General features: G+C 63.7%; 47 protein-coding genes, 2 tRNA genes and 1 pseudogene (1 of these 50 cut by a window edge). 26 read left to right on the top strand and 24 right to left on the bottom strand.

What is annotated here, in order from left to right; genetic code table 11:
- From proB to glgC, 10 genes and pseudogenes are all read left to right on the top strand, one after another.
- A protein-coding gene (proB, locus tag ACFVTG_RS02955) for a glutamate 5-kinase (RefSeq protein WP_390277813.1) crosses the window boundary here: on the top strand, positions 1 to 1087 show its 3' portion. The gene continues 104 nt to the left of window position 1, outside the view; the window shows 1087 of its 1191 coding nt (coding positions 105–1191); the start codon falls outside the window, past its left edge; its stop codon occupies positions 1085 to 1087.
- Positions 1084 to 2454: a glutamate-5-semialdehyde dehydrogenase gene (locus tag ACFVTG_RS02950; RefSeq protein ID WP_390277811.1), complete on the top strand. Its 1371-nt coding sequence runs from the start codon at positions 1084 to 1086 to the stop codon at positions 2452 to 2454. Before proB ends, ACFVTG_RS02950 begins: the two co-directional genes overlap by 4 nt.
- 79 nt (positions 2455 to 2533) lie before the next feature.
- Positions 2534 to 2767 (top strand): hypothetical protein, encoded by a 234-nt coding sequence (locus tag ACFVTG_RS02945; RefSeq protein WP_284751925.1) that lies wholly within the window; start codon positions 2534 to 2536, stop codon positions 2765 to 2767.
- 55 nt (positions 2768 to 2822) lie between these two features.
- Entirely contained in the window at positions 2823 to 3443 is a 621-nt protein-coding gene (gene nadD, locus ACFVTG_RS02940) for a nicotinate-nucleotide adenylyltransferase (protein WP_390277809.1), read from the top strand.
- A gap of 7 nt (positions 3444 to 3450) precedes the next feature.
- Entirely contained in the window at positions 3451 to 4695 is a 1245-nt protein-coding gene (locus tag ACFVTG_RS02935; RefSeq protein ID WP_390277807.1) for a hypothetical protein, read from the top strand.
- A 63-nt stretch (positions 4696 to 4758) separates the two neighbouring features.
- Complete coding sequence (gene rsfS, locus ACFVTG_RS02930; RefSeq protein ID WP_059389355.1) at positions 4759 to 5157, top strand: ribosome silencing factor; 399 nt, start codon at positions 4759 to 4761, stop codon at positions 5155 to 5157.
- Between the two features lie 143 nt (positions 5158 to 5300).
- Positions 5301 to 5376: transfer RNA gene (locus ACFVTG_RS02925), tRNA-Ala, on the top strand.
- Between the two features lie 345 nt (positions 5377 to 5721).
- A complete protein-coding gene (locus ACFVTG_RS02920; RefSeq protein ID WP_390277950.1) occupies positions 5722 to 6738 on the top strand; it encodes a LacI family DNA-binding transcriptional regulator in 1017 nt (338 codons plus the stop codon).
- Between the two features lie 609 nt (positions 6739 to 7347).
- Complete coding sequence (glgP, locus tag ACFVTG_RS02915) at positions 7348 to 9954, top strand: alpha-glucan family phosphorylase (RefSeq protein WP_390277805.1); 2607 nt, start codon at positions 7348 to 7350, stop codon at positions 9952 to 9954.
- 106 nt (positions 9955 to 10060) lie between these two features.
- Positions 10061 to 11380: pseudogene (gene glgC, locus ACFVTG_RS02910) on the top strand (glucose-1-phosphate adenylyltransferase); the annotation flags it as partial.
- Here the strand turns inward: glgC and ACFVTG_RS02905 are convergent.
- Genes ACFVTG_RS02905 through ACFVTG_RS02875 form a run of 7 tightly spaced genes read right to left on the bottom strand, consistent with a single transcriptional unit; the run spans position 11376 to position 22095 of the window.
- Positions 11376 to 14807 (bottom strand): error-prone DNA polymerase, encoded by a 3432-nt coding sequence (locus ACFVTG_RS02905; protein ID WP_390277803.1) that lies wholly within the window; start codon positions 14805 to 14807, stop codon positions 11376 to 11378. The pseudogene glgC and the gene ACFVTG_RS02905 sit on opposite strands and share 5 nt — an antisense overlap.
- Before the next feature lie 41 nt (positions 14808 to 14848).
- Positions 14849 to 16471 (bottom strand): DNA polymerase Y family protein, encoded by a 1623-nt coding sequence (locus ACFVTG_RS02900; RefSeq protein ID WP_390277800.1) that lies wholly within the window; start codon positions 16469 to 16471, stop codon positions 14849 to 14851.
- Positions 16468 to 17124, bottom strand: a complete 657-nt coding sequence (locus tag ACFVTG_RS02895; protein ID WP_284755437.1) for a hypothetical protein — start codon at positions 17122 to 17124, stop codon at positions 16468 to 16470. Before ACFVTG_RS02895 ends, ACFVTG_RS02900 begins: the two co-directional genes overlap by 4 nt.
- Positions 17125 to 17155: 31 nt before the next feature.
- Positions 17156 to 18910, bottom strand: coding sequence for an ABC transporter permease subunit (locus tag ACFVTG_RS02890; protein ID WP_390277797.1), 1755 nt, complete (start codon positions 18908 to 18910; stop codon positions 17156 to 17158).
- Positions 18910 to 20436: an ABC transporter substrate-binding protein gene (locus tag ACFVTG_RS02885; protein ID WP_390277795.1), complete on the bottom strand. Its 1527-nt coding sequence runs from the start codon at positions 20434 to 20436 to the stop codon at positions 18910 to 18912. Before ACFVTG_RS02885 ends, ACFVTG_RS02890 begins: the two co-directional genes overlap by 1 nt.
- A 52-nt stretch (positions 20437 to 20488) precedes the next feature.
- Positions 20489 to 21301, bottom strand: coding sequence for an ABC transporter ATP-binding protein (locus ACFVTG_RS02880; protein WP_390277793.1), 813 nt, complete (start codon positions 21299 to 21301; stop codon positions 20489 to 20491).
- On the bottom strand, positions 21298 to 22095 hold the full coding sequence (locus tag ACFVTG_RS02875) for an ATP-binding cassette domain-containing protein (protein WP_390277791.1): 798 nt from the start codon (positions 22093 to 22095) through the stop codon (positions 21298 to 21300). Before ACFVTG_RS02875 ends, ACFVTG_RS02880 begins: the two co-directional genes overlap by 4 nt.
- Positions 22096 to 22227: 132 nt before the next feature.
- Between ACFVTG_RS02875 and ACFVTG_RS02870 the strand changes: the two genes are divergently transcribed.
- Positions 22228 to 23016, top strand: coding sequence for an alpha/beta fold hydrolase (locus ACFVTG_RS02870; RefSeq protein WP_390277789.1), 789 nt, complete (start codon positions 22228 to 22230; stop codon positions 23014 to 23016).
- A 7-nt stretch (positions 23017 to 23023) separates the two neighbouring features.
- On the opposite strand, the gene ACFVTG_RS02865 is transcribed toward ACFVTG_RS02870, so the two are convergent.
- Positions 23024 to 23875, bottom strand: coding sequence for a phosphotransferase (locus ACFVTG_RS02865; RefSeq protein ID WP_390277787.1), 852 nt, complete (start codon positions 23873 to 23875; stop codon positions 23024 to 23026).
- An 87-nt stretch (positions 23876 to 23962) separates the two neighbouring features.
- On the opposite strand from ACFVTG_RS02865, the gene ACFVTG_RS02860 reads away from it, so the two are divergent.
- From ACFVTG_RS02860 to ACFVTG_RS02850, 3 genes are all read left to right on the top strand, one after another.
- Complete coding sequence (locus ACFVTG_RS02860; RefSeq protein WP_390277785.1) at positions 23963 to 24565, top strand: cadmium resistance transporter; 603 nt, start codon at positions 23963 to 23965, stop codon at positions 24563 to 24565.
- Positions 24566 to 24744: 179 nt separating this feature from the next.
- Positions 24745 to 25275, top strand: a complete 531-nt coding sequence (locus tag ACFVTG_RS02855; RefSeq protein WP_390277783.1) for a hypothetical protein — start codon at positions 24745 to 24747, stop codon at positions 25273 to 25275.
- A 47-nt stretch (positions 25276 to 25322) separates the two neighbouring features.
- On the top strand, positions 25323 to 25682 hold the full coding sequence (locus tag ACFVTG_RS02850; protein WP_284755420.1) for a sec-independent translocase: 360 nt from the start codon (positions 25323 to 25325) through the stop codon (positions 25680 to 25682).
- Between the two features lie 4 nt (positions 25683 to 25686).
- Here the strand turns inward: ACFVTG_RS02850 and ACFVTG_RS02845 are convergent, their stop codons facing one another.
- Both ACFVTG_RS02845 and ACFVTG_RS02840 read right to left on the bottom strand, forming a co-directional pair.
- On the bottom strand, positions 25687 to 27408 hold the full coding sequence (locus tag ACFVTG_RS02845) for an amidase (RefSeq protein WP_390277781.1): 1722 nt from the start codon (positions 27406 to 27408) through the stop codon (positions 25687 to 25689).
- Positions 27405 to 28451 (bottom strand): agmatine/peptidylarginine deiminase, encoded by a 1047-nt coding sequence (locus ACFVTG_RS02840; protein ID WP_390277779.1) that lies wholly within the window; start codon positions 28449 to 28451, stop codon positions 27405 to 27407. The genes ACFVTG_RS02845 and ACFVTG_RS02840 overlap by 4 nt, the downstream gene beginning before the upstream one ends.
- A gap of 124 nt (positions 28452 to 28575) precedes the next feature.
- Between ACFVTG_RS02840 and ACFVTG_RS02835 the strand changes: the two genes are divergently transcribed.
- The gene (locus tag ACFVTG_RS02835) at positions 28576 to 29241 is read left to right on the top strand and encodes a TetR/AcrR family transcriptional regulator (protein WP_390277777.1); all 666 of its coding nucleotides are present in this window, start codon (positions 28576 to 28578) and stop codon (positions 29239 to 29241) included.
- On the opposite strand, the gene ACFVTG_RS02830 is transcribed toward ACFVTG_RS02835, so the two are convergent.
- From ACFVTG_RS02830 to ACFVTG_RS02815, 4 genes are read right to left on the bottom strand one after another with little or no spacing between them, the layout of a single operon-like run.
- Entirely contained in the window at positions 29238 to 30077 is an 840-nt protein-coding gene (locus tag ACFVTG_RS02830; RefSeq protein ID WP_390277775.1) for a PfkB family carbohydrate kinase, read from the bottom strand. The genes ACFVTG_RS02835 and ACFVTG_RS02830 overlap by 4 nt on opposite strands.
- 48 nt (positions 30078 to 30125) lie before the next feature.
- Entirely contained in the window at positions 30126 to 30623 is a 498-nt protein-coding gene (locus tag ACFVTG_RS02825; protein WP_284755414.1) for a nucleoside deaminase, read from the bottom strand.
- Between the two features lie 11 nt (positions 30624 to 30634).
- Positions 30635 to 31612 carry a nucleoside hydrolase gene (locus ACFVTG_RS02820; protein WP_390277773.1) on the bottom strand — a complete coding sequence of 326 codons (978 nt, stop codon included), beginning with the start codon at positions 31610 to 31612 and terminating at the stop codon, positions 30635 to 30637.
- A 37-nt stretch (positions 31613 to 31649) separates the two neighbouring features.
- A complete protein-coding gene (locus ACFVTG_RS02815; protein WP_390277770.1) occupies positions 31650 to 33083 on the bottom strand; it encodes an MFS transporter in 1434 nt (477 codons plus the stop codon).
- A gap of 158 nt (positions 33084 to 33241) precedes the next feature.
- Between ACFVTG_RS02815 and ACFVTG_RS02810 the strand changes: the two genes are divergently transcribed.
- Entirely contained in the window at positions 33242 to 34027 is a 786-nt protein-coding gene (locus ACFVTG_RS02810) for a GntR family transcriptional regulator (RefSeq protein ID WP_390277767.1), read from the top strand.
- Positions 34028 to 34128: 101 nt separating this feature from the next.
- Here the strand turns inward: ACFVTG_RS02810 and ACFVTG_RS02805 are convergent, their stop codons facing one another.
- Positions 34129 to 34908, bottom strand: coding sequence for an SDR family NAD(P)-dependent oxidoreductase (locus tag ACFVTG_RS02805; protein ID WP_390277765.1), 780 nt, complete (start codon positions 34906 to 34908; stop codon positions 34129 to 34131).
- A gap of 91 nt (positions 34909 to 34999) precedes the next feature.
- Positions 35000 to 35617, bottom strand: coding sequence for a TetR family transcriptional regulator (locus ACFVTG_RS02800; RefSeq protein ID WP_390277762.1), 618 nt, complete (start codon positions 35615 to 35617; stop codon positions 35000 to 35002).
- Positions 35618 to 35781: 164 nt separating this feature from the next.
- Between ACFVTG_RS02800 and ACFVTG_RS02795 the strand changes: the two genes are divergently transcribed.
- The gene (locus tag ACFVTG_RS02795; protein WP_390277759.1) at positions 35782 to 36669 is read left to right on the top strand and encodes a ScbA/BarX family gamma-butyrolactone biosynthesis protein; all 888 of its coding nucleotides are present in this window, start codon (positions 35782 to 35784) and stop codon (positions 36667 to 36669) included.
- Position 36670: 1 nt separating this feature from the next.
- Here ACFVTG_RS02795 and ACFVTG_RS02790 read toward each other — a convergent pair whose 3' ends face one another.
- Positions 36671 to 37327, bottom strand: a complete 657-nt coding sequence (locus tag ACFVTG_RS02790) for a ScbR family autoregulator-binding transcription factor (protein ID WP_284755402.1) — start codon at positions 37325 to 37327, stop codon at positions 36671 to 36673.
- Between ACFVTG_RS02790 and ACFVTG_RS02785 the strand changes: the two genes are divergently transcribed.
- The 8 genes from ACFVTG_RS02785 to ACFVTG_RS02750 all read left to right on the top strand — a co-directional run bounded on the left by ACFVTG_RS02785 (position 37275) and on the right by ACFVTG_RS02750 (position 47192).
- Positions 37275 to 38312, top strand: coding sequence for an NAD-dependent epimerase/dehydratase family protein (locus ACFVTG_RS02785; RefSeq protein ID WP_390277757.1), 1038 nt, complete (start codon positions 37275 to 37277; stop codon positions 38310 to 38312). The two genes, ACFVTG_RS02790 and ACFVTG_RS02785, sit on opposite strands and share 53 nt — an antisense overlap.
- 251 nt (positions 38313 to 38563) lie before the next feature.
- Positions 38564 to 38639: transfer RNA gene (locus ACFVTG_RS02780), tRNA-Ala, on the top strand.
- Positions 38640 to 39245: 606 nt separating this feature from the next.
- Positions 39246 to 40793 carry a sugar transferase gene (locus tag ACFVTG_RS02775; protein WP_390277755.1) on the top strand — a complete coding sequence of 516 codons (1548 nt, stop codon included), beginning with the start codon at positions 39246 to 39248 and terminating at the stop codon, positions 40791 to 40793.
- A 244-nt stretch (positions 40794 to 41037) separates the two neighbouring features.
- Positions 41038 to 42108 carry a glycosyltransferase family 2 protein gene (locus ACFVTG_RS02770; protein ID WP_390277753.1) on the top strand — a complete coding sequence of 357 codons (1071 nt, stop codon included), beginning with the start codon at positions 41038 to 41040 and terminating at the stop codon, positions 42106 to 42108.
- Entirely contained in the window at positions 42105 to 43613 is a 1509-nt protein-coding gene (locus ACFVTG_RS02765) for a lipopolysaccharide biosynthesis protein (RefSeq protein WP_284755395.1), read from the top strand. Before ACFVTG_RS02770 ends, ACFVTG_RS02765 begins: the two co-directional genes overlap by 4 nt.
- A gap of 2 nt (positions 43614 to 43615) precedes the next feature.
- Positions 43616 to 44857: a glycosyltransferase family 1 protein gene (locus ACFVTG_RS02760; protein ID WP_390277750.1), complete on the top strand. Its 1242-nt coding sequence runs from the start codon at positions 43616 to 43618 to the stop codon at positions 44855 to 44857.
- A gap of 425 nt (positions 44858 to 45282) precedes the next feature.
- Positions 45283 to 46347, top strand: a complete 1065-nt coding sequence (locus ACFVTG_RS02755) for an O-antigen ligase family protein (RefSeq protein ID WP_390277747.1) — start codon at positions 45283 to 45285, stop codon at positions 46345 to 46347.
- Positions 46335 to 47192: a chain-length determining protein gene (locus ACFVTG_RS02750; RefSeq protein ID WP_390277745.1), complete on the top strand. Its 858-nt coding sequence runs from the start codon at positions 46335 to 46337 to the stop codon at positions 47190 to 47192. The genes ACFVTG_RS02755 and ACFVTG_RS02750 overlap by 13 nt, the downstream gene beginning before the upstream one ends.
- A 94-nt stretch (positions 47193 to 47286) precedes the next feature.
- Here ACFVTG_RS02750 and ACFVTG_RS02745 read toward each other — a convergent pair whose 3' ends face one another.
- Genes ACFVTG_RS02745 through ACFVTG_RS02725 form a run of 5 tightly spaced genes read right to left on the bottom strand, consistent with a single transcriptional unit; the run spans position 47287 to position 52302 of the window.
- The gene (locus ACFVTG_RS02745) at positions 47287 to 48405 is read right to left on the bottom strand and encodes a DegT/DnrJ/EryC1/StrS family aminotransferase (RefSeq protein WP_284755390.1); all 1119 of its coding nucleotides are present in this window, start codon (positions 48403 to 48405) and stop codon (positions 47287 to 47289) included.
- A 23-nt stretch (positions 48406 to 48428) separates the two neighbouring features.
- Positions 48429 to 49094, bottom strand: a complete 666-nt coding sequence (locus ACFVTG_RS02740) for an acetyltransferase (RefSeq protein WP_390277743.1) — start codon at positions 49092 to 49094, stop codon at positions 48429 to 48431.
- Positions 49095 to 49097: 3 nt separating this feature from the next.
- The gene (locus ACFVTG_RS02735) at positions 49098 to 50243 is read right to left on the bottom strand and encodes a DegT/DnrJ/EryC1/StrS family aminotransferase (RefSeq protein WP_390277741.1); all 1146 of its coding nucleotides are present in this window, start codon (positions 50241 to 50243) and stop codon (positions 49098 to 49100) included.
- On the bottom strand, positions 50240 to 51238 hold the full coding sequence (locus tag ACFVTG_RS02730) for an NAD-dependent epimerase/dehydratase family protein (RefSeq protein ID WP_390277739.1): 999 nt from the start codon (positions 51236 to 51238) through the stop codon (positions 50240 to 50242). The genes ACFVTG_RS02735 and ACFVTG_RS02730 overlap by 4 nt, the downstream gene beginning before the upstream one ends.
- On the bottom strand, positions 51235 to 52302 hold the full coding sequence (locus tag ACFVTG_RS02725) for a Gfo/Idh/MocA family oxidoreductase (RefSeq protein WP_284755384.1): 1068 nt from the start codon (positions 52300 to 52302) through the stop codon (positions 51235 to 51237). The genes ACFVTG_RS02730 and ACFVTG_RS02725 overlap by 4 nt, the downstream gene beginning before the upstream one ends.
- A 330-nt stretch (positions 52303 to 52632) precedes the next feature.
- Between ACFVTG_RS02725 and ACFVTG_RS02720 the strand changes: the two genes are divergently transcribed.
- A complete protein-coding gene (locus ACFVTG_RS02720) occupies positions 52633 to 53943 on the top strand; it encodes a hypothetical protein (RefSeq protein ID WP_390277737.1) in 1311 nt (436 codons plus the stop codon).
- A gap of 79 nt (positions 53944 to 54022) precedes the next feature.
- On the opposite strand, the gene ACFVTG_RS02715 is transcribed toward ACFVTG_RS02720, so the two are convergent.
- Both ACFVTG_RS02715 and ACFVTG_RS02710 read right to left on the bottom strand, forming a co-directional pair.
- Positions 54023 to 56878, bottom strand: a complete 2856-nt coding sequence (locus ACFVTG_RS02715) for a WecB/TagA/CpsF family glycosyltransferase (RefSeq protein ID WP_390277735.1) — start codon at positions 56876 to 56878, stop codon at positions 54023 to 54025.
- Between the two features lie 37 nt (positions 56879 to 56915).
- The coding region (locus ACFVTG_RS02710) for a DUF4082 domain-containing protein (protein ID WP_390277733.1) at positions 56916 to 57507 on the bottom strand (592 nt) is incomplete at its 5' end.

Genomic DNA, 57507 nt, shown 5'->3' with positions numbered 1-57507 from the left:
GTCTTCGCTGACCAGTATCAAAGGCGGCATCTCGGAGAAAGCGCTGACTGCCCTCGTTCACGCCTTGGCCGAGAAGCGGAATTCCGGGACGGAGATCATCCTGGTCTCGTCCGGTGCGATCGCGGCGGGTCTAGCACCGCTCGGGCTCGCCAAGCGTCCCAAGGACCTCGCCACGCAGCAGGCTGCAGCCAGTGTGGGCCAAGGGCTTTTGATGGCGCGCTACTCGCAGGCTTTCGCGGCGCACGGGGTCACGGTCAGCCAGGTCCTGTTGACTGCGGATGACCTGATGCGGCGAACCCAGCACAGCAACGCATACCGGGCGCTTGACCGTCTGCTGAACCTCGGCGTCGTGCCTGTCGTGAACGAAAACGACACCGTGGCAACGCACGAAATCCGCTTTGGCGACAACGATCGCCTGGCCGCTTTGGTGGCGCACCTTGTGCGGGCGGATGCGTTGGTCCTGCTTTCCGACGTAGACGCCCTGTATGACGGTCCGCCGTCGTTGGGTGCCAAGCGCATTCCGCTCGTCACCGGTCCCGCCGACCTGGTCGGCGTGACCATCGGCAAGGCCGGCAAAGCCGGCGTCGGCACCGGCGGCATGACCACGAAAGTGGAGGCGGCGTCAATCGCCGCAGGCTCCGGCATCCACGCCCTCGTGACGTCCACGGCCAATGCCGCCGCCGCACTGGCCGGCGAGGACGTGGGCACGTGGTTCGCCATCAACGGCAACCGCAAGCCCGTGCGCCTGCTGTGGCTGGCCCACCTCGCTTCCGTCCGGGGCCGTTTAGTGCTCGACGACGGCGCAGTCAAAGCCGTGCGCGACCGCCACACATCGCTGCTGCCCGCCGGAATATCGTCGGTGCAGGGAGACTTCGAGCCGGGCGATCCCGTGGAGATGGTTTCTGCCGAGGGCACCGTCATTGCCAGGGGGCTGGTCAACTACTCCGCCGAAGAGCTTCCCCGCATGCTTGGCCGTTCAACCAAGGAACTCGCCAAGGACCTTGGCCGCGGATATGACCGCGTAGTTGTTCATGTTGACGACCTCGTACTGGTTCAGCCCTCCCGCTCCACTAAACTTGGAGAATGACTGAGGCCCTTACCCCTGATTCTCCTGTGATGACCGACGCCCTGACTTCCGGCAATGCCGCCCAGGTGCCGGAAACTCCGGAGCTGGGAACCGCGCCGCTCACCCCTGAGCAGGTGGAGGCGGCCGTGCACTCGATCGCGGACCGCTCGCGGCAGGCCGCGCGTCGTATGGCCCAGGCGAACCGTGCCTGGAAGGACCGCGCCCTTCACGCTATCTGCGCCGCCCTCGGGGAACAGCAGGAGTCAATCCTCGCCGCCAACGCGAAGGATGTTGAGTCTGGCCGCAACAACGGCACCTCCGCTGCCATGCTGGACCGACTGACCTTGACTCCTGCCCGCATCGACGGCCTCGTGGCTGCCCTTGAAAACCTGGCAGGCTTGCCGGATCCTGTCGGCAACGTCGTCCGGGGCCAAACCCTCCCCAACGGACTGCGCTTGCGCCAGATCAACGTGCCCATGGGAGTAGTCGCAGCGATCTACGAGGCCCGCCCCAACGTCACGGTCGACATCGCCGGGCTCGCCTTGAAGAGCGGCAATGCCGTGATCCTGCGCGGCGGATCGGCTGCCGCGCACACGAACGCAGCCCTTGTGACCATCCTCCGCGATGCGCTGGAATCCGTTGGGTTGCCGGCCGATGCCGTCCAGAGCGTGGACCAATTCGGACGCGAGGGCGCCAACGTCCTCATGCGTGCCCGCGGCCGGGTGGACGTGCTGATTCCCCGTGGTGGACGGGACCTGATTCAGACTGTGGTGAACAACTCTTCCGTGCCCGTCATTGAGACCGGCGAAGGCAATGTGCACATCTTCATCGACGAATCCGCCGGTGAAGAGATGGCCGTCGATATCCTGCTTAACGCCAAGACCCAGCGTCCAAGCGTTTGCAACACCGTGGAGACTCTCCTGGTGCACTCGAAATCCACTGTGCTGCCCGCCGTTGCCACCGCTTTGCGCGCCGCCGGGGTCACCTTGCATGTCGATCCGCGGATTCAAGCGGCGCTGTCCGGTTCCGTGGAAACAGTCCCGGCCGACGACGTCGATTGGGCCACGGAATACATGGACCTTGACCTCGCGGTTGCGATGGTGGACAACCTCGACGAGGCAGTCGCGCACATCCGCAAGTGGTCGACCGGCCACACGGAAGCCATCCTGACGAACAACCTGGCGAACGCCGAGAAGTTCATTGCGGACATCGACTCCGCGGCGGTCATCGTGAACGCTTCCACGCGTTTCACCGACGGAGGCGAGCTCGGACTCGGTGCCGAGGTGGGAATCTCTACCCAGAAGCTGCACGCACGCGGTCCCATGGGCCTCACCGAGCTGACCACCACGAAGTGGATCGTCCAAGGTGAAGGCCAAGTCCGGGGCTAGCGACGCTGTAACATAGAACAGAAGTCCTGAACGGTGGGAGGATCCGCCGTCGAAATCCTTTGAACCGCTAGGGGAGAAAATGCAGTTTCAGCAGATCGCCATTTCCATTCTCGCTCAAGGGGGCGAAAGCGAGGCGCCGGCGCCGTTGTGGGTTCCTCCTTTCGTCTTCGGCATCTCCATGTTCTGCATCCTGCTGGTCCTGATGTTCGTGGCAGTCTCCTACACGAATCTCGGCAACCGTCACGACGCAGTCGACGAGCACTCAGACCCGCACCGGCAGCACCCGGCCAAGCACCCAGGGCTGGGTCACTAACATTTCCGCCGCAAAACCCTTCGAGGAAACGGGGCGCCGACTTCGCTTGGGCGTAATGGGTGGGACCTTCGATCCCATCCACCACGGCCACTTGGTTGCTGCCAGTGAGGTTGCTGCCAAGTTCCGCTTGGACGAGGTGGTCTTCGTGCCCACCGGACAGCCCTGGCAGAAGTCGCACAAGCAGGTCAGCGAAGCTGAGCACCGGTACTTGATGACGGTCATTGCCACGGCGTCCAACCCCAATTTCACGGTGAGCCGCGTGGACGTGGACCGCCCCGGTCCCACGTTCACCATCGACACCCTCAGGGATCTGCGGACCCAGAGGCCGGATGCGGACCTGTTCTTCATCACGGGCGCGGACGCCCTGGCGCAGATCCTGTCCTGGAAAGACGTCGACGAGCTTTGGTCCTTGGCGCACTTTGTCGGTGTCACCCGGCCTGGTCATGTCCTTGATGGCATGGGCAGGGAGGACGTCAGCCTGCTGGAAGTGCCCGCCATGGCGATCTCCTCGACGGATTGCCGCGCCCGCGTCGGTGCAGGCAATCCGGTCTGGTACCTCGTTCCTGATGGTGTGGTCCAGTACATCGCCAAATACAAGCTGTACTCGGGCAAACCCGGCATGGGGGAGCCCCTGCATGCTATGACCGGATCAGAACACCAAGCCCGTACCGAGTGAGTTTTGAATGAGCCAGGAACAGCCCCCCATCCCTAGCCGGCGCGAGCTTCGACGAGCCCGGGACGCACGCCTGGAAGAAACCGGCGCAAGTCCCGCAGTAGCCGAGGCCGTTACCACCGACGACGCCAACCACGCGTCCGGTGGAGCTTCGGCCAATCGGGTGCGCCGGGTGGCCGATGCTCCGCTGGACGCCAAACCCTCCGCGGAACGTTCTTCCCAGGCGCGTGCACGCGACCGTGCAGCCCTCCGCGCCATCAAGGAACTCGCGGACAAGGAGCAGCAGCTTTCCCGCGGCGGTCCACCCACGCGCCGTCAGTTGCGCCTGCAGCAATTGCAGGAGGAGGTTGCCCCCGGCACCTCGGCGATCCCCGTGGTGGCCGCACCAGGATCCGGGCCGAGGACATCCAGCAGCCTGGCGCAGACTCCCGGCAAGCAGCAGCCCGGCCCTGAACGCCCGGGCGTGTTGCCTGGCGGCGGTGTCCGCGTTACGGCAGGCCCTCCTCCCGGTGCACCGGAAATGACGGTGGAACAGGCCTTGATGGCCCGCGAGCTCTTGGCTGCCCAGGCGAACAATCAGTCCAACAAGCTTGAGCACATCGCGGCAATGGAATCAGCCGTGCAGAAAGTCCCGGCGGCTGAATCCGAGGTGTCCGGAACCGACCCTGAGCCGGCCGATCCGGTTGCTTTGGCTGAACAAATCGCCCAGGCTGAACGCGAGGCGATCCTCAACAAGAGGGCGATGGCCAAGCAGAAGCTCGCTGAGCAGAACAGCCGTCCTGCTGGTCCGGTCCGTGCTGAACCTTCTGTGGCCAGCAACCTGGCCATGGTGACGCCCCTGGAATTCGTGAAGGTTCCGGGACTCGAACGTCCCGTCATGAAGCCGCCCGGCACCACCTTTGTTCCCCTTGTGACGTCCCCCGCTCCGAAACTGAAGCCTGGGCAGTCGGCGTCGGGCAAGCCACGGAGCCTGCGCGGCCGGGCAGGAGTGCTGGCGCGCGCCGAGGCCGCTGCGAAAGCGGCTGGTCGACGCCCGGCGTCGGGCTCCGCATCGGACGGTGGGGCACTCGCGGAAGCGGCCGAACATCCGCCCGTTTCGGCAAGTTCGGCTTACGGACTTGAACCGCTCGACGCCGCGACGGCGGGACTTGGGCGCGCCAAGCGTACCCGGCTTCTGGTCCTTGGACTCGTTGGCATCGGAGCCATCGCCCTGATCGCGGGCATCATCATGATCACCAGCGGACTTTCCCGCTGACCATAACGGCTTTTGCCACCAAACAGGCTTCGTTCATTCTCGAAGCCGCATACAAGGAGTCCCGTGACTGCACATGAACAATCCGTCCTCTTGGCCCGCCACGCCGCCCGCGCGGCAGCGGACAAGCTGGCCGAGGACATCATCGCCTTGGACGTCAGCGAACGCCTGGCCCTGACTGACGTCTTCCTGATCGCCTCGGCCCCGACCGAACGCCAGGTCAACGCCATCGTCGACGGCATCGAGGAAGAACTGCTCAAGCAGGACCTCCGCCCGGTACGCCGCGAAGGGCGTTCCGAAGGCCGCTGGGTCCTGTTGGACTACGCCGACATCGTGGTGCACGTCCAGCACTCCGAGGACAGGGTCTTCTACGCGCTGGAACGCCTGTGGAAAGACTGCCCGGTTGTGGACCTGGAACTCGGTGACGACGCCTCGGCGAAGGCTCCTGCCGTCGAGGAATCCTAGGCGCCAAGCCGCAAACCAACTGAATATGCCCGATTTGGAATTTTCGGAAATGCTGTTCTAAGATATTTGAGTTGCTTCGGAGGAATCCGAAAGCTGGATGAGGTTTTCAAGCCAGTTCACGGTCTCTGAAGCGGCGAAAATATGGGGCTGTGGCGCAGCTGGTAGCGCACCTGCATGGCATGCAGGGGGTCAGGGGTTCGAGTCCCCTCAGCTCCACCATTTACCAAAAGGGAACCACCAGATCTGGTGGTTCCCTTTTGTGTGTCCCGCCGCTGGCTGCTCCCGGGGCTAGCGCAACGCGGGGTCACTTACGGCCCGTCCCAGCGGACTTTATGGGCCGTAAGTGACCCCGCGTTGCTTTAAGCACGCGGTACTCGAGAATGGCCGAGCGCACCCTCGCGTAGCCGCCGAGTGTATGCAACAGTGGGTTCAGCATGTCTGCGTCACTTTACCAACCGATTACGGTTTACTATTGGTGGGCATCGCCGCCTGGCGGACTGCGGCGATTCGCGGGCCCATCGCTGACCAGCCACCGACAATACAGGGGGATAGTCCTTGGTAACTATGGCCGATGTTGCGCGGGTAGCCGGCGTTTCCAGGAGCACCGTGTCCTATGCCCTCAGCGGTGTCCGGCCGATTGCGCCCGAAACGCGTGAGCGCATCCTGCGGGCCATGTCCGACCTTGGCTATACGCCGAACCTGCTCGCCCAGGGTCTGGCCGGCAAACGGACCGGAATTGTCTCCTTGATTTTCCCGGTCGGGGAGCAAGGCATGAACACCACGGAATTCGAATACGTCCAAGGTGCTGCCGAACAAGCGCGCGTTGACGGATACCATCTTCTTCTGTGGCCAATGGACCCCGACGACCTGGGCGAGATGCAGCGGATCGTGGCCCAAGGCCTGGTGGATGGAATCCTCCTTATGGAAGTCAGGTCATTCGACGAACGGATTCCAGTCCTTTTGGAAACGGGGGTTCCATTCGTCACGATCGGACGGCCCGCGGATGCCGCGGGCTTGACATTCGTGGACGCGGATTTTGAAGCCATGGGCGAGCTCGCAGTGTCGCACCTCGCCAGCCTGGGGCACACGGAAATCGGCCTCGTGACGCATTCGCGTGAGTCCTTGGAGAGCGGATACGGCCCGATGGTCCGATCCTGGGATGCCGTGGCAGCTGCCGCATCGCGGCACGGGATCACTGCTCGGCTGTTCCCGGCAACGAGCTCGCTTGCCGGCGGCCGCGAGGTGTTCGGACGGATTCTTGAGGCGTCCCCGGAAACAACCGGACTCGTGATGATCAACGAAGCGGCTACTGCAGGCCTTCTGGGTGCGGCGGCGGCCCACGGTTGGCGAGTCCCCGAGTCTCTCTCCATTGTCGCGATCAACACCAGTGCCGGCTCAGCGGAGCGCTTCATGCCAGCCCTGACGACGGCGTCCGCCGAACCCGGCGTCATGGGGCGCGAGGCAGCACAATTCCTCACCCGGCGCCTCAGGAGCGAGGGCGCAGATGCCCTGCAATGGCTCGCTGAACCGGTGCTGACGTTGCGCGGGAGCACCGCCGTGGCACGCGCCACCCAGCCATAGAATCACCGCGCCGCCGGGTGCAATCCGCGAATTCGAGGCATTCATTACGCGGTTCCATCACACGTGATTGTGACATTTGACACACCGTTGCGCCGCCAACTACTGTCGAGCCATCGACCCGCGTCGACAAGGCGCGTCGACGAACGGCGATGGGATTCCTCCTGATACAACATGGCGGATGGTCACCGATCAGTGTTCCCGGAGACTAAGGAAGTAAGTCGTGCTTGGAATCATTCGGTACCAATACCCCGAGTTGAAATTGCGGTCGATGTCAGCCCGCCCTGAACGGGAATTCCTAAGCTTTCGCAACGGGTCCACGAGCAACCGCGTCCCCTTATTACAGGGCCGACAAGGCCCGGAATAGTGCGAGGACGGAAGCCGGCGACCACCATCTGCGTCTGAGTTTCAGGACGGGGCGCCGGAGGGGCCAATGTTGCCCGCTCTAAATATGTAAGCGCTTGCCCTGCGCTGGTGGTGTCCGTAGAAACCTCCTCACCGAGCGCCCCACCCCTTAGCCAACATCCCCCAATCATCACAACAACCTCTTGGAGGTACCCGCATGGAAACGTTGACCACACCGGCTCTGTCCGCGTTCGAAGGTGGCCGGAAGTGAAAGCGATTCGACGGTTCACTGTACGAACGGTTCTGCCGGAAGCAATCGCCCCGTTGGCACGATTGGCGAAGAACCTGCGCTGGTCGTGGCATTTGCCGACACGTGAATTGTTCTCCGCGCTGAACGCCGAGGCCTGGGAACAAAGCAAATATGACCCGATGACCTTCCTGGGCTTGGTCAGCCGCGAGGAACTGCATGAGCTCGCAGCGGACGCCGCAGTCGTAGAGCGTGTGCAGCACGCGGCTGCGGATCTGGACCGGTATTTGAGCGAGCCGCGCTGGTACCAGGGCCTGGGTCCGGACGCTCCGGCGTGCATCGCGTATTTCTCGCCGGAGTTCGGCATCACCGAGGTGCTTCCGCAGTATTCCGGCGGCTTGGGGATCCTGGCCGGGGACCACCTGAAGGCGGCTTCGGACCTGGGTGTGCCGTTGATCGGCGTCGGGCTGCTGTACCAGGCGGGCTATTTCAAGCAGTCCCTTTCCCGGGACGCCTGGCAGCAGGAGACCTACCCGGTCCTTGACCCCGACGGGTTGCCGCTGACACTGCTGCGCGAGGAAGACGGTTCGCCGGCCCTGATCGCACTGCCGTTGCCCGGTGACCGGACGCTGCGGGCGCACATCTGGCGTGCCGACGTCGGGCGGGTGCCGCTGCTGCTGCTCGATTCGAACGTTCCGGCCAACGACGACGCCGCGCGCGGGATCACGGACCGCCTCTACGGCGGCGGCGGTGACCACCGCCTGCAGCAGGAGCTGCTGCTGGGCATGGGCGGGGTGAAGGCGCTGCGGGTCTACCAGCGGCTCACGGGCACCCCGGCCCCGGAGGTGTTCCACACCAACGAAGGCCACGCCGGGTTCCTGGGCATCGAACGGATCCAGGAGCTCATGTCCTCCGAGGCCCCGCTGAGCTGGTCCGAGGCCCTGGCCGCCGGACGCGCGTCCACGGTGTTCACCACCCACACCCCCGTTCCGGCCGGCATCGACCGTTTCGAGGCCGTGCAGATCAGGCACTTCTTCGACGCCGGCCTGGCCCCGGACGTGCCGGTGGAGAAGGTCCTGGAACTGGGACGGGAAAACTACGAGGGCGGCAACCCCGCGGTCTTCAACATGGCCGTCATGGGCCTGCGCCTGGCGCAGCGGGCCAACGGCGTGGCCAAACTCCACGGGGTGGTCTCCCGCGAGATGTTCTCCGGGCTCTGGCCAGGCTTCGACCACTCCGAAATCCCCATCACCTCCGTCACCAACGGTGTCCACGTGCCCACCTGGATCGATCCGAAGATGAGCCGGCTCGCCGCAAAGTACTTCGGCAGCACTGACGTGGACGCCACCGGTTGGGACAAGATCTACGACGTCGATGATGCCGAGCTTTGGGGCCTGCGCGGCGAGTTGCGTTCCGCCTTGGTCGATGACGTGCGTAAGCGCTTGCGATCTTCGTGGAAGAAGCGCGGCGCGGCGGATGCCGAGCTGGGCTGGACGGACACGGTGCTGGACCCGGACGTGTTGACGATCGGCTTCGCCCGGCGCGTGCCCACCTACAAGCGTCTGACCCTGATGCTCCGGGACCCGGCCCGGCTCAAGGCGCTGCTGCTGCACCCGAAGCACCCCATCCAGCTGGTCATCGCCGGCAAGTCCCACCCCGCGGACGACGCCGGGAAGAAGATGATCCAGGACCTGGTGAAGTTCACCGACGACCCCGCCGTGCGGCACCGGATCGTGTTCCTGCCCAACTACGACATCGCCATGGCCCGCACCCTGTTCCCGGGCTGCGACGTGTGGCTGAACAACCCGCTGCGGCCCCTGGAGGCCTGCGGGACCTCCGGGATGAAGGCGGCCATCAACGGCTCCCTGAACCTCTCGGTCCTGGACGGCTGGTGGGATGAGATGTACGACGGCGAGAACGGCTGGGCGATCCCCACCGCGAACAACGACGCCTCACCCACCGAACGCGATGACATCGAAGCCGCCGCGCTCTACGAGCTCCTGGAGACCCAGGTGGCCCCGCGCTTCTACGGCTCCACGGTCTCCGCGGAAGCCGGCGCGGCCGGGCCCTCGCAGTCCGGCCCGGAAGCGATCCCGACGCACTGGGTCTCCATGATCAAGCACACCCTGGCCCACCTTGGCCCGGCCGTCTCGGCCGACCGGATGCTCCAGGACTACGTCAACACCCTCTACCGCCCGGCAGCTGTCGCCGGCCGGCAAGCGGGAACGGCCTCCTTCAAGGAAGCGAAGGAGCTCGCGGCGTGGACCACCAAGGTCCGCAACGCCTGGCCGCAACTGATCGTGGAACACGTCGACTCCGTCGGCGTCTCCGAGGAGCCCCAGATCGGGGACACCCTCCAGGTCAACGCCTACATCGCCCTCCATGAACTCACGCCCGAGGACGTGTCAGTTGAAGTGGCGTATGGCAGGGCCCAGGACGGAGACGAGCTGGACGATGTCGCTCTGGTCGAGCTGACCGAAACAGAGGACCTCGGCAACGGGCGCCACCTGTTCACGGGGTCCATCCTGATCAACCGCTCCGGATCCTTCGGCTACACCGTCCGGGTCTTCCCGAAGCACCCCTCCCTGGCCTCCAAGGCCGAACTGGGGCTGATCGCCAACGCCTGACAGTGCGCGCCCCCGCTGCCGGATCGGGCAGCGGGGGCGCGTTCCACCCCGAGCTTCATCGCAACGCGCGGTGAGCAGATCCAAAGCCAACATCAAACACAAGGGAGTGACGATGGCTTCGAAGAAGGTCTTGGCGATTGTGCTGGCCGGCGGTGAGGGAAAACGACTCATGCCGCTTACCGGAGATCGGGCCAAACCAGCGGTCCCGTTCGCAGGGAGTTACCGGCTGATCGACTTCGCCCTGTCCAATCTAACCAATTCGGGCTATTGGCAGATTGTGGTCCTGACCCAGTACAAGTCCCACAGCCTGGACCGGCACATTTCAGAAACGTGGCGGATGTCCGCACAATTGGGCAACTATGTAGCGTCGGTGCCAGCTCAACAGCGCGTCAGCAAAAGCTGGTTCCTCGGCAGCGCCAATGCGATCTACCAGTCGCTCAACCTCATCGAGGACGCCCGTCCTGACATCGTCGTAGTAGTTGGTGCTGACCACGTCTACCGGATGGATTTCGAGCACATGGTGCGCAGCCATATCAGCTCCGGTGCAAAGGCCACTGTAGCGGGCGTGCGTCAACCTCTGGCCATGGCCGACCAGTTCGGCGTGATCGAGGTCGACCAGGCCGCTAGTTCCGGTAATGCGAGCGACGGCACGGCCAAGAGGATCGCAGCATTTGTGGAAAAGCCGGCTTCGACGCGTGGACTTCCTGAAGACCCTTCCCAGTTCCTGGCATCGATGGGGAACTACGTTTTCGACGCCGATGCCTTGGTGGCGGCACTTGAGCACGACGCTACGCGGCAAGACACGAAGCACGACATGGGCGGTGACATCATCCCCTATTTCGTCTCCCGCGGCGAAGCGTTCGCCTATGACTTTTCAAGCAACGATGTCCCCGGGTCCACAGACCGTGACCGCAACTATTGGCGTGATGTCGGCACTATCGACTCATACTTCGAGGCACACCTCGACTTGATCTCGCCGGAACCGGTGTTCAATCTCTACAACTCCGATTGGCCCATCTACACACGGCAAAGCGCATCGCCTCCGGCCAAGATGGTTCGCGGGGAAGGCGGTACCGTCGGCACGGCCCAGGACTCAATTGTTTCCAACGGCGTCATCGTATCGGGCGGTCTCGTGGAAAATTCGGTGCTTTCCAACGATGCGTTCATTTCCAGTGGTGCTCGCGTTATCGACTCGGTGCTGCTGGACAACGTCACCATCGGCGAAGGGGCGGTGGTCAAGCGGGCCATCCTGGACAAGAACATCAGGGTTCCAGCCGGCGCAACCATCGGCCTGGATCCGGACCTGGACCGACGGCGCGGCTACAACGTCACGGATTCCGGCATCACGGTCCTGAGCAAAGGTCAACACGTACCGCTCCCGGATGAACACGACCGGGAACTGGCTCGTGCGGTACTCCTGACTACCTGAAATCGCGGGAGTTGGACTTCACGGTCAGGACCAAGGGTTCCAGCTTGTCTGCCACGAGATTGGTGACTCCTTCCGGCGATCGTTCAAGGAAACCCCGGACGATCAGTGCGGATGACTCCCGGGCTACACGGCGATGCCTCTTCCAGAGGCCGACGCTGCAGATGACATTGAGGATGCCGCTCTCGTCCTCCAGATTGACGAAGGTGATCCCTTGCGCAGTCTGGGGGCGTTGGCGGTGGGTCACGACGCCGGCCACCTCAACACGCCTGCCGGACTCGACCTGGGAGAGTCGGTCTACGCGCAACACCCCTCTGGAATCCAGGGCTGCGCGGGCATGGCGCATCGGGTGGTCATCGGTGCTGATGCCCGTGGCCCACATGTCGTAGGCAACATTTTCCAGGGGCGAGAGCTCGGGCAGCAGCGGCGGCTGAACCGCGACGTGGGTCCCGGGCAATTGTCCTTCCCGCTCGAGCGCGGCATCGCCGGCCTGCCACAGTGCTTCGCGGCGGTTCATCCCCAGCGAATCGAGTGCGCCGGCTGAAGCGAGTGCCTCCAGCTGGTCCGCGCTGAGATTCGCGCGGCGGGACAGATCCGCCATGTCCTGGTAGGCGCCATGCTCCTCACGCTCGGCGACGATCCGCTTCGCCACCTCGGTCCCGATGGACGTGACGCCGTCGAGCCCCAACCGCACCGCGCGTGAGCCATCCCGCCGGTGCAGGTGGTCCTCGCGTGGTCGATCCTGCTGGAAGAGGCCGATCTCCGGCTGGTGGAAGTCCAAGCAGGAATCCATGCCGCCCACTTGGCCCGCTTCGGCCCTTGTAGCCTCGTCGAGCGCTTCGAGGGTCGCCTCTGCAAGGGAATGCAGTACATCCGGGCGCAACACCTGGACCCCGTGCCTGCGGGCATCCGCCACGAGGGTTTGCGGGGAGTAGAAGCCCATGGGTTGTGCCCGAAGCAGGGACGCGAGGAATGCGCCGGGATAGTGCAGCTTCAGCCACGAGCTTGCATAGACCAGCACCGCGAAGCTCAAGGAGTGGGATTCCGCGAAACCGAAGTTCGCAAAGGCCTGGATCTTGGCGTAGATGGCATCGGCGTCGTCTTTGCTGATCCCGTTGGCCGCCATCCCCGCATAGAGCTTGGCCTCGAGCGACTCGATCTTCTCCCGGCCCCGTTTGGAGCCCATCGCGCGGCGGAGCAGGTCCGCATCCTCGGCAGTGCAGCCGCCCACGGCAACTGCCATCTGCATCAGCTGCTCCTGGAACAAGGGCACACCCAAGGTCCGCTTAAGCACTGGCTCCAGCAATGGATGAAGATACGTAATTTTTTCCGTGCCCGCACGGCGCCGGATGTACGGGTGGACAGCGCCGCCTTGGACGGGACCTGGGCGGATCAGCGCGATTTCGACCACCAGATCGTAGAATTCCCGCGGTTTCAGCCGCGGGAGCGTGCTGATCTGGGCCCGTGATTCCACTTGGAACACCCCGATCGAGTCTGCCCGGCAGAGCATGTCGTAGACAGCCGGTTCTTCCCGCGGAATGGTCTCGATTGTCCAACGCTCCCCGAAATGCTTGTCGATCAAATCAAAGGAGTACTGCAGGGCGGCGAGCATTCCGAGGCCGAGGAGGTCGAATTTGACCAGGCCCATCCATTCGCAATCGTCCTTGTCCCATTGCAGGACCGTGCGGTTTTCCATCCGGGCACGCTCGATGGGTACCACCTCGCCGACAGGCCGCTCGGTGAGGACCATGCCGCCGGAGTGGATGCCCAGGTGCCGCGGGAAGCCCAGTATCTGATCAGCAAGGTCCAGGACCGGGGCCGGGATGTTATTGGTCTTTCCTTCACTGAGATCGCCCCAGTGATCGAGCCGCTTGGACCAGGCGTCCTGCTGGCCCTGGCTGTAGCCGAGAGCTTTGGCTATGTCCCTGACGGCGTTCTTCGGCCTGTAACTGATGACATTCGCTACTTGGGCCGCGTTGAACCGTCCGTACTTGCCGTAGACGTATTGGATGACTTCTTCCCGCCGGTCCGAGTCGAAATCGACGTCGATGTCCGGTTCTTCCTCGCGGAGGCTGGAGAGGAAACGTTCAAACGGAAGGTTGTAGAAAATACTGTCGACGGCGGTGATCCCCAGCGCGTAGCAGACGGCCGAGTTCGCCGCGGAACCCCTGCCTTGGCAGAGGATGCCGCGGGAACGGGCAAACTGGACGATGTCGTGCACAATCAGGAAATAACCGGGGAAGTCCTTCGCCTCGATCACTGCGAGTTCCTGCTCGATCCGGCTACGGACCCGTTCGTCGGCGTCCGGGTATTTGTCCCTGATGCCTTCTTCAACCAGTTGCCGCAGCCAAGTGATAAGGCTGTGCCCTGCAGGAACATCGAGCTTGGGGAGCTTCGGGCGGGCGGCCCGTAACTGGAACGCTAGCTCGTCAGCGATCTGGACAGTCCGTTCGACCGCGCCGGGGTAGCGGGCGAACCGTGCTGCCATCTCGGAACCGCTCCGCAAATGGGCGCCGCTGCTTGCCGGCAGCCAACCGTCCAGTTCCTCCAGGCTGCGGCGTGCCCGGACAGCCGCCATGGCCGTTGCCAGCGGGTATCCCTCCGGGGACGCATAATGTACGGCGTTGCTGGCGATGAAAGGGATGCCTGCGCGCTCGGCAATACGGACCAGGGCGTCGTTGTGGCTGCTGTCGAGGGGATTCCCGTGATCGAAGAGTTCGACCACCACGTTTTCCCGCCCGAATCTCTTGATCAAGGCCTCCACTTCAAAGGCAGCGGCTTGCTCGCCGTCGCTCATGAGGGCCCTCCGGACGGAGCCTTTGCGGCATCCGGTCAGCACCAAGCAGTGGTCCCTCAGGGAATGCGCCAGCTCGTCGAGGTCGTAGATGGGGTGGCCCTTCTCGGCATCGGCCGCCAGATGTGCGGACGTCATCGCCCCTGCCAAGCGGTGGTAGCCCTCTTCCTGGCGTGCGAGGACGAGCAAATGGTCACCTTCGGGGTCGGCTTCCCCTTGCTGGGGTTTGCTGAGTCCGAGCGACAGCTCAGCGCCGAACACGGTCTTCAGCTCGTAGGCTTCGGCGGCCTCGGCCATTCGCACGATCCCGTAGAAGCCGTCGTGGTCGGTCAGTGCGAGGGCATGGAGGCCCAGCCGGACGGCCTCCTCAACAAGTTTTTCGGGTGATGAGGCGCCGTCCAGGAAGCTGTAGTGCGAATGCGCGTGTAGTTCGGCATAAGGCACGACGGCGGCACCCGCCCTGGACACGACCCTTGCGGGATCGAGGGGGACCGGACGGTAAGGTCCGCGTTTCCTTGACCATGCGGGGCTGTCACCGCCGTCTCCCTTGGCCTTGCCGATCTCCGGCACGCGCCGGTCTGAAAGCGTGCGTTCGAACTCCGACCACGGGATTGACGGGTTGTTCCAAGCCATCTTTAACTCCTGCCTAAAGTTCGGTGTTCGACTCTGGCTATTCAGTCGTAGCGGGCCTCTGCCCACCAGTTCTGCTCGTCCAGGAGAAGGAGCCACGCCTCTCCGTTTCCGTCCACAAGCTGGAAGCGGTCCGCTTCAAGGCGATGGGAGGAGTCCCACCACCGCTGTTTCAGCGGCCAGGGTCCTGCCCACTGAATCACCAACCGGCGTCGTGCAGGGTCTCCGGTGGGACAGAACCACGTTGGCGGGGCAAGCAATCCGCCACGATGGTCCGTGCGGACTTTTTCCTTGTCCGCATCAAGCAACAGGACAGGGATGAGGGAAGCGAACACCGTGGCGGGCTGCGGGTCTGGAATCCTGCCGGGCCAGGGTCTGGAGGCCAAGTCGGCTGCTCCCGCGGGCAAGGCATCTCCCCAAGGAACCAAACGACGACGCTCGGCCAGCAGCCGGCCTCCGGAGATCGCGGGCACTACTACGGCCTCATGCCCCAGCATGCTTTGGATCCGGCTGAGTCCATGATGAATCTGCTCCTCGGCTCCGTCTCCAAAGAGCGCCCGCCCATGATGGGCGATGGAGTCCACCCGGATGGGGACGAACTCGACCCGCGTGACCGGTGACGACAGCCCGCCGCGGGCCATTCCGCCGTCGCTCATTCCACCGTTGACTGCCTTATTGCTGGTGTGGGCAGGGGGCTGTGACTGAAGCTGCCAACGCACCCTGTCCACGAGGTCGCTGGCCGTGAAATGGCGGGGATGGCCCCACGTCCGCTCGGAGCGGCTCCCTGCTTCGTCAGTGATGAGAACCCTCAGCTCCGTGCAGACCAAGCCCTCCGTCTGCACTCCGGCGACGAAAGCATCTGCCGTGGCGCGGAGCTGGAAGGCGAGTTGGTCAACCCGGTCCAGGCCGGGTTCGAATTCCGCCCGTTGATCCAGTTTCCGCGGGGGAGTGCGGGGGATCACTTTGCGGGGATCCTGGCCGCTTGCCAGGGCGTGCGCAATGATTCCGGCAGCCCCGAAACGTGCCCGGACATCTGCAGCGGGAAGATCGGCGAAATTCCCCAAAGTGAGGATGCCAAGGCGTTTGAGCAAGGAAGCAAGCTTCGGCTGGCCTAGTACTTCCACCGGAAATGGAGCCAGGAAATCCCGGGAAGAACCCGGCGGGAGCACAAGAACAGCAGAGAGTTCGCTGGTGCTCCGGGCTGCTTGCTCGGCGGCAAACACGGAATCGGCGATCCCCACCCGGGCCTCCACGGCGAGGCGGTCGGCCGATTCAAGCACAGCACCTGCGGCCGCTTCTTCTCCGCCGTAATACCGGGCAGCACCCTTGGCCCGGATAGCGCATAGGCCGGGGCGAAGCACTTCCACTCCAGGAGTCCGTTCCTCGAGCGACGAGACCACAGGCTCGAATTCCCTCGCATCCCGCACAGGATCAACGGCACATACCACCAGTTCAGGACAACGGGTCTGTGCTTCCCTCAGCCGCAAGCCCCGGACCACTCCCTCTGCCCGGGCTTCCGCGGAGCAAGCAGCTATGACACCTTGGCCTATGACTGCCGCAGGCACATCAGGCGGGAGGGCATCTGCCAAGCGGGCGGCGACGAGGGGCCAATCCGGGAACCATGTCACCAACGCGCGGACCGGGGTTTCAAGCTGAAACAGCATCATGCTCCCATCCGATGGCGGGACAGATCTACCGGACCGCTGTCCGCAAGATCCACGGAGGCCCTGCGGGAACTTCCCCGCAGTGCGACTTCGAGCTCGAGCTCCTGCTTGGCGAGATGTCCATTACCCTGTCCGAGCCCCGCCCACTCATATCCATTCACTTGCAAGACAGCTTCACTCTGCGGCCATGGTCCCAGGACAAGGAGGACGGCACTCCGCTCCCGGAGCCTGGCTCCCAAGCGGGCAGCCTCGGCGGGTGCGACTTTTTCCGGAGCACGCGCAAGCACCACCGAGAGCACGTCCGCCATGGCGGCGATCACCGGCGTCCAACTGGCCCCGGGGTCAGGCACCAGCACCAGCCGATCAAGCGCAACGCCGAAACCCGCTGCCGCCTCGACCCCGAAGTCAGGCAGCCCTGCTACTCCGCACCATGAGCCATTGCGTGACGGGCCGGCCAACAAGGCCATGGCCAGCGACATGGATCCCTGTATGGAGTACGCCGCTCCCGGCCGCAGTCCACCCGGGAGGAGCCTGCTGAGTGAGGGGAGCACGGGGAGCGAGCGTTCGCTTCCGCGCTTGCCCTGCATGAGGTGGATCCGCGCCTGCAAGTCATCGCGCAGCGAGGCCGGCGAAGCGGAAGACAGGCGAGAAGGCATGCTTCAATTTTCGAACATATATTCGAATGAGTCAATCGGAGCTGCTCGCCGGGTTTCCCTTCGCTGGTTCCCTCGACCACGTCACGCTCGACAATGAAACAGCCAGAATCGAGGCGAGGATCAACGCCGACGCCGGGGCGGCAACGGCCCAAGGGGCGCGCTCCACATAGTTGATGCCCTCAGCCAGGATGAGGCCCCACTCGGGCGACGGCTGATGGGGGCCGAGGCCCAGGAACCCCAGGGCAGCCAAGGCGAGCGCGATTCCCGGTATCCGGAGCATCGAATGCCTGAACACCGGGCCAAGGACCACTGGGAAGATATACCGCCAGAGGATGCGCACCCGACCTACGCCCAGGACCGGAAGGATCTTCACGTGGGGCTGGGCCCTTGCCTCCTGCGCCAAGGCCGCTGTGTGGGCGGCCAGGGGTGCCCAACTGACCAAGGCGACGGCTATCGCCGCGCCTTCGGCCGAGGGCCCGGTCATCACCGCGACGATCAGGCCGGCGAGGATAGGGGGAGCGGCGTTCGCCACTTCAAGGGGGCCGGTGGCCGCGAGCGGGAAGAGCCCGACGACGATCCCGATCACAAGGCAAGCCAGCACCACGAGCAAGGCCGTTCCCAGCGTGGACACGGCACCATGCCCCACCCGGGCAAGGAGGTCCCGTCCGCTGGCATCGGCCCCGAAAGGCAGATCGAAGCCCGGGCCGGCAAGCCGTGCATGGTTCGAGGTGAACGGATCGCGAAACAAGCCCACGACAACGATGAGCAGCAAGGTCCCCGCTGCAACGAGCGGAACGGCGACATCCCGCCGTCGTGGTCTTCCCGGCGAGTCCGGAACCGGAACCGTCCCCGAGCGCAGCGCCGCTCCCAAGAGAAGGTATCGGGCAACCGCGCCGAGGGAACCTGCCCCGATCGCCAGCATGAGGAGGGCCAGAACTCCCGCCTGCAGCGCGGGTATGTCCTGGGCGCCCGCCGCGCCCAGGACCGCGCGGCCCAAGCCCGGAATCGCGAACACTTTCTCCACGGCAACCGCCCCGCCGGTAAGGCCAATGAGGACAAGTCCGATCTGGCTCATCACCGATGGCAGGGCCCGGCGGAGCACCGCCGCGGCGAGCCGGGCGCGGGTTGCTCCGGCCATCGCCCACGTGGCCACCCATTTTTCGTCGAACGCCAGGCTGATGGCGTCGGAAAGAAGCCGCCCGATGAGCCCGCCGGCGGGCAGGCCGAGGGAGAGCGCCGGCAACACCGCGTGGTCCATGCCCTGCCAGCCATAGGGCGGAAACCAGCCCAGCCACACGGCACCGACCACAAGGAGCATCGCCGCCAGGAGGAACTCAGGAAGGGCGGTCATGGCCGCCGCCACGACGCCGGAACCCCGCCCGGGGTTCCCGGCCAGGCCGCGGATCACTGAAGGAACGCACAGCGCGGTGGCCACCACGGCCGCAACGGCCACCGCGCACGCCATCAGGGTGACGGAGACGCCGAGGGTTTCAACGGTGCCAGGGCCAACAGGCGTATTGGTGATCCAGGAATTTCCCATGTCCCCGCGCAAAAGGCCTCCGGCCCAGTCGAGGAAAATGTGTACCGGTCCTCGATCGAGTCCGAGTTCCGCGCGGATCAGGCCCAGTGTTTCATCAGTCGCTTCCCGGTCGGCGTACCGGGCCCGCAGGATGGTGTACTCCGGGCTTTGTCCCGAAAGCCACGGCAATAGCCCGATCAGCACAACTATGGCAAAGAGCGCCACGGCTCGGGAAGCCGCAGTTTTGATGAACGCAGGGCCCCGCATCAGCCGGCGATTCCTGTCTTGCTGGTGATCAGGGCGCGCTCGCGGGGATCGCGTTCGACGTCGCGGATCCTGGCCGATTCGCCTTGGATGACGCGCTCGTGCAGCAGCGGCACGGCCGCATCCTTCGAGAGGATCAGTGCTTCGGCGGCGGCAATTGCCGCCCGGCGCTCCGGTCCTGCCGGGATGGCGGCGGCCTTGCTCAGTGCCGCGTCCACCTCCGGATCGCAGAACTGGGAGATGTTGAAGGAGCCTTTGCAGGAGAAGTCGCTGAACATGTAGGCGACGGGGTCGCCGGAGTCGAGGACCGTGGCGCGGGACAGGATGAAAGCATCGAACTTGCCGGCCAGGGCGTCTGCCTCGATGTGCTGGTACTCGCGGACTTCCTGCTCCACGATGAAGCCGGCGGCTTCGAGCTGCTGCTCAAGCTGCACCGCGACCTCCGGCAGCTCGGCCCGGTCAGTGAACGTGCCGAGTTTGATGCGGCGGCCACTGGCGGGTGCCGCTTCCGCACGATTCTTCAGTGTTTCGGTATATGAGGTGTTTTGCCGCTCCTTGGCGGCCCAGGGGAGAGCCGGGCCCAGGAGGCCTTCGGCGATGTCCGCGCGTCCCTCGTAGACCCGGTCAACAATGGTGGCCCGTTCGATCGAGGTGCGTGCCGCTGCCCGGAGAGCGGGATCCGCAAAAGGACCCGCCTTGGTGTTCAGGTAAAGGGTATTGGTGCGGGGCATGGGGACTTCGTGAATCAAGTCTGCCTTGATCTGGGCGACCTGGCCTACGGGAATGGCCTCCACGACGTCGGCGGTACCGGTCCTCAGGGCGGCCGCGCGCGCCGTCCCGTCGGGAACGTATTGGACGTCGACGCCGTTGCTCGCCGCTTTTTCGCCCCAGTAGTCGGCGAAGCGGTTGAGGGTTGCCGAGCTGGTGCCGTCCGCGGACGCAAGGACGTAGGGGCCCGTTCCGGCGTTGATGGGACTCACGACGCCGCCGGGCTTGTAGGCGGACGCGGCGAGGATGGAAAGCTGCGGGCTGGAAAGCCGCTGCGGAACCAGCGGATCGTCCGTTTGGGTGGTTATGACGACGGCGTTCCCGCCGTCCGTGCGGACGCTTAGCTGGACGCCGTCGAGGATCCGCGGCTTGGGCTTGGCATTGGCCGCCGCCGTCAACGATGCCGCCACTTGCTCCGCCGTCAGAAGCGTCCCGTCATGGAATTTCACGCCGGCACGGAGTTCGAAGCGCCAGTTCTTGCCGTCAAGTTGCTTCCAGGCTGTTGAAAGCGATGGCTGGGCATCGCCGAGGGCATCAAGGACCACCAGTGTCTCGGCGGTTTTCCAGCGTGAGAGTTTGAAGGCGTCGTCGCTCAGGGGAGTGAGTCCTGAACGGGGTGGTTGCAACATGGCTACCTTGATTCGGGAGTCAGCACTGCTGGCCGGTGACGCGTTGCCTTGGGCGAAGCAAGCGCTGAGGGAGGCGGCCATTGCGGAGGAGAGGAGTATCGCGGCAACTGCTTTTGGACGTGGAATCGCCATGGATTGGTGCCTTCTTTCGTGGGTGTGGGTGGATTTAGGCGCGGTGGAGTCGTTACGGGCGCGGTGCCGGGAGTGGCGCTGGAAGGAAACGGTGAATGAGTGCCGCGGCGGTGACGAGCTCCTTGGCTTCCACGGTCTGTGGTTTCGCGTACACAGCCGCGGTGGGTCCTTGTTCCACGATGCGTCCCCCCGAGAGGACCAGGGTTTGAGAGCACAGACGGGCGACGGCGGCCAGGTCGTGCGAGACAAACAGGAGCCCAAGCCCGTCCCGATGGACCAGCTGTTCAATGAGGGCCAAGACCGTGTTCCTGAGGGGAAGATCGAGCCCGCTGACGGGCTCGTCTGCCAGGAGGAAACTCGGCGCGGGAACCAAGGCGCGGGCAATAGCCACGCGTTGCTTTTGCCCGCCCGAGAGTTCCCCGGGCCTGCGCGTAAGCATGGCAGGGTCGAGATCGACCCGTTGCAGGGCATCCAGGATCATCCTGCGGTGGTCTCCGTCGATGCGCAGTTGCCTCAGGGGTTCCAGGAGAAGCCGCTCCACGTTCATGCCCGGATCAAGGCTCGCCGCCGGATTCTGCGGGATGTATTGCACCGCCCGGCGGTACCATCTCAAGGACGGGGCCGGACCGGGCACAACCGGGGCGTCGTTGAACGTGACGGTTCCGGCGTCAGGCTTCTCCAAAGCAAGCAAGATCCGCAGGAGGGTCGATTTTCCCGCGCCAGAGCCGCCCACCAGGCCGATGCTGTCTCCCGTGGCAATGCTGAGGGAAACGTCCTGCAATGCGGGCGGGGCTGACCGTTGCTTCAGAAGCCCTCTGCCTGGGTAGCTAAGACCAAGGTTTTCGGCACTCAAGACTGCATTCATGCTGTGGCTTCCCGGCGAAGGGAATCGAAGCCGACATGGGCGGCTTCCACCAGTTGCTTCGTGTAGGGGTGCCTGGGCCGCTCCACGAGCGACTGCATCGATCCCTCCTCGACGATCCGGCCGGAACTCAGGACAACGGCCTTGTGGCAAAAGGCCGCAGCCGCGGCGAGGTCATGCGTAATGAACAACATCGCGCCGGCGGATTCGGAATGTGCGGATTCCGAGTACAAGGACAAGGCATCGAGGACCTTGGACTGGCTGACCATGTCCAATGCGGTAGTGGGTTCATCCGCCACCAGGACGGAGCTGGGGCAGGCAAGGGCGAGTGCGACGCAGACCCGTTGCAGCTGACCGCCCGACAATTCGCCGCTGAAACTTTCCATGGTCCGCTCGGCTTCCCCTATTCCCACCGACGCGAGCAGCTCAAGTGCCCGTTGCCGTGCCATCGAGCCGGAAAGGCCGGCCTGCCGCAGCGGGATCTCCAGCTGTTTCCCCAGGCGCACCAAGGGATTGAGCGCTGACATCGGGTCTTGATGGATTGCTGTAATCCCGCCGCGCTGGCGTTGCCGATTGGACAACGCCACCTCCACTCCATTGATCCGCAACCGCCCGGAAGCACTCATCGCCGCTGGAAGCTGTCCCAGGAGGGCAGCCGCGGTCAGGGACTTGCCTGAACCCGAGGCTCCGAGAAGAGCCAGTCTTTGACCCGGGTCGATAGCGAAGCTGACTCTGTCGATCAAGGCGCGTCCGCGGAGGGACACCCTCAAGTCTTGAACCAGGAGGGCAGGGTGCATGGGGAACTTTCGGGTAGGAATGAGAATGAATCTTGATGCTATCAATACTCGTTATCATTAATCGAAATGTTGAGGCTTATTGAGCCCCCACGCTCTTGCCAAATAGCCACAGCCGGCGGTTAGGGTGGGGGCGTGGACTTTGAGCATGGCTATGCACACAACGGCTCCCTGCAGATGTATTACGAGGTTCATGGCCAACGTCGGCCGGACCGCACGCCCTTGCTATTGATCCATGGCGGCGGGTCCACGATCGAGTCGAACTTCCGGGAGCTCATTCCGCTGCTGGTCGAGACGCGGCAAGTCATTGCCGTCGAAGAAGAAGGCCATGGCCACACGGCGCCGATCGATCGTCCCCTTACTGCCGAAAACTCAGCCGCAGACGTCGCGGCGGTCCTTCGTCAGTTGGATGTGCCGTTGGCGGATGTGCTCGGCTTCAGCGCCGGCGGGCACACCGCGCTCGCATTGGCCATGGAACATCCTGCGCTCGTACGAAGGTTGATCATCGCTTCGTCCATGGCCGCACGCGACGCCATGGTGGATGGATTCTGGGATGGACTGCAAAACGCGACTGCCGCAGACATGCCCGAGGTCTACCGGGACGCCGACCGCAAGCTCAATCCGGACCCTCAACACCTTGAGAAACTCTTTGTCCTGGACAGCCAGCGAATGCTGACGTTTCCCGGATGGTCCGAGGAACAATTGGGCTCCATCACCGCTTCGACCCTCGTGTTGCTCGCCGACCGTGACGTGATCAAGCCCGAGCACGGAGTGCAGATGGTCCGGGCGATCCCGGGGAGCCGCTTGATGATCGTGCCGGGAAACCATGGGGACTACCTTGGGGAGCAAGCAGCCAGCGACGGCGATCTCCGGACGATGCGTGCGACCCTCCCCTTTCTCCTGCGCCACCTCGACGAAGCCTAAGGGGCGATCACCTTATTGCGGTATGGAGAACTGCGGCATTTTCGGCCAGCCACGCTTGGCGGCGAAGAATCTTGTCACCGACGCCTTCATCCCACATCCGCTTCCAACCGCCGCCCTGGGTAAGCGCCCTCCGCCGCATCAAATGCCAGGAGCGGTCTGCGGCGTTCCGGGCGACGCCAACAACCTTGGCTCGATCGGCCGGACCCAGGCCATAGGCGTCCACCAGCACGGCGGCCCGGGAGGCGGCGTCGACCTCGCGCATCACGGGATCGCGGTCGCTGATGGGCATCCAGGCGCCCCACCAGAGCAGCAAGTTCGCGACTTCTTCCGCCCGGGTCGCGGGGCGCACCAAATCGAAGTCGATCAGCGCGACGGCGGTACCGTTCCGGAAGACGACATTCTCCGGAGTGATGTCCATGTGGGCGAGGAATGTCGCAGGTCCCGCAATCGAGCTCGGACACCCCTGGGGATCGGCAGCGTCGCCCGCGCGTGCGCGTGCCCAGTCCGGTACCCCAAGCGGCTGCACGGCGTCATCGTAGGCCCGCACCAAGCGCGCGACGCTGACGGCGCTCGATTCGTCGGCGACCCAACCGGGCCAGGGGCGGCCGGCGGTGTCACCGGGCACGAAACCCAGGGTGTCCCTGCCGCTTTCGTCGATGCCCAGGAAGCGGGGCGCCCCGTGGAATCCGGTCGATTGCAGGAAATCCAGGAGGCGGCGGACTCGCGGCGAAGCGTCGCTCACAGGGCGCCGCACTGTATCGCCCACCCGGACGAGCCCCTCCGTCACGTCTCCGCCGAGCAGTGGAACGGCAGGCTCCGGCTGCTCGGGCTCGACGTACGGACGGGTATCTGCAGTCATCGTCCGATGCTGCCACGGCGGAGTCGATGGCGCCAGCCGGTGCGGTCCGCGCAAGAGCGCAGGCTCCAAGCGGTAGTGTCATCAGCGATGGAAGATCTGGGCGGCACGGTGCTGACAGCGGCTGGGGCCTTTGCGGCGACAAACCTCGATGACCTCCTGGTCCTGTCCGTTCTCTTCTTGTCAGCCAGGACGCGCCCGGTGCCAAGACTCTGGAGAATTTGGGTAGGCCAGTACATCGGCATCGGAATTCTGACCGGTGCGGCGGCCGCAGCGGCATTGGCGCTCACTCCCGTCCCGGTGGAGTGGGTGGGATTCCTCGGCCTGGTGCCGCTTGTCTTGGGCTGTTACGCCTTAATTAAGGTTGCCCGCCCGTCCGGAGATCCACCGAAGCCCCGCTCGTTGACGGTGCCCGTGGTTGTCGCGGTGACAGTGGCCAACGGCGGAGACAACATCTCGGTATACATTCCGCTGTTCCACTCGCTGGAACCGCCTGCTTCGGTGGTGACGGGGCTGACGTTCGCGGTGATGGTGGCGGTGTGGTGTGCCGCGGGCTACTGGCTGACCGCGCACCCGAAGGTGGGCGAGATCTGCCGCCGGGCCGGAAACTGGGTTATACCCGTGGTGTATGTCGCGCTTGGGGCCACAATCATTGTCCGCTCCGGAGTCATTTCGATGCTGTTCCAGCGCTGATCTGTACGCATTCATCGCAGCTCGGCTCGGCCTAGCGATTCTTGGAGGTTTCGGTATTTAGACGAAGCATGCAGGGTTCTCCCATCCGCAAGTGATATGACTGCGGGTGGGTTTCAACCGGAAGCGCGCAGGAGGATTGGCAGGGTATGTTCCGAGGTTGGTTTGTTGTAAGCGCTCTCGTGCTGCTTTTCGGGGCAGCGGCTGTGTTGGGGTTCGGAGCCATCCTCCGCGCCAAGAGTGTGGCGGCCCGGATTGACGCGGCCGCCGCGGGGATATTGGCCGCGGCCATGGCGGCGGTAGGGCTCGGATGGGCTCCGCTGGGTGTGGTCCCGCTGGGAGCGGCGATTGGCCTTGTCTTCCTCCTGTTCGCCGTCAGGATCGTGTACCAAGGGCCACGGACAGCGGGAACAGCCGGGACAGGGCGATGGTCGGCGATCTATGGCGCAGGCATGGCGGCTCTTTCGGGCTGGGTACTGCTCTCCGCGTCGAGTGGAGCCGGATCGGTGTCGGATCATCCGGGACACCAACTGGGAATCATCCTTGCCGACATCATGGGCGCGCTGCTCATGCTCTTCGCCGCAACGGGGTGGGTGTTGGGCACGTTCGCGATGCCGGTCGAGAGCAAATCGCACGCTGTGCCCCGATTGAAGGGTGTCCGCGAGGCGCTGATGGCGGCTGGACTTGCCGTCGCGCTGTACGCGATCTCATAAGCCCGTCGCCGCCCGGAGCGACCGGGCGGTGGATTTAGAATGGAGCCATGATCGATATTTCGGTCGAGAAGGTTGCCCTTCTCCTGATCATTGCCGTTTTGGTCCTCGGACCCACCAAGCTTCCGGAGTATGCGAGGAAGCTGGGGCGGCTTATCCGCGAATTGCGGCGCATGGCCTCCGGCGCGCAGGAAAAGCTCCGCCAGGAACTCGGTCCGGAATTCGAGGACATCGATTGGCGGAAAATGGATCCGCGCCAATATGATCCCCGCCGCATCATCCGTGAAGCCCTCCTCGAGGACGAACCGCTTCCGGAGCCTGCCATCTCGACCCAGGTGCAGCCTCCTGCCCGCCCGGTTGTGCGTTTGGCGGCCGGGCAGAAGGCCCCTTTCGACGACGAGTCCACCTGATCGGTCAGTCGAGCCGCGGTGTGCGCGGGGGAGCGGTGCGGCGCTCGCCTGTTGCTTCAAAGGCCGCAGCCAGGGCCAGCAGCGCGGTGTCGTCGTAGGCGCGGCCGGCAAACGTGAGCCCCACGGGCATGCCGGTATCGCTCATGGTTCCCATCGGCACGGTGACTGTCGGGATCCCGAGATGCCGCGGAACGAGGTTGCCGTTGGCCACCCATACGCCGTTGCGCCAGCCGAGATCGGCTGAGGATTTGTTGACGTCCATGTCGGCTGGTCCGACGTCGGCGGCGGCGGGAAAGATGACCGCATCCAGGCGGAGGCCGTCCATCCATTCCTCGAGGTCCACCCGCCGGGTCTCTTCGAGTCCGCGGAGGCCTTCTTCGAGGAGCGGGATGTCGGTGACGGAAGCAACCGCGTGCGTGCGGATGTGCGCCGGGTAGTCGGCGATATCGTCGTCGAATCCATCATAACGGTCCGGGAGCGCCCCTTCCCGGTGCGGGAAAATCGCGCTGCCTTCGACTTCGGCCAGGCTGTTGAGTGCCGGGTCCCCGTTTGCCGCGAGGAAGTCGTCCCACGCCCACGCCGAGAGGTCTACGATTTCCCGCCGGAGGAACTCCGGGCTGACCAATCCGCGGGTGGCGATGGTGGGCGCTCCCGGGCGGTCGCCTTCGTAGTTGGAAACCACGGGGAAGTCCACCAACACCACGTCGGCACCGGCGGATTCGAGGTCGCGCCGGGCCGCCTCCCACAGTTCCAGCACGGAAGCGCGCGTGTCGATTCGCTGGCCGGTGGGTCCGCCGATGCCAGGAGCCTCGCTGGTCCCGGCGTCGGGGTCCGCGTTGATGTACATGCGCGGCACCCCGAAGCGTTTGCCCTTCAAAGCCGAGCGCGCGCCGTCGACGTCGGATGGTGCCAGCGTCGGGTACGAGGCCGGACGGACCCGGGACGCGGCCGGGATCTCAACCCACGGCTGCGCGCGCCAGAAGTCGCCGCGGGTTTCGGCGTCGTCGGCAACAATGACATCCAGCAGTTCCAGGAGGTCGGCCATGGACCGCGTGTGGGGCACCACGACATCCATGGTGGGGACCAGCGGCCAGTTGCCGCGCACTGAAATGACTCCCCGCGAGGGCGTGTACGCGCACAAGGCATTGTTCGACGCCGGCGCGCGGCCACTGGACCAGGTCTCCTCGCCCAGGCCGAAGGCTCCGAAGCTCGCCGCGGTCGCGGTTCCCGAGCCGTTCGAGGAGCCGGAACCGAAAGCCGCGGTGAGGAAAGCGCCGTTGTAGGGGCTCTCGGCGCGTCCGTAGACCCCGCGCTGCATGCCGCCGTTGGCCATGGGCGGCATGTTGGTCAGTCCGATGAGCACGGCGCCTGCCGCGCGGAGGCGTTCGATGGTGAAGGCATCGCGTTGGGCGATGAGGTTTTCGAACGCGGGGGAGCCCGCGGCGGCCGTGAGCCCTTTGGCCAGGTAGCTGTCCTTGGCGGTGTACGGAATGCCGTCGAGGGGCCCGTGGGTGGCGCCGCTTGCCCGGCGCTCGTCGGAGGCCCGGGCATCTGCGAGAGCTTCGGGGTTCATGACAACAAGCGCGTTCAACGTGATGCCGTTGCGGTCGTAGGCGTCGATGCGGTCCAGATACGCCTGGGTGAGTTCCTCGCTGGTCACCTCACCGGCTTCCAGTGCTGCGCGCAACTGTGCAATTGAGGCCTCGACGACGTCGAAGCGGCTCATCGTGCAGCCTGCCCGTTGAGTGTGGGCTGCTGCTGCGTGATGCAGTGGATTCCCCCGCCCCGGGCGAGGATCGGCCGGGCATCCACGGTGACGACGCGGCGGCCCGGGTAGGCCTCGGCCAGGATTTCCGCGGCCAGGGCGTCGGCCCGCTCTTCGCCATAGCCGCAAGCAATGACCCCACCGTTGACCACAAGGTGGTTCACGTAGCTCCAATCGACGAAGCCTTCCTCGTCGCGGAGGGTCTCGGGCGCGGGAAGCAGCGTGATCTCGAACGGTTTGCCGGCGGCGTCCTCCTGGGTTTCGAAGAACCGCTGCAGGGAGCGGCTGACCTCGAAATCGGGGTGTTCGGGATTGGTCTGCGAGTGCAGCAGGACCCGGCCGGGGGAGGGAAGCGTGGCCACCATATCGATGTGGCCGCGTGTGCCGAGGTCCTCGTAGTCACGCGTGAGGCCCCGCGGTACCCACACGGTGTGGGTAGTGCCCAGCGTGCGTGAGAGTTCCGCTTCGACTCGTGCCTTGTCCGCGTGGGGGTTCCGGTGCGGATCCAGCTGGACGGTTTCGGTGACGAGGACGGTGCCTTCACCATCGACGTGGATGGCGCCGCCTTCGTTGACCAGCAGCGAAGTGACCAGTTCCGCGCCGGACGCTTCGGCGATAAAGCGGGCCATGCCGGCGCTCTTCTGCCATTCGGACCAGGCCGGTGCGCCCCAGCCGTTGAAGATCCAGTCGACTGCGCCGAGCACGCCGGGGCGCTTGTCGTCGACGACGAACGTTGCTCCGACGTCGCGCATCCAGAATTCGTCGAGGGGCGCCTCAAGCTGTTCGATTCCGGCGCCGAGCATGCGGCTGGCCCGGTCCCGTTCGCTGGGGTCGACCACCATGGTGACGGGCTCGAACTCGGACACCGCGTGGGCGACGGCGGTCCAGGCCGCGTACGCTTCTTCCGCCGAAGCGGCGTCGTTGCCCAAGGTCAGGCCGGTGCGGGGGAACGCCATCCAGGTGCGGTCGTGGGGGGCGGTTTCGGCTGGCATTCTCCAGGCCATGGAAGTCTCCTCTGTGTTGTGAGGTGGTAGCCGCGGGACCAGGGCGTCCTTGCCTTCGGTGCGGCTGATGGATCTTGTTGATCGCATGATCAATAAGAAGAAAACTACTTTAGACTGTTCTGTGATGTCAAGCACCATACAGAAACGCGCTGCCCGGAAGACGCCGGCCGAACGCGCGGCCGAAATAGCCGAGGCCGCACGGGAAATAGCGCTTGAGCAAGGGCTTTCCGCCATTACGCTGCGCAACGTGGCAGCGCGGGTGGGCGTGGCCTCGGGGCTCGTCGCGCATTACGAACCCAATGCGGAGGCCCTCGTGGCGGGCACCTTTGCGACCATCGTGGCGGCGGAGACCGAGGAGGTCGCGGGCCTTCTGGAGAGGCTGCCGACTCCCTTGGAAAAACTCGGGATGCTCCTCGAAACGCTTATGGACGGCAGCCGGCTCGATGTCACTGCAATCTGGGTGGAGGCGTGGACCCTGGGGCGCAGGAACGAGGCGCTCGCAGCCTGCGTCCGTGAGCAGATGGATGCATGGCAGGCGGTGGTGCAGCGCGTCGTCGAGGCAGGGATCGAATCCCGTGAGTTCGACACGTTCGACGCTCCGTCGGTCGCCTGGCAGATCCTGGGCATGGTGGACGGCCTGAATGCCCAGGCGCTGGTGCGCTGGGACGGCGTCAGTGACCGCGGTACGCATCTGGCCCGCGCGGTGGAAGGCATGGTCGGTGCGGCCCGCGGTTCGCTGCTGCCGGGCGGTGTCGCGCACATCGGGCGGATCTCAAGTTCGGATCCTTAGATCCCCAGGTAGTGTTCCAGCCGCTCGAATTCCGGTTGGGAAAGCTCGCTCGCGACGGCGGCAGCCCCCACCGCGCAGGCCGCGGCGAGGCTGCTTTCCTCATCAAGGCCCGATGCAAGTGCCAGCACCAGGGCCGCACAGAAGGCGTCGCCGGCCCCCACGCTGTTGACAACGCTCGTCTTGCTCGCGGGCGCATGGGCGGTCTTGACCCCTTGCCTGTACATCGACGCCCCGCCCGCACCGTAGGTAACGGCCACGCGTTTGGCGCTCCGGAGTTCGGGGATGAGCTCGTACTCGGACTCGTTGACGATCACCAGGTCGCACCGTTCCAAAAGTTCTGCCGGGAGTGCCTGTGCCGGGGCCGCATTGAGGGCGAAGAACCCGGTGGTGCGGCGCGCGGCTTCCAGCACGGCGTCGACGGCGATCTCCAGTTGCGCAAGCACGGGGCCGCCGTCGGAGAGCTCGGCGCGGTCCAGCGAGACCAGCGTGTTGGCTCCAGGTGCGACGGCGATCTGGTTTTCGCCGTCGCTGTCGATCACGATCAACGCCGTGCCCGTGGGCGCGGATACCTGTTCCACTGCCGCAATATCAACCCCTGCCCGGTCCAGGGCCTCCATGAGAAGCCGGCCGTCCGGGTCCTCGCCAACGGCTCCCACCATGCGGGCCCCACCTGCCAGCCTTGCAGCAGCCGCGGCTTGGTTGCCTCCTTTTCCGCCGGGCTGACGGGTAAGGGTGCCCCCGCCGATGGTTTCACCAGGGGAGGGCAGGCGGTGTACGCGGCACGTGAGATCGACGTTGAGGCTGCCGACGACTGTGAGCGTGGTGGGGATAGGCATGGGTTGTCCTTCGGGGATGGTGCGGGATGGCGGTGTTGGGTTTCCGGTCTAGTGCCAGAACCCGAGGTGGACCTCTGTTGCCTCGGGAAGCGGAACAGGGCCCGTTACGGTGACATTTCCGCCGCCGTGGGCAAGGACTTCGCGGCAGGGCAGGTCAAGGGTGGGCACACCCGACTGCTCGGTGACGATCGAGGCAAGGTCCTTCTCGGACAAGGCATAGACCACGCGTCCGATTCCTGCCCAGTAGATCGCGCCCGTGCACATGGCACACGGTTCGGTGCTGGTGTACAGGGTGCTGCCGGCCAATGCCCCGGCATCGAGCGTTTTGGCGCTCAGGCGGACCAGATTCGTCTCGGCATGCCCGGTGGGATCGTGTTCCGTGTTGACGGTGTTCATGGCTTCCACGATCGTCCCGTCCGGGGCCAACAGGAGTGCGCCGAACGGATGGTCGCCGCGATCCCGGGCTGCCCGCGCGAGGGAAACGGCGCGGTGCAGCAACTCGAGGTCGGCCTGGCTGGGCCCGGTGGGCGAAGAAGAAGTGTTCATCAAAAGCCCTTTTAGTTCGTCGCGGGCAAGGACAGGATCCGCTCCAGGAGGTGCGCCGCGGCGTCGCCCTTGACGGACAGCACAACCCGGGACGCCCGTTCCGGTACCTTCCGCGCGCTGGCGGCTCCGCCGTCGAGACGCTCACAGCGGGTCTGGCCATGAGCCGCACCCCTGCTCGTGTCCACGGAAATTCCGACGTGCGGGGCGTCGTCCAGCTCGAGGGCACCTACGGCGATTGCCGCTGCCAGCGGATCGTGGAGGGCGGCGCAATGCTCACCGAAAATCGTGTTGTAAAAGGCGAAGTACTGGACGAGCATGCCGGAGAGCGCGCTGGCCACCGGATGCCCGGCTGTCGCAAGGGCCGCACGATGGGCCTCATCGAAGCGGTGGTTCATGGTGACGTCCAAGGGAACCAAGGTCACCGGCCAATCGGCCTCCATCACCACGGCCGCCGCCTCTGCGTCATTGAAGATGTTGGCCTCGGCGGCAGGGCTGATGTTGCCCGGCACAAACGCGGCTCCACCCATGATGGTGACATCGCGGACGAGTGCCGGGAGCTTCGGGTCCAGCTTCAGCGCGAGGGCCAGATTGGTGAGCGGACCGACGGCGATGATGCGCAATTCACCCGGGTGCTCGTTGGCGAGCCGCACGAGCATCTCTGCGGCGGTCTCGGATTCGAATGTCAGTCCGGAGTCTTCCAAGGTGACCCCGCCGATGCCGTTCTCGCCGTGAACGTGCGGCGCTCCGCCGTCGAACGTTCCCACGAGGGGATCGTGGGCACCCACGGCAACCGGGATCCCGGCCCTGCCGGCTGCGTGCAGCAGGTTCAACGTGTTGACGGCCCCGGTTGCGGCGCTGACGTTGCCGCTGACCGTGCCGATCCCGGCCAGCTCCACCTCGGGGCTCGCCAGAAGATAGGCGATTGCGAGGGAATCGTCGATGCCGGTGTCGCAATCGAGATAGAACGGCTGCGGTGTGGTGGTGGTCATGGTGCTCCTTCGTGGATGTGCTGACGTGGGTTCGGGCTTAGGCATGGGCGACGACGACGGCGGGTGTCGCTGCGGCGCTCGCAGCGACAGGCCGGAGGACCAGGGAAGCAGCAAAGGCTGCGAGGGCGAAGCCCGCCGAGATCCACAGGGCAGTTTGGTAGTCGGCGATGGTTCCGGCGGCGACGGCGGGTGCGACGACGGCGATTCCCACACTGGCTCCGATTCCAAAGCATGCCCCATTCAGGCCGGGCACCGAACCCGGCGCCGATTTGGGTGAATTCAACACGGCGATGCCGCTGACGGTGCTCTGGAACTGGCCGAGATAGAGGACTCCCATGATGATCAGCAGGGCGAAGACCATCCAGCGGTCCGCGGCAAAGATTGCGACCGCTACTGCTGCAACGACGATCAGCCCGCTGCTGATCCGCAGGGCCTTGAACCAGCCGATCCGCTGCGCGAACCAGCCGGAGAACACTGCAGTGAGCACGCCCACGAAGGCTGTGGGCGTCAGGTACAGGAGGGCTGACATGGAAGCGGACAGTCCGTATCCGGCTCGTGCGTCCTGGCTCAGGAGGATCACGGTGAAGTTCAACGCCGAGAAGATGCCGGCAAGTGTCAGCACCGTGCTCGCCAAGACCGGCCATACTTGGCGGGACCGCAATTGCTCGATCGCGATCAGCGGACGCGCCACCCGCCTTTCCACGGCCACGAACGCCAGCCCGGCAATCAGTGCGCCGGCGAGATAGCCGAGGGTCCAGGCATCGCCCCATCCGGAAGTGGAAGCTTGTCCGATCAGGTTGCTCAAGAGAACCAGGAACGTGCCCAGGGTGCCCGCGCCCCACCAGTCCATGCGTCCCTCCCGTGTCCGGGCGGGCCTCTTCGGGACCACGACGGCGACCAGCACGATCGCCAGCACGCCCACGGCGAGGACCAGGACAAAGAGGAACTGCCAGCCGATGGTGTCGGTGATGAATCCGCCCAGGAAACCGTCGAGCCCGCCGATGCCGCCGTTGACCGCCGAAATGACGCCGACGGAAATGCCGAAGAGGCGTTTGCTGAAGCGCTCGGACAAGAGCAGGAAAGAAATGGTGAACGTGGCGCTCGTGGCACTCTGCAGGACCCGGCCCACGAGAAGAACGGTCAGGTTCGGCGCCAAAAGGCATAGGACCGTGCCGCACAACATGAGGGAGAGGACGATCAACAGGGTCCGGCGGCGTCCCAGGAAGTCGCTCCATCGGGAAAATGCCATACCCAGGACGGCGCCGGTCAGGAAGAACAGCGACTGGACCTTGGCCACGTTTTCCGTGGATTCCTGGAAATGGGCGGCCATGGCCGGCAGGGCCGCCGAGAACAGGCTGGCGTTGAGCTGGTAACTGAGGATCGAAAGGATGAGCGTGGCGATGAGGACAGGCACTCGGGCTGCTTTTCGCCGGACAGGGAGCCCTGCGGTGTTGGTGGCTTGGGTTGTCATGGACAAACTTCCTTGTTTGAAACAAAACGGCTTCGGGGGCGGCTCGATGCAGGTGTGGCGCAGAGCACAAGATGGCTTATATGTGAATCATACACGCTTGTTATACAAGCTCGGAATACCCATCGCGTAAACTCTCAATATCGACGAAGGGAGCCATCTTGGACCGCAGTGCTGAGGCCGTTCTTTCGGAGCCGTTGGATGCCACCGCCAACATCCCGCTCCGCGTTGCCGTTTACTCGCGCATCATGAACGCAATCAGGGCGGGGCACTTTCCCGTTTCGTCGCTATTGCCCTCGGAAACGGACCTGGGTTCGGCGATGAAGGTCAGCCGGACGGTGGTCCGTGAGGCGCTCATGCTCCTCGAGGAAGACGGATACGTACGGTCCCGCCGGGGCATTGGACGCTTTGTGGCTACCCGCCTGCCGCGGGTTGGCCTTGAACGGATCAGGCCCATGGAAGAGATTTTGGCCGAGGCCGGCTCCGCTATCCAGGTCAGCCGTACGCAGCACGTACTCCACCCGTCGTCGTCGGTGTTCACCGCAGAGCCCCTCGGAATCCGCGAAGAGGAGCCCTCCTGGTTCTTCGAGAGCGTCCTCAAACGGGATGGCTCACCTATTGCCTTGGTCCAAGAACATGTCGCAAGCAAGGGGGGTCTCATTGATCGTGACCCTGAAGCGGCACGGGCCATTGTGGACGACGCAGGGGGAGAGGCTACGCTCCTGGCTAACTTGATCACGGCTGTTGGGCCGGCCTTTGGTCCCGGCGAGACTGACATTGCTGCGGGCACCCCGGGCGTCGCGCGAGGCGAGCTGCTTGAGCTGGATGCCAAGGATCCGGTGCTGATTCTGACTCAGACCGTGGAGCACTCCGGCCAGGTTGTCTACTTGGCCAAGACGCTGGTCAACACGGGAGTAGTCCAGATCGGAATCATCCAGGGACCCTGATCGCAGGGCTGCCCATTTTCGCGTGGCAGCCCAAGTGGCTGGCAGTAGATGCCGTTTTGGCGCTCAAAACGACACCTACTGCGAGTTGGTTGGGCGTGCGACTAGTTGGCCGGGCGCACGGCTCGTCCCGCGGCCGCGAGAACCAGCTTCTCCGGGAGTAGCTTGACGGCTACCCGGGCAACAAAGGAGTTGAGCCGGCCATCCACAACGCTCGGCTTGTTCCCGCGAATCGCGGACATGGCGGTGTCCACGACTTGTCCCGGGGTCCGCATGGATCCAGCGGCTGCCGCCTCGCCGGCGACTTCAAAGAAGGGCGTGTCCGTAGCGCCCGGGCACACGGCCAGGACTTTCACGCCCGTTCCTTGCGTCTCTGCCCACAGCGCTTGGGTGAACGAGAGTACGAAGGCCTTTGTGGCCCCGTAGACGGCCATGTGGGGTATCGGCTGGAATGCGGCCGTACTCGCGATGTTGATGATGGTCCCCGCGCCGCGCTCAACCATACCGGGCAGGTAGCGCGTGGTGGTACCGACCAAGGTGGAGCAGTTCAACTGGATCTGTTCTGCATAGCGATCGGCGTCTGCGTCGAGAACTTGTCCGTGTGTTCCGAATCCCGCGTTGTTGACCAGGATGTCCACTGTGAGTCCCAGGGAATCGGTGGTGAGCTGGAGTTCCTTTGCGGAGTCCGGCAGGCTCAAGTCCATGGCCAGGACGGTCACTTCGGTGCCGAGCCCGCGAAGTTCATCCGCAAGCGCGTCAAGTTTGTCCTGGCTGCGCGCAACCAGGATCAAGCGTGCGCCCTCTGCGGCCAGCCTTCGGGCAAAGACTGAGCCAATGCCGGTAGACGCTCCAGTGATGAGGGCTGTTTTGGCTGAAATATTCATTTCTACTCCTAATAAACTGACTGCTAATAAACTGACTGTGCGGTTTGTTTTTTGGCTACGCGTCGAAGTCTTTGGCTCTTGGTTTGCTGCGCTACTCGCTGGAAATGAACTGCTGCTCGAGGAGCTGCAGTAGTAGGGTCGCGCGTCGCTCGAAGGCATCGAGATCTTTGGGGTCAAGGGCGTCGGTGACCGACTTCAACCCATCGAATGCGGCCACGATAACCGTTGCCGCGTCGCCGGGATCGCCTGAAAACGTCAAGACGCCGCTTGCGCGGCCCCGTTGAAGAATGCCGGCGACGAGATCCACCCATGCGGCCAGGGGGGAGGCTCCGCCGGGGTGCTCCTTCGTGGATGCCAGTTGATTCGCCAAATGCACCACGCCCCACGCGGATGTGTCGCTCAGGACTGTCCTGACCATGAACTCCCCAAGATGGCGCAACTCCTCCAGAGGGTTGTTCTTGCTGAGAATTTCCTCGTGGACGCGGCGCAGCCAACGTGCCTTTTGCTCGTCGACGACGGCCTGGGCCAACATTGCCTTCGAGGAGAAATGGAAGTAGATGGCCCCCTTCGTGAGCCCGACTTCGCGGATGATGTCGTCCATCCGGGTCTGCTCGAAACCCTTGCGCGCAAAAACATCCGCGGCAACCCGAAGGATCTCACTACGCGTGGCTGCGCCCTTGGGCGTGCTGCCGGTATCGCCTATCTCCATATAGCCAAACTACAAACCGACCAGTAGGTATGTCAATTTGGGGCCGGTTCACTCCCTCCGATAGCTCCATGGGCCCGGCTTGCCGATAGGATTTGGGCGTTTAATGGGGGCGCAACAGCAGCGATCGTTGCTCCAGCAGATCCTGGGAGGAGTGGGGGGACCCAATGCGCGATGAAGCGCTCTTCGAGGCTTCCGTCAATCGGGAGCTCGTTCATAAGCGCTCCGTTTCGGAAGTCTTCTTGACTGACTTTGTTCAATCAAGTTCCAGGCGGTTCGTTGCGGGGGCGCAATGGCCGCGATGGCATGTCTTTTATGGATCGCCGGACGGTTCCCCGGATTCGGCCCTCATGGCCGAGACGTTGAGGCAGGCAGTGATCTTTTTGTCCCACTTGTGCGGAGTGCCCCTCACGCACAAGTTCCTCATGCCGCACATGAGCATCTCGGTGGAACCCGCGGCCTTGGATCCCCTAGTGCCCGCGCAGGTTGCTGTCGAGCTTGACGTGAAGGATATGAAGCTCAGCGGAGGGCAGCTGTCGGCCCTGACTGTGTCTGCGCGGTTCGTCGTTGATGGCACTCCCATCGGGGAAGGTGCGGCGGCTGCCCGCATTGTGAATCCTGCCACGTACGAGCGATTTCGCGGCGCGGTCCCCCCTGTGCTTCCCGGGGCCGGCGAAGACTTGCTGGCATGTGCCGACGTCGGGCATGCCACCCAGCGGAACGTGATGCTCGGGCAAAGTTCGCGCCCGTCCGTCTGGCCGCTGCGGGTTGATCCAACCCACCCCATCTTCTTTGACCATCCCCTGGACCATGTCCCGGGAATGCTTCTGGTTGAAGCCGCGAGGCAAGCTGTGCGCGCAGCGTCTTCCCGCCCGGATGCCGATTTTGCCCTGTTTGAGGCGGAATTCATGAAGTTGGTCGAGTTCAGCTATCCCGTGGATGTTGCTGTGACACAGCTCGAACCACATAATGCCCTCGGTGTGATGAGGGTCCGCTTGTTGCACCAGGAAGACATCCTCATGTCCTTGTTGGCTCGGGTCAAAAGTCCGCGCTAGTTCACGGGGTCACTGAGCCCTGCGGGTGAATCGGCGCGATCGCGGGCATCATGAAACGCCACATGTCGTCGATCCGCTTGAGAACGTCGCGCCGTTCGGTCAGCACGTTGGAAACCATCTGGACGCCCGTGAAAGACGCAACCAAATACCGTGCGAAATCCGCGGCATCAACTTCGGGCCGCACGTCACCTTCCAGTTGAGCCTGGCGCGTCAGCATCTCCATGGTCGTGACCCAGTCCTGGTAGGGACCTTTGACGTCTCCATTGAACGCCGAAGCTTCAAATGTCAGCCGGATTCCAGCCCTGACAATGGGCTCGTCGAGTAGCTGTTGCCCGAATGTCCGGCACATGGCGATCATGGTCTCCAGTGCGGGCAGCCCCGCGGCGGCGATCTTCTCTCCCGCGACACGCACGATGTTGTGCTGTTCGGCGATGACCGCAAGCGCCAGGTCTTCCTTCGACTTGAAATGGAAGTACAGCGCGCCTTTGGTGACCGAGGCGCGGTCAGTGACGTCGCTCAGGCTTGCATTTCCGTAGCCGACCTCTTCAAAGATCGACGCTGCTCCCTCAATTACTGCTGTTCGGGTGGCTTTGGCACGTTGTTGCATGATCAGCGTGGAGACCTCTCCGGTTTCTGCGTCCGGGATACTTGAGTACATGAATCTGACGAACCCTGAGGATCGGTTGAGGGCCATGCCAACACGTGTTGACCGTGTGCCCCGGGTTCTGGTCCTGGGTTCGTCAGGCTTCATTGGAAGCCGGGTTGCAGCCTCACTCGCCGGATCCGGAGAGGCGCACGTTGTGGCACTCTCACGAAAACCGGTTGCAAGACTACGAAACAATAACGCTACCATTGCGACCGCCGACATTTCCGTGCCGGGGAGCCTGATCCCCTTCTTGTCCGATACGGATGTCGTCATCCACGCAGCATCATATGTGGGCTCCGACCCTCGTCTTGCCCATGAGATCAACGAGATCGGCACGCGCAACGTCATTGAGCAGTGCCGGCAAGCCGGAGTTGACCGGCTGATCTATGTCAGCACCTGCAGTGTTTACGGAAGCGGCCCGCACCGCGGCCTCCTTGAAACCGAGGCCGGCTATCACCCGGCCTCGGTGGCCAGCGCCAGCCGTGCGGCGGCTGAACAGTTGGTTCTCGGCTATGGCGCCGAGGTTGTTCGTCCCAACCTCGTGTTCGGCGCGGGAGACCGCTGGTTTGTTCCGGGGCTGCTCAAGCTGCTGGAAGTGGCGGGGGGATGGCCGGGCGATGGTTCGGCGCTGCTTTCGCTCATTGGTGTGGAGGCGCTGGGAGGACTGGTTTCCGGGCTTGCCCTGGCTCCTCGGCAACCCGGACGGGCCTTCCATGCCGCATATCCGGAACCCGTTCGGGTGTCATTCCTTCTGCAGAGTGTTGCCCGGATATTCGATATGGAGTACCCGAAGTTTCTGGGGGATGATGAACGTGCCGGCTCTGCACTGCGCGCCGCAGGATTCAGCGGCCACCAGATTGACTTGGTGACGAAGGATCACTGGTACTCCTCTGAGCATCTCTGGCGGATATCCGGGCGCGAACCCGAAACGTTCAGCAGTGCTCTTGCTGAATTTTCTTCCGCCTACCTGGTTTCCCGCGAGATCGATCGATCATAAACCGGTTGAACGGTTTGTTTAATGGCCTTCCAGTCTCTAGACTTCAGTCCAGTGGCTCGTTGTGTTTGCGGCAACAAGTTGAAGGGCAGTAATGGGGGGAGGTGCGGCCGAGCAATCGACCGCACCTCATCTGTCCTAACGCGCCTCACCTAACGGGGAGCCGACGGCGTTCGATTTCCTATCTCACATCGTTGTGGTTTAGTATTGACGAGTTGCTCCGGCGGGGATGAAAGTCGCGGCGGGCAAAGTTCGGGGCTGTGGCGCAGCTGGTAGCGCACCTGCATGGCATGCAGGGGGTCAGGGGTTCGAGTCCCCTCAGCTCCACCAAAGGGGTCTATTCGAACATGGACGTGATCCGTGTTTCGCTAGGCTCAGAATTATTGAAATTGAAAGGGTCACCCATTTCGGGTGGCCCTTTCGTTTTCCCCGGGGTTCTCCGTTGCTATTGCCGGCTGTCCGTGGAACTTGCCGGCACCCTTCAACCCGCCGGCAAGCAGCTCAGGAAGCGCTGGACAGACGGAAACCCGAAACTATTAAATAGCTGGTCCGTAAAATGCAGTGGCCCGGAACCTTTTGGTTCCGGGCCGCTGCTCGTTTTTGCCGGGTTCCATTGCTTGGTGCCCGGATCCAGCAAGCAGGAGTACTCGAGTGCGATGCAGGTACGGCGGCGAACGTTGCAGGTGTCGTCGCTTGGAAATGATAGGTGGGGGCTACTCGTGTGAGGGGAGCCGATCTTTCATAGCCTGAAGTTCCCTTTGGTTGGCAATTTCCGACGTCGAGCCAGCCAGACCAAGAACTTGTGGAAGAAGCGGGTGTCGATGTGCCCTGCAACATGCTTGTGATAAAAGTGCGCTGCCCTTTTGTATCGAAAAGTGTGGCAACAATTGCCCCAGGAGATAGCGGGCAAACTCTCCATGCGACGATGGTGTGGCCGTGAGCCCCTCGGAAGAAGCTGCAACAGGTGACGTTGGATTCGGGCTTCGTACGTCTTTCATCAAAGATCCTTTGTTCGACCGTTCCCAACGTGACGGTAGGCGTTATGCCGGAGCCGTGTCCGGAGTGTTTTGGGCTCGCCGCTACTACCGTCTTTTGTGGCTCGTCGATGCCATAGTCGTTTTTTCCGTGGCCGCTTTCGCGCAGGTTGCCCGATTTGGATTCGAAAATGCCTTTGTTATTATTGGCGGCTTTCGTGTGGGATATTTTCCGATTTCGCTAGCGCTCGCCAGCGCCTGGATGGTCGCGTTGGGTGTCTACCGCAGCCGGGACAAGCAAGTCGTTGGAATCGGCCCGGACGAGTACAAACGCGTCTTTAGCGCGACCATAGTCCTCCTTGGGCTGCTCAACATGGCGTGCGTTGTCTTCGAGATAGAGATTGCGCGCGGCTACATTGCACTCGTGTTTCCGCTGGGGTGCCTAGGACTGATGACGTCCCGGTGGTCGTTGAGGCGGTGGCTGACGCGCCAGCGCGTTCATGGACATTACCTCTCGAGAGTCTTGGTCCTGGGCGCCTCCGAAGAAGTCCGATACGTCATCAACCAGATTGAGAAGAAGTCCGGACCGATCTATAAAGTAGTCGGCGTCGCGCTGCAGGGCCCGCAGCAGCCGCCAAACCTGATGGTCAACGGAAAGGCCGTGCCCGTCGTCGGCGACATCTATTCGGTCGTGCACGCGGTCGCGGCGACCGATGCCGATGCAGTCATCATTGCCGGGCAGGTTGAAGGCGGCAGTACATACATTCAGGAGCTCGGCTGGCAGTTGGAGGAAAGTTCAACCGAGCTGATCCTGACGACAGGACTGACAAATGTGGCCGGCCCCAGGATTCATTCGCGTCCTGTGGAGGGGCTGCCGCTCATGCACGTTGAGCTCCCGCAATATGCCGGTGCCAAGCATGCGATGAAACGGGTGCTCGACATCATTCTCTCGGCCGCCGCCTTGGTGGTGTTGTTGCCCGTTTTTGCGGTGCTCGCCGTTCTGATCCGGCGGGACAGCCCGGGGCCCGTAATTTTCCGGCAGGAGCGCATTGGGCGAAGAGGACAAACCTTCGTCATGTTCAAATTCCGTTCCATGGTGGAGACCGCGGAGCAGGACCTGGCCCAGTTGCTTGACCAGAATGAGGGTGCCGGGTTGCTATTCAAGATGGAACACGACCCTCGGGTAACCCGGGTCGGTAAATGGATGAGGCATTATTCCCTCGATGAGCTCCCGCAGTTCTGGAATGTGTTTCTCGGGGACATGAGTCTCGTTGGTCCCAGGCCACCCCTCCAACGGGAAGTCGATGGCTACGAGAGACACGTCCACCGCCGGCTTTACATCAAGCCCGGGCTGACCGGAATGTGGCAAATCAATGGCCGCTCGGAGCTTAACTGGCAGGACAGCGTCCGGCTGGACCTGTATTACGTCGAGAACTGGTCGATCGTCGGAGACATCATCATTCTTTGGCGGACGGCGCGGGCGATGATCCGGCCCGTGGGCGCATATTAGGCCACACCAAAGACGGCGGGACCTTTGAACGCTTGAGGATCAGGGCAGGGCCGAGTTCCTGCTGAGTGGTCATTCGGGCCCGGACGAGTGGCGGATGAGGTCAATTCAAGTGACAAGTACTCGCGCTCCGCGGGGCGGACGTCCATAGGCTGAATCCAATGTTCGATCTGGCTTTTGGTCTCGGTCTCAACTGGAGGGGACGCTCTAACCATGAAATACGTGGATGCGGGGAACCATGAGAATCATGCGACCGCGTAGCGCCCGGAACACAGCCCAAGTGACCGTCGTCGTACCTTGCTATAACTACGCACAATACTTGCCCGCCGTCACCGCTTCAGTATTGTCCCAGGCCGGCGTCGATGCACAAGTAATAGTTGTTGACGACGCGTCCACCGATAATTCGGCCCAAGTGGCCCGCGATTTGGCGCTACGCGATCCCCGGATAACTGTGGTGGTCCACGAACGGAACATGGGTCATATAGCCACGTATAACGACGGTTTGTCGCGCGTGGTCACCGAGTATGTCGCACTTCTTTCGGCAGACGATTTGCTGGCCCCCGGGGCCCTGTCCCGTGCCACTGACTTGATGCATTCCAACCCGCGGGTGGGAATGGTTTACGGGAGGCCGCTGGAATTCTCCAATGAGCGTCAACTGCCCCGGGCCGCCAGCTCGAGGTGGCAGTCGTGGACCGTTTGGGCGGGTCACGAATGGATCAATTGGGCTTGTCGGCGGGGGAGGTGCTTCATCTTGTCCCCTGAGGTGGTCATGCGCACCGAGGTCCTGCAACAAGTGGGCTTTTACAATCGATTGCTGCCCCATTCCGGAGATTTGGAATACTGGCTCCGTACCGCGGCCCATTGGGATGTAGGCAGGATCAACGGGCCGATCCAGGCGTTCTACCGGGTCCATGGCGCCAATATGCATTTGACCTCGTTTGCCACCATGGTGGTTGATCTACGGCATCGGCTTGAGGCGTTCCGGGTTCTGCTGACGTCGGAGGTCTTGCGCGGGTTACCCCAAGCGGACAGGCTCCTGGACCGAGCCCGGCGCGCACTGCGCCGTGAAGCGCTTATCCTCGCGGCTCGCACGCTCGACTCAGGTGGTTCCACCTCGGACGCCTCGGCCCTGCAGGATTTCGCGTTGCGAGTCTGGCCGGGACAACCGGCGTCGTTCCGGATCCGTGGGGTGCGCTGGCGTTTGGTGCGAGCCGATGAGGGCAAACCGCCGCTGCCCTGGCAGCGGACTGTCGAAATTTTCCGCACCCAGGCGGACCGCTTGCGTTGGCGTGCTTGGCGAATGGTGGGGATTTCATGAGCGCACTCGGCGAAGGGACCGGATCGCTGGCCAGCAGGCTGCGCAGGGGCACTCTCTGGGGTGCACTCAATGTTGGTCTTTCCCGCGTCCTTCAATTCATCACCACGCTCGTGGTCGCCCGTCTTATTGCGCCGGAACATTTCGGCGCCTTGGCGGTGGCACTCGTCGTGCAGGTAATTGCCGTGAATATCGCAGAGCTTGGAGCCACGGCTGCCCTCGGCCGCGGTGATCGCGATCCGGACGAGATCGCTCCGACTGTTTTTACCATTTCGCTGGTCACGAGCGTCCTGCTGACTGCGCTCGTGATCCTGCTTGCACCCTTGCTTGCTGCCGCACTGGGGGATCCCGGTGCAGCCCCGGTCGTCCAGGTAATGGGGCTGACGGTATTGCTCTCTGGAATGGCGTCCGTTCCTACTGCACTGATATGGCGCGACTTCCTGCAAAAGCGCAGGATCCTGGTTGACGTACTGAACACCGTCGTTGCCCTGGTTCTGGTCATTCCGATGGCGCTGTGGGGCTGGGGTGCGATGGCTTTGGCACTTTCACGGGTGGGAGGGCAACTGACAGCAACCATCGGTTACTGGATCATCAGCCCAAAGCGCTACTTCCCCGGTTTCAATATCGTGGAAGCCAAGGGGATTCTTCGGCTCGGGCTTCCACTGGCCATGGCCAATCTGGTCGTTTTTGTCACCCTGAACCTCGACTACATGATCATCGGCCCGGAGTTGGGACCCGTGCAGCTAGGGTTGTATTTACTGGCCTTCAACTTGGCGAGTATGCCCAGCAGCGTGATTACCGCCGTGATCCGGACGGTTGCCGTGCCGACTTTCGGCAGGCTGAATGCAAATGGAACTCTCGGCGCCGCGGCGTTGAAGGTCACGGCCGGAATTGCGTACATCGGCTTCCCGGTCTCGGCCCTCCTGGCGGGGCTCGGCGCACCCCTCATTGTCACCTTCTACGGCGACAAATGGAGTGCAGCAGCCGCCGCGATGGTCAGTTTGGGAATCTTCGGTGCCGCGAGGATCCTCTCGGAGATGTTCGCTGATCTGTGTGTGGGCGCGGGCAAGACCGTTGGCCTGTTCTGGGTCCAGGTCATTTGGCTCGTTGCCCTTGTTCCGGCGATGCTCATCGGCGTGCGTCTGGGGGGAATTGCGGGTGCCGGGTTCGCCCACGTCGTCGTGACCTGGTTCGTCGTCATTCCCGTTTATCTCGTGCTGGTGGCGAAATCCACCGGTGCAAGGATCCTGTCCCTCTTGCGTATTTGTTTCCCCGCTGCGGCTGCGGCGGTTGTTTGCGGCGTCCTGGCCTGGCTGGTAGCCGCCCAGATCCCGGTTGCCCTTCTCGCGGTTCTGGCCGGAGCGTTCGCTGGCCTCGTCGTCTATGCCCTTTTCACCTTTCGTCGGGCGCGGGCGTTGCTCAGTGACATCAAACAAGCAGCCGCAGGCGAGGCCACCCTCAGGAATCCCGTATTGGCCGGCACTGACCGCACAGGGAACAGGAGTTGACCGTGCCCTCCCGCATAGACGCCACCCAGTTGATCTCGCACCTCAGGAATGAGGGGTGGTCTGGTTTCGCCCGGCGTGGAAGCCGCCGGCTCTTTCAAGCTTTGGGTGAACGGCTCTCCTGGGCAGAGTTCGATTTTCCCTTGCGTCAAGAGGACATTGCGGACTCGGGCAATCTGGGTTTGCCGGCGCCGCGGCAGATCCTGAAGGAGCAACTGCACATCGGCTGGGTATGCACGCCACCCGCTGCCGGATCCGGCGGGCACACGACGCTGTTCCGGATGGTCCAGGGCCTGGAAGAGCGTGGCCATCGCTGCACCTTGTTCCTCTACGACCGGTACGCGGACGATGTGGCGCGACATGAGGAAGTCGTGCGCCGCAACTGGCCCGGGATGCGGGCAGAGGTTCGAAGCGCCACGCAGGGCATGGCGGACGTGGACGCGGTAGTTGCTAGCTCATGGGCAACCGCGCACGTCGTGGCGTCCCGCGTGACCAGCCCGGCCCATCGCTTTTACTTCATTCAGGACTACGAGCCCTTTTTCTACCCGCGTGGCACCTTCTATGCGTTGGCCGAGGACACCTACCGATTCGGTTTTAAGAACATCGCGCTGGGGAACATGATCGCCGGGGTGATGGAAAACGAGGTCGGGACGCCCCCGGACGCGATTGTTCCGTTCGGCTGCGACAACGATATCTATCGGGTTCTTCCCGAACGTCCCGTATCGCGCCGTGGGGTGGTCTTCTACGCCAAGAAGAGCGTGGACCGCAGAGGCTATTTGCTCGCGAAGCTGGCGCTTGAGCGCTTCCACCAGACACACCCGGAACAAGAGATCCACGTTTACGGTGACAACGTATCGGGTTGGTCCATCCCTGTCATGAACCACGGAAACTTGACGCCAACACAGCTGAACGAGCTCTACAACCGGACTATCGCTGGCCTGGCCATATCCTTTACGAACATTTCGTTGGTTCCGGAAGAATTGATGTCTGCAGGCAATATCCCGGTGCTCAACGAATCTGCGTATTCCCGTGCCGTCTTGTCCACGGATGATGCCGTTTGGGGGCGTCCCACCCCGTGGGGGATGGCGGACGCGCTCTCGACGGCGGTGGAGGCCGCCGACGTCGAGGGCAGGGCTGCGCGGGTGGCCACAAGGGAGCGCCAGGACTGGGAAGAAACCAAGAAGCAGGTGGCTTCCATTATCGAGACAGCATGTGCCGAGGTTCTCACCGGGGATCGTGCCTCGTGACCGCAAGCCAGGAAATGTCCGGGACAAAGAGCCAAAGGAGGGCCAAGCGGTCATCCCGGAGCCCTTTGGTGTTCCCGAAGCCTCCTGCTGTCACCATGCTCGATTTCGACCCTCAGACGTCCAAGGCTGGCCGCACGCCCCTCTTCCTAAGGATTGTCGCGTTCAGCATCTTTTTCTTTCCCTCGAGCATGGTCCTGGCGCCGGTAGGCGCAGCAGGGACAATGCCCCTGATACTCGCTCTGTTTCTTTTTGCGCTGTGGTTTTGCTCTGTTCTCTTTGGCTTGCACGACCCTTTCACATTCCGGCATCCAGGCAGGATCGGGCTCGCCCTCCTGCTATTGGGGACTTGCGCTTCCTACGTTGCGCTCTACCTGGGCTTGACCGGCGGCAGCTCAATAGCGTCGCGGGCGGCTTCGGATCGATGGGTGATTTTGCTTGTTGCAAGCGCCGGAATCGTCCTTGTCACGGCGGAGGTTGTCCGGACCATGGGCGACGTCCTGTTGCTCGTCCGGGCGATACTGGCGGGGGCCCTCTTTTGCTGCATAGTGGCTGCGGTCCAGTTCATTTTCCACATCAATCCGATGGATTGGTTCCAACTGGCGATGCCTGGGTTTACCGACAACGGAGCAGGCACGACATTTCAAGTCCGCGGCACGCTGGTCCGCGTTTCGGGTAGCACCTTTCACTCCATCGAACTGGCCGTCGTGTCCGGAATGCTGCTTCCGCTCTCAATCTGGCGGGGCCTATTTGATCCGGTGGGCCGAAAATGGCTGCATTGGACCGGAACCGGCCTCCTGGTGTTTGCGATCGCCGCAACGATCTCAAGGGCAGGCGTTATTGCACTGCTGGTCGGGATGATTGCGTTCATTCCGTTCCTCCCAGCGCTGGCCCGACGCTGGGCATTCGTCCTAGTCCCCGTTGCCGCAGCGGGTCTCTTCCTCGCGGTGCCGGGCCTTATCGCAACGATCGCAGGTTCTTTCACCACCGCTGAAAACGACCCGTCAATTTCCACGCGCACCAACAACTATCCGCGCGTTATCGAAATGGTTGGCCAGAACCCGATACTCGGCCTGGGCCCCGGCAACTACATACCGGATAACGCCTTGCACATTCTGGATAATCAATACCTGAATTCCGCGGTCACCCTGGGCCTGGTGGGCCTGGTCGCCATTATCGCCTACTTGGTTTTGCCGGGAGCCATTACGGTGAGCGTCGCCCGCCGAGCACGCTCCCAGGCACTGAAATGCCTTGCCGGTGCAGTGGCAGCCGGCGGCCTGGTGGCAGCCGTGTGCTCGCTGACGTTCGATTCTTTGTCATTCCCGGTCTTCGCGCTGACTTACCCGCTGTTCATCGGTCTGGCCGGCGCCGTCTGGATAATGGTCAAACGCGAGATCGAATTGCCCGGACCTCACGATGGGAATGACCCACCGTTTCGGAAGACACCAGTTTCGGTACATTCCACCCCGAAAGGAAGACGATGGATCCCCTAGGAGTACTCAAGACACTCTGGCACTACAAGTCTGTTGCTTTGCCTGTCCTTTTCATTACGCTCATTGCGTCAATCTACGTTTTCCAGTTCGCGCCCCGCACCTACGAATCCACGATGACGTATGCCCTGATCAACCCCAATATCCCGACCGAAGCCGACAAAATAAAGAATCCGGCGCTCAAAGACCTCAATTCAAGCAATCCGTATTTGCGTTCATCGGATCCCACCCTGGTTGTGCAGGTCCTGATCACGCGCCTCAAGGACAGTTCCACAGCTGACGGACTCACCGCCGAGGGGCTAAGCAAAGATTATGATGTCACCCGGGATGCGGTTGGCGGACAGAACTCATTCCTTGTTGACATCACAGGGGTCAGCTCGACGCCGGACCGCTCGCTGGCTACGACGCGGCGCCTGGGGGAACTGCTGACGCAGAACCTTCGCACTATTCAGAAAATCGACGGCGCTGACGACACCTATCTCTTCTCTTCGCTGGTGGTCGCATCCCCGGACAAAGCGACTGAGCAGTTTTCAAGCCGGCTGCGCTCGCTGATCGCCGTCCTCGTGGGCGGTGCAGTCCTGATGTTCGGAGCCGTCTCCGTGGCCCGGGGTCGCGGAATCGCACGCCAGCGGAAGGCCGCCTTGCGTGCCGCTGCGGCGTCGGGCGCAGGAGGCAGGCCGGAGCGCGATTCATTGTCATTGGACGCAGGATCCACGGCGGATGAGTGGCTGAGCCCCGAACTCGCCGTCTTCCCCACAGGCCGCGGCCGCCGTCGGGATTCAGGGACCCACAGTCGGGAGACCCAGGAAGTTCTTGAGGCTGAGTCCGTGGGCGAACCGTCCCGATGACGGATCCTGCGAACCGCGGGGATGGCCGTACTCCGGCGGCTACCCTCGGCCCCGGATATTAGGGCTCGGCGGATTTCAAGGCTCGGCGGGGACGCTACAGGGCGGCCCGAAGAGTTTCGACTACGAACTTCTGCTGCGCGATGGTTATGTGCGGGTGCAAAGGCAAGGACAGGATTTCGCCTGCCGCGCGCTCCGCCACCGGAAAGGTTCCCGGCCCGAGACCCAGGTGGGCGAAGGCCCCGCTCAGATGCAGGGGCGTTGGGTAGTGGATTCCCGCTCCGATTCCCGTGCCGTTCAGGCTGGCAAGGATGCGATCCCGGTCTGCCACCCGGATGACGTACAGATGCCATACATCGTCATTGCCTTCAGCACTGATAGGCGCGGCGGCTCCCGGAACATCGTCGAGCATTTCGCTATATCGCGCTGCGGCCTCCCGGCGGGAATCATTCCACGCAGACAGGCGCCGAAGCTTGGCATTGAGGATCACTGCCTGGATCGTGTCCAGTCGTGAATTGAAGCCAACCACGTCGTGGACGTATTTCGTCGCGCTGCCGTGCGAGGCAAGCATCCGGACGCCGCGGGCTATTTCAGGGTCGTTGGTCGTCACCGCGCCGGCATCGCCTGCGGCGCCAAGATTCTTACCGGGGTAGAAGCTCGTCCCGGCGGCCGCCCCCAGGGAGCCCGCCGAACTCCCGTGCCGGGTTGCACCCTGGGCTTGTGCTGCGTCCTCGATGATCACTGCTCCACAGGACTCCGCCACGGCGCGCAGCTGCTCGACGGGCGCCGTCTGGCCGAATAGGTGGACCGGAACGATGGCCCGCGTGCGGTCCCCGACCGCCTCCGCCACCAGCGCGGGATCGATGAGCAGGTGGACCGGATCCACATCGACGAACACGGGAACGGCTCCGATCCGGACCACGGCTTCCGCTGTGGCAATGAAGGTATTGACCGGCAGGACCACTTCGCAGCCGGGGCCAACTCCTGTTGCCCGCAGGGCCAGTTCCAGGGCGTCGGTGCCATTGGCAACACCTATGCAGTGCTTCACGCCTAGCCACGCGGCGTAGGCTTCTTCAAACTGCCCGACGGCGGCCCCGCCTATGAACGCCGTGGTCGCGAACACGTCCTCCAAGCCGCTGAGGACCTCGCTCTCGACTTCGGCGTGCTGTGCCGCGAGGTCAACCAGGGGTATGTTCGTCGCCAAGGATGGGTCCATCAGCTGTACCTTCCGTCAGAGGTCTATGCGGGTTGTTCTTGTTGGCTGTCATTGACGGGCAGGCGAATCGGGGCAGCGGGTACGCCTACCCAGGTCTCACCGGGAGGGAGGTCCTGCAGCAGTACGGCCCCCATTCCCAGGGTTGCTTCTTCGCCCACGCGCACTCCTTGGCGGACGCTGGAGTTCATGCCCAGGTAGGCGGCACGTCCAATATGTACACCGCCGCCCAGGGTCACGCCTGCGGCAAGGGTGGCGAAGTCCTCCACTACGTCGTCGTGGGTCAGCGTTACCTGCGGCATGGCGACCACATGCCTCCCCACGGTGACATCGGCGGTCAGCACGACATTGCTCAGCAGGATACTTCCGCGTCCGACCGTGCAGCCGGGTGGCACCCGCACTCCCGGGTCCAGGACCGTCGCGAAGCGCTCGCCCGTGATGCCCTGATATGCCAGGCGCTGCACTATCTGCTGCCGCGCGGTTCCAGAGCCGGCACAGACCAGGAACTGGGTGTAGTTGTACAGGGCGGCATCCGCGATGGTGCCCAGGACGGTTACGCCGCCAACGAGCCTGCCTTGGATGGTGGAGGAGTCATCGAGGAAGCCGACCACGCGGTACTGATCCGAGCCCCGGATGACGGCCAGCACTTCCCGGGCCAATCCACTGGCAGCGATCAGCATCAGCTCCTGCACGGTTCACCGTCCCCCGGTCACCGCGGCGCGCACGGAGTGTATGACCCTTGCCTGTTCAGACTCGGTCATCTGATGGAAAACCGGAAGGATGAGCGTATTGTCCGTGAGGCGTTCGGTCACCGGTAGCAGAGCCTCTCCTGTGTCCCGTCCGCGATACGCGGGCTGGCGATGGGCCGCCATGATTCCCCGACGGGCCGATATTTCATCCCGGGCCAGATGTTCGAGCACGCCTTCACGGTCGGTGGCGGATCCGGGGAGGACCTCCAACCAGAAGGACTGGAAATTGCTGGTACCCCAGGCCGGGTCCCGTACCACGCGCATTCCCTCGACATCCGCAAATTGCTTGCTGTACTCGGAGGCAATATCCCGGCGTCTGCGGACTATCTGCGGCAACTTGTCCAGCTGAACCAAGCCGACGGCGGCCTGCAGGTCAGTCATGCGGTAGTTGAAACCGGGCTCCCCATACTCCTCGGCGGGTGCCAGCACGGAGGCGTGCCGGGCGCTCGCGGAGACGCTCATAGAGTGCTCGCGCAGCCGGCGGGCACGATCGGCCCAGTCCTGGTGCGGCGTGGTCAACATGCCCCCCTCGCCGGTTGTGAGGATTTTCCGGGGGTGGAAGGACCACGCGGTCACGTCAGCGCCCGCTCCCACCGGCCGGCCCCGATAGCTCGATCCTGCGCCGCAAGCAGCATCCTCGATGACGACAATCCCGAGCGGGTCGCACAGCCGACGGATGGAATCCAGATCAACCGGGACTCCGCCCTGGTCCACGGCAATGACAGCCCTGGTACGGTCCGTCAACGCGGCGCGCACCGTTTCGGCTGTGAGGTTTCCGGTGGCCAGGTCCACGTCGGCAAAGACCGGCCGCGCGCCTACATAGGTGGCCGCATTCGCTGTGGCGATGAAGGAGAACGACGGAACGACGACGTCGTCGCCCGGGCCGATGGAGGCAACTACCAAGGCCAGATGCAACGCCGTCGTGCAATTCGAGGTGGCGACCGCGAAAGGAGCATGTTGGCTGCGGGCGAAGGCCGATTCGAATTCGGCGACCCGAGGACCTTGCGCGACCCAGCCGGACTCGATCGTTGCGCTGACGGCGGCCACTTCCTCTGCCCCGAACCACGGCTGCATGACATTGATGCGGGTCATGAGGATACCCCGGCGGTTCGCGTGGCGGCGATTTCCGCTCGAAGGGGTTGCCACCAGTGCACCAACTGCCGAAGCCCATCGTCGAGGGAGACTTCGGCCGCAAAGCCCAAGTCCGAGTGGGCCGCGGAAATATCAGCCAGCCTGCGGCTTACACCGTTGACCGCCCGTTCCGGTCCATGTTCCACGGCAAGCTCGGAGTCCATGGCGCGCAACAGGGACTGTGCGAGTTGCAAAAGGCTTGTCTCCGTTCCGCTGGCGACGTTGTAGACCCCTTCCCTCAGTTCGCTGGCGGCCGCGAGCAGATTGGCCCGCGCGATGTCGCCGGTAAAGACAAAGTCCATCGTCTGTCGGCCGTCCCCGAAAATCAGCGGTGGTCGGCCGTCAGCAATTCGCTCCATCCATCGCACCAGGACTTCGGTGTAGAGCCCGTGGACATCCATTCGCGGACCGTAGACGTTGAAGTAGCGCAGTATCACGTAGTCCAGTCCGTCCATGGCGCGGAAGCTGCGCAACATGCCCTCGTTGAAGGATTTGGCGGCCCCGTAGAAGGTGTCGTTGTTGTGGTGGTGATGCCGCTCATTGGTGGGGAAGGTTTCCGCCAAGCCGTAGACAGAGGCGCTGGAGGCGGCAATCACCTTGTCGACCTTTTGCGCAACGGCGGCTTCCAAAACGTTGAACGTCCCGTTGACCAGGACATCCAGGGCCAGCCGGGGCTCTTCCGCGCACTGGGTGATCCTGATGGCGGCCTGGTGGAAGACGATGTCCTTGCCCCTGGTCAAATCGTGGACGAGGTCCCGGTCACGCAAATCGCCTTCGACCAAAGTGACGCGGCCGCTGAGCAGCGCATCGCTCAGGTTGTCCCGGCGCCCGCGCACCAGATTGTCCAGTACGTCGATGCGGGCCGCGCCGGCGTCGAGGAGTTGGTCCACAATGGTGGAGCCGATGGTCCCGGCACCGCCCGTGACGAGAATCTGTGCTCCGGCCAAATTGCTCACGCCGTCTCCTCAAGCTGCAGTTCGGCACCGTCAACCAGGGCGGTGCGACCATCCTCGGCCAGGCTTCGCGAAGCGGCCTCAAGGACCGACAAGACGCGCAAGCCCGCCGATCCGTCGGTGCGCGAGAGCCTTCCTTCACGGATGCTGGCCGCGTACTCGCTGACCATTTGGCCGAGCGGTTCATGTTCCGGCAAAGCAGGGGACCAGGTGTCTCCGAGCCGGTACGAGATCGTCGCGGCCGTCCGGTTGGCGCCGTCGGAGGGTTGATGCTGGAGATTGACGCCCCGGTCGTAGAGGCTCAGCCGCTGCTGTGGGTTCAAGTCGTCCCAGACCAGGGTCCGCTTCGATCCGCCAATCACCATCTGGCGGATCTTGGTTGGGCTGAGCCAGTTGACGTGGACGTGCGCCAAGCCTCCGGCTGCCAGCGGGAAGCTCAAATGACCTACACAAGCCCGGCCGGCACCGAGCGGGTCTGCGCCGTGTGCCGACACATGGGCGGGCTGCAGTCCTCCCGGAAGGATGAAGTCCAGGATCGAGAGGTCGTGCGGAGCGAGATCCCAGAAGACGTCGACATCAGGCTGGACCAGGCCAAGGTTGATACGGACGGAATCGATGAAGAGAATGTCGCCCAACGCCCCGTCAGCGATGAGTTCCCGGATCTTCAGAACAGCCGGCGTGTAGCAGTACGTGTGGTCTGCCATCAGCACCAACCCCTTTTGCCGGGCGAGTTCCACCATCTCCTCACCTTTTTCACGACTATCCGCAAGCGGCTTCTCGACCAGCACATGCTTCCCGGCCAGCATTGCCGCCAAGGCAATCCGGTGGTGGGTTCGTGCGGGTGTCGCAATGGCGACGGCTTCAAGATCGGGCCAGGCCAGCAGCTCATCCAGATCCGTCACCACGGGCACGTTGCCCACTTGCTCGGCGACGTCCATGGCCCGGCCGGCATCGAGATCGCAGATGGCCGCAAGATCCCAGTCCGCGCTGATTTTGAAATTACGGGCCAAATTCGGCCCCCAGTAGCCTGCCCCGATCAGCGCAACTCGCAGCTTCCTGCTTGTCATGGTGATTGCTTCCCTTCATCCTGAGAACCGGGATCGAACCTTTACATGAATGCTCGTCTCAGCCTATTTGCGGGCTAGAAGGCCAGGCACGAGTGGCTGGTACCCGCATTCGCGACGGCCCGCTACTCACCCCACACCCGGAAGCTCGTGCTCGGTTCGATCAGCACTCGACTTCGGCCCGATGTCACTTCCATCGGCAAGAAAGGGTGTCTTCAGCACCTTGATCGGTGGTATCTTTTGGGACGAACTCCGTAGCTGATGGTCTCCGTTTCGGGCTCCTTGCAAGAGTGGCCTGTGAAATTTCCGATGTATTAACGGGAGCCGATGGCGATGACGAAGCCCAACATTTCCGCCCGAACGAGTGTCCTGTTGGCTGCTTTCCTGGCCCTCTCAGCCTCGGTGGCGAGCTCCACTGTGCCGACCGTTGTGCCGCTGCCGGCCGGAGTGACCGTCCGCGCGGTTGACGGGGGCCCGCAGTACTACGGAAAGTTTCCCAACGCCCTGCCGGCCACGCCAAACTACTTTCCCGTGGGCATTTGGTTCGAAAGCGTCCTCGATCCTACCGATGTTCCCTTGGACAGGGCAGCGGGCATTAATTTGTACGTCGAGTTGACCGCCGACTCGAATGTTCAGTACATCAGGGACGCCGGGTCCTATGCGATCCCGTCCTGGACATCGCCGCTTGCCTCCGGGTTCTTGCTCTCGGACGAGTCGGATATGTGGGCCGGGCCCGGCTCTGCCAGCTGGACCGGAAATTACCCCGGTGCCGGGACGGTTTGCGCTCCCGCCGAAAGCAAATGCGGATTCACGGTGCAGGGAACCCTGCTCAACAAAGCCCCGGCCAACACCATGATCTACGCGAATTATGGCAAAGGCGTGACGTTCTGGGAGTCGGCCACTGAAGCCGGGCAATTCGTCAATACCTACCAGCAGGTGGTTTCTGCCGACAATTACTGGTTCACCGATCCCAACATCTGTGCTCCGACTGAAGGCGGGGTGATGCTGGCGACACCCCGTGCTTTGACCGACTCCGAGTGCCGCAAAGCCTCAAATTACGGCTGGACCGTGGAACGCACCCGTGCCTTCGTCAGCCCAAAGGGAAACGTACCTGTCTGGGCCTTCGTTGAGTTGGGACACCCCTTCACGGAAGCCAGTGCTCCAACCATCACGGCACCGGAAATCAGGGCCGCAGTGTGGAGCAGCATCATCCATGGTGCACGCGGGATCACGTATTTCAACCACAGTTTTGGTGGGAGTTGTATCTCTCAACACGTCTTGCGGGATGCATGCGGCGCCGCGATCCGGGCGACGGTGACAGCCGTCAACCAGCAGATCGCAGAGTTGGCCCCGGTGCTTAATTCGCCGTTCGTGGATGGCGTGGCAACCGCGGGGGGCAACATCGATACCGCAGTAAAGGCCTACAACGGCAGTTTCTACATCATTGCCGGGTCCACCCAGACAGGAGCGCAATCTGTCGCCTTGAACCTCAAATGCGGCGGCGGAACCAGCGTAACGGTACTCGGCGAAAACCGCTCCCTGGCCATGGCTAACGGCTCTTTCACCGACACTTTTGCCGACGGTAACGCGGTACATATTTACCGGGTGGAAGGCGGCAACGCATGCGGGGTCTCCGGCAAATAGCCGGCGCCGACTGGCGGCGTAATAGCGGGCGCCGACTAGCGGTGCGAAAGGCACGCGGTGCTGTGTTGGCCCAACTGGCTTAGCGCCGGCTGCTCTCGTCCCGTTCCCATGTAGTCGCGGTTGCGGGCCCCTTCCGAAGCCGGGCGGCGACGGCAAAGCCCGCGTAGACGGCGGCGTCGAAGGCCGTGAGGGGACCGCGAACCGAACCCAGGAGTTCCCGGAGGCTTTGGCTCGTGCCGCCACCGCCCTCGGCCGGCTGGAAATTGAGCAGATGCACGTTGCTCCGGTAGTTCCGTCGCAGGACCGTGACGAGGGCGCGGGCGTCCTTAGGGGTGTGGACCTTGATGGGACGGCAGGTGATAACTTCCTTTTCGTTGGCGCCAAAGTGCCGGTCAACGAACACATCATCGGCCTGCACCGGCGGAAACTTGCCAAACCGGGCGCGGGCCTCGCGGGTCAGGGCAAAGGCCCCCGCGCCCCATAGGCCGCTCCTGGTTGACGCCATACGGCCCCGTGCACGATAGAAGGCCTGAACGAGGCCGGTGGCACCGCCGGTGTCGTATTGCGACGCCGGTCGTGCCGCCAGGAGGTCGCCTTGCCCAAGGCGCCTGAAAAGCTGCTCGATGGCCACGGGGTTGATCTCCACGTCCGCGTCGAGATAGAGCCGTGGCCAGGCCGTGGCCAACGCATCGCCGGTGTCCATGGCGATGGTTTTCGATGGTTCGTCGACCTCAACTACCTGGACACCGCTGAACCGGCCGGCTATTTCGGCGGTGTTGTCAGTGCAGCCGTTGCACACCACGAAGATCTCCACGGCGCCAGTCGCCGCGAGCGGCTTCAGGCTGGTGAGCGTGCGGGCAATGACCGCCGCTTCGTTATGCGCCGGGATGATGATCGAGCCGGCGGGGAAGTCCCTGAGGCGACCGCCGTCGTCGTGGTTTGCTTGTGGAGCGGGCACGGCATGGGGCAGTTGCTCCCAGCTGCGTTTGTTCAGGAGGGCTCGAAGCGCCGGCCGGTGGTCGCGCTGGTATGCCCGTAGTGCCTCGGAGAGCACCGCCGCACCGCGAAATGCGGCAGCGGTTGCAGGCGGGTGGTGTTTTTCCGCGTAGCGGGTCCGGTTCACCGCCATCAAGGCGGTGAGCGCCGCCGAACTGCCGGAGCCGCCCCTGCGATGCCGCATTTTAGCGGCGGGTTCAAACCATGCGTCCGTCCCTGCCTCCCGGGCCCGCCGGAAGAAGTCGGTCTCTTCGAGGTAGAGGAAGAACCGCTCATCCCAGGGCCCGAGTTCGGTCGCGAGGCCTGCGTCGATCAGCAACGCCGCGCCCGTGGCCCATTCCACTGGGTGCGCATGCTCGTAGCTGACTTGGTCATAGTCGATTTCCGAGAGCCAGGCAGGCCGGCCTGGTAGCCGACAGCCCAGCGCGGCGTCCGCCCAGGCGCGCGGAAGGGTTGGTTCCCTGCGCAGGGACGGATATGTTGAGCCGTCTTCGTCCAGAAGAGCGGGAACCACGATCCCGGCCCCGGAGAGGCGTTGCCGCCGGATCATCGCGGCGACGGAGCCGCGTTCGATGACCAGATCCGGATTGGCCACCAGCAAGTACTGGACGTCGCCGCAGAACTGTTGCGCGGCGTTGATGCCGCCGGAGTAGCCCAGGTTGCCGCCGGTGGCGAACGATATGACGTCGTCGTACCTGGAGAGCGCGTCCAGCGTACCGTCCGAGGAGCCGTTGTCCGCGACGATCACCCGGAGCCACTGCTCGGCCGCCTCGGATCGCAGGCTTTCGATCAGGGGTCCGACGTCGTCGGCGTTGTTGTAGGTGACTACCAAGACGGCGACATCCGCGGCTTGCCCGGCGATCGCAAAGGTCCGGTTGCCTGCGGGGGGCGGGGCGGGAGTGGCCGGCGCGGGTCCATCGCCCGGGCCGCTCGATGCGTCCCCGGGCACTTCCTCCAGGCCGGAACTTTTCGACCGGAGCGACGCGTAGGCCGCGGGGCCGTCGAGCAAGTAGCGGCGGGCCAGTCGCCGTGGTTCCAGCGCGAGCCGCCAGGCCCATTCGAGGCCGTGGGAGCTCACCCATTCGGGGGCCCGCTGGATGCGGCCGGCCAGGAAGTCCACCACAGCGCCGAAGGCCAACAGGACCCGGGCTTCCGTGAGCGCCCCGTATTCGGCAATCCACAGCTCTTGCCTTGGTTTTCCGAGTCCGACGACGAGGATGTCCACCTTGGCCGCGGCGATGGCTGCCGCCAGGCAGGTTGAAGCCGCGGGATCTGTGAGCTCGTCGCGCCCCGGGGACCAGAAGCCTGCCACCACAAGGCCCGGCCGTTCGCGGGAGAACCTCGACTTGAGTGATTCGTGCGCGGACTCCGCACCGCCCAGGAAGCCGACCCGGAGCTGAAGGTCTGTGGCAGCATCCAGGAGCGGCCCGATCAGGTCGCTACCGGCCAGTCGCGGCCAACTGCGCCCGGTCAGTCGCTGCGCTTCGGACACCAAGGGGGCGCCATCGAGCAGCGTGAGCCAATCGACAACCGGGGAACCGTCCACCCATGAGCGACCGTTTCCTAGAACGGAAGCCCATCTGCTCCCGACGCCGAAGTGGTTGATGTGGTCCAGGTTGGCCGAGGCAATAGCCAGGGGCGGCAACTCCCTCGAAGTCGCCCGCGCGGAAATCAAGCCGATAGCCTCCGGGAAGCCCAGAAGGTCGACCACGGCGCCGCCAAGGAGTACCCGTCCCGATGGCGCGTTTGCGGAGTTGCCCGCGTGGCGTTCTGGAACGGTGTGTTCACGAATGCGGGTCCGGGAAACACGAGGTTCAGCAACAACGTGATCCGTAAGGCCGTGAAGCGCCGGCATGGTGCCGGCCACGGCCCGGGCTCCGGTGGCTGGCGGAATCAAGAGCTTGGCGGCCATCATTTTGAGGCCTTGAGCTGTTTTCACGCGGAGTTATCCCTTCTTACCGGCTTACGGGTTCCGGCTACGGTGCTGTGAAGACGGCGTCGACCCAGTAGTTGGTGTTGTTGTAGCTGTTGGTGGGGAAGGCGGCGTTGCCGTAGTTGTAGACGCCGTTGGGTCCGTCGGTTCCGCTGGCGAGGCCGTGGAGGGGTGTGTTGTCGGCGGCGCTGCTGAAGTAGCCGCTGTTGGCGGAGTAGAAGCCGTTGGGGGCGTAGTAGGAGACGAGGTAGGTGGTGTTGGCGGCGATGGCGACGGGGTTGGCGAAGGTGGCTTGTTGCCAGCCGGTGGCGGTTTCGCCGGTGAAGGTGACGGAGGCCAGGAGGGATCCGGTGCCGGACCAGAGGTAGCCGGTGTGGGTTCCGGTGTTCTGGCTGCCTTTGTAGAAGCGGATGCCGGTGATGTTGCCGGCGATGTCGGAGCGGAACTTCATGCCCAGTTCGACGGCGCTGGGGTCGTTGACGTTGACGGTGGCGGGGTTGGAGGCGGCGCTGAACACGGTGCAGGGGCAGGACGGTGCCGCGGTGGTGGTGAAGGTCCAGCTGTAGGGGGCGGTCATGGTTTGGCCGGCGGTGTTGGTGGCTCCGCTGATGGTGGCGGTGTAGGTGGTGCTGTTC

The sequence above is a fragment of the Arthrobacter sp. NPDC058127 genome, assembly GCF_042884555.1.
Lineage (GTDB): Bacteria > Actinomycetota > Actinomycetes > Actinomycetales > Micrococcaceae > Arthrobacter.
The sequence above is the reverse complement of the archived record's forward strand: the minus strand, read 5'-3'. Positions and strand labels throughout refer to the sequence as shown.

What these genes read in the sequence shown, in the direction of transcription:
- ACFVTG_RS02860 (WP_390277785.1), top strand. Translation starts at nt 23,963, where the DNA reads ATGGAAGATCTGGGCGGCACGGTGCTGACAGCGGCTGGGGCCTTTGCG.
- ACFVTG_RS02785 (WP_390277757.1), top strand. Translation starts at nt 37,275, where the DNA reads ATGATCAGCGTGGAGACCTCTCCGGTTTCTGCGTCCGGGATACTTGAG.
- ACFVTG_RS02750 (WP_390277745.1), top strand. Translation starts at nt 46,335, where the DNA reads ATGGATCCCCTAGGAGTACTCAAGACACTCTGGCACTACAAGTCTGTT.
- ACFVTG_RS02920 (WP_390277950.1), top strand. Translation starts at nt 5,722, where the DNA reads ATGGCCGATGTTGCGCGGGTAGCCGGCGTTTCCAGGAGCACCGTGTCC.
- ACFVTG_RS02880 (WP_390277793.1), bottom strand. Translation starts at nt 21,301, where the DNA reads ATGAATGCAGTCTTGAGTGCCGAAAACCTTGGTCTTAGCTACCCAGGC.
- ACFVTG_RS02720 (WP_390277737.1), top strand. Translation starts at nt 52,633, where the DNA reads ATGACGAAGCCCAACATTTCCGCCCGAACGAGTGTCCTGTTGGCTGCT.
- ACFVTG_RS02725 (WP_284755384.1), bottom strand. Translation starts at nt 52,302, where the DNA reads ATGACAAGCAGGAAGCTGCGAGTTGCGCTGATCGGGGCAGGCTACTGG.
- ACFVTG_RS02890 (WP_390277797.1), bottom strand. Translation starts at nt 18,910, where the DNA reads ATGCGGGGCCCTGCGTTCATCAAAACTGCGGCTTCCCGAGCCGTGGCG.
- ACFVTG_RS02845 (WP_390277781.1), bottom strand. Translation starts at nt 27,408, where the DNA reads ATGAGCCGCTTCGACGTCGTCGAGGCCTCAATTGCACAGTTGCGCGCA.
- ACFVTG_RS02815 (WP_390277770.1), bottom strand. Translation starts at nt 33,083, where the DNA reads ATGACAACCCAAGCCACCAACACCGCAGGGCTCCCTGTCCGGCGAAAA.
- ACFVTG_RS02895 (WP_284755437.1), bottom strand. Translation starts at nt 17,124, where the DNA reads ATGCCTTCTCGCCTGTCTTCCGCTTCGCCGGCCTCGCTGCGCGATGAC.
- ACFVTG_RS02850 (WP_284755420.1), top strand. Translation starts at nt 25,323, where the DNA reads ATGATCGATATTTCGGTCGAGAAGGTTGCCCTTCTCCTGATCATTGCC.
- ACFVTG_RS02950 (WP_390277811.1), top strand. Translation starts at nt 1,084, where the DNA reads ATGACTGAGGCCCTTACCCCTGATTCTCCTGTGATGACCGACGCCCTG.
- ACFVTG_RS02805 (WP_390277765.1), bottom strand. Translation starts at nt 34,908, where the DNA reads ATGAATATTTCAGCCAAAACAGCCCTCATCACTGGAGCGTCTACCGGC.
- ACFVTG_RS02795 (WP_390277759.1), top strand. Translation starts at nt 35,782, where the DNA reads ATGCGCGATGAAGCGCTCTTCGAGGCTTCCGTCAATCGGGAGCTCGTT.
- ACFVTG_RS02735 (WP_390277741.1), bottom strand. Translation starts at nt 50,243, where the DNA reads ATGACCCGCATCAATGTCATGCAGCCGTGGTTCGGGGCAGAGGAAGTG.
- ACFVTG_RS02875 (WP_390277791.1), bottom strand. Translation starts at nt 22,095, where the DNA reads ATGCACCCTGCCCTCCTGGTTCAAGACTTGAGGGTGTCCCTCCGCGGA.
- ACFVTG_RS02825 (WP_284755414.1), bottom strand. Translation starts at nt 30,623, where the DNA reads ATGAACACTTCTTCTTCGCCCACCGGGCCCAGCCAGGCCGACCTCGAG.
- ACFVTG_RS02835 (WP_390277777.1), top strand. Translation starts at nt 28,576, where the DNA reads ATGTCAAGCACCATACAGAAACGCGCTGCCCGGAAGACGCCGGCCGAA.
- ACFVTG_RS02830 (WP_390277775.1), bottom strand. Translation starts at nt 30,077, where the DNA reads ATGCCTATCCCCACCACGCTCACAGTCGTCGGCAGCCTCAACGTCGAT.
- ACFVTG_RS02800 (WP_390277762.1), bottom strand. Translation starts at nt 35,617, where the DNA reads ATGGAGATAGGCGATACCGGCAGCACGCCCAAGGGCGCAGCCACGCGT.
- ACFVTG_RS02820 (WP_390277773.1), bottom strand. Translation starts at nt 31,612, where the DNA reads ATGACCACCACCACACCGCAGCCGTTCTATCTCGATTGCGACACCGGC.
- ACFVTG_RS02745 (WP_284755390.1), bottom strand. Translation starts at nt 48,405, where the DNA reads ATGGACCCATCCTTGGCGACGAACATACCCCTGGTTGACCTCGCGGCA.
- nadD (WP_390277809.1), top strand. Translation starts at nt 2,823, where the DNA reads ATGGGTGGGACCTTCGATCCCATCCACCACGGCCACTTGGTTGCTGCC.
- ACFVTG_RS02935 (WP_390277807.1), top strand. Translation starts at nt 3,451, where the DNA reads ATGAGCCAGGAACAGCCCCCCATCCCTAGCCGGCGCGAGCTTCGACGA.
- ACFVTG_RS02790 (WP_284755402.1), bottom strand. Translation starts at nt 37,327, where the DNA reads ATGTACTCAAGTATCCCGGACGCAGAAACCGGAGAGGTCTCCACGCTG.
- ACFVTG_RS02865 (WP_390277787.1), bottom strand. Translation starts at nt 23,875, where the DNA reads ATGACTGCAGATACCCGTCCGTACGTCGAGCCCGAGCAGCCGGAGCCT.
- ACFVTG_RS02905 (WP_390277803.1), bottom strand. Translation starts at nt 14,807, where the DNA reads ATGGCTTGGAACAACCCGTCAATCCCGTGGTCGGAGTTCGAACGCACG.
- ACFVTG_RS02945 (WP_284751925.1), top strand. Translation starts at nt 2,534, where the DNA reads ATGCAGTTTCAGCAGATCGCCATTTCCATTCTCGCTCAAGGGGGCGAA.
- ACFVTG_RS02840 (WP_390277779.1), bottom strand. Translation starts at nt 28,451, where the DNA reads ATGGCCTGGAGAATGCCAGCCGAAACCGCCCCCCACGACCGCACCTGG.
- ACFVTG_RS02765 (WP_284755395.1), top strand. Translation starts at nt 42,105, where the DNA reads ATGAGCGCACTCGGCGAAGGGACCGGATCGCTGGCCAGCAGGCTGCGC.
- ACFVTG_RS02900 (WP_390277800.1), bottom strand. Translation starts at nt 16,471, where the DNA reads ATGATGCTGTTTCAGCTTGAAACCCCGGTCCGCGCGTTGGTGACATGG.
- ACFVTG_RS02770 (WP_390277753.1), top strand. Translation starts at nt 41,038, where the DNA reads ATGCGACCGCGTAGCGCCCGGAACACAGCCCAAGTGACCGTCGTCGTA.
- ACFVTG_RS02885 (WP_390277795.1), bottom strand. Translation starts at nt 20,436, where the DNA reads ATGGCGATTCCACGTCCAAAAGCAGTTGCCGCGATACTCCTCTCCTCC.